The following is a 57,671-nucleotide window of genomic DNA, read 5'->3' on the forward strand; positions in this document are numbered from 1 at the left end:
CCCGCGCGTGCCGCTTTCCCAGCCTTCCCGGTTACCGCCCGAAAAGACGACCTGCAGCACAGGGCAACCGGCGGCATCGAGCGGCCCCGGCGTGAAGTCCCTGCCCGGTGCGGAAACCGCGAACCCGGTCGCGTTCAGCACGACAGCCGGCGGGACGGCTTCATAAATACCGGCGATGGTGTCGGCCGAAATCGGATCCTTGAGGCTTTGCGCGAACACCGGCAGCGGATTGAGACCGGCGTCTTGCATAGCCGCGATCATCCCGTCGACGGCGGCAAGGTTTCCCGACTGCACCAGGGCACGGTAAAAAACCAGCGACGCGACCGGCCGCCCGTCGGTCCAGTGGCTGCGGACATCGTCCAGCGACGGCGTTGCTGCACCCGGCCAGTAAAGCCCGGCCCGTAACAGTGCCGCCGGTTCGCGCCAGTCGGTCCCGGCGCCCGCAAGATGCGCCATATATAACAGAAGATTGCGGCTGTTGGCCGGGCCGCCGTGCACCCCATATTGCCACAGACGGTGACAGGCTTCGGCGTTGAGCGTCGAGAACGCCGACAGTTCCGGATCGGGCTGATCGTCGCCCGGCAGCACGGCAAGGTGAATGTTCCGGCTGCGGCAGGTCTCGGCGATCTGCTCGATGCCGTAGGGCCAGTAGCCGTACCCGCCGAGGATCCGGACCACGACAATGCGCGTGTGAGCGACAATTTCGTCGACGTACAGATCGACCGACATGTTGTGGCCGAGCTGCATCAGATTGGCGAGCCGCAGGGACGGCACATCGACAGCGTCATCGCTTAACTGCCGCCTGGCGTCGGCCAGCAGCGCCAGTTCGGTGTCCGCCGCCGACAGAAAAAGCATGTCGCCCGGGGTCTGACCCAAATCGACGGCTTCCTCGCCATCCGTAATGGCGCCCGGCTGTGCGGCTAGAAGATGCATTAACGACCGATTCCTCCTGTCCCCTCTCCCTCCCGTCCGCTTCGCGTCCGGGTCCCTCCCTCTCCCAAGGGAGAGGGCGTAGATGCGTGCCCCCTCTCCCTTGGGAGAGGGACAGGGAGAGGGGGCTAAATTACCCCTTGAGCATTCCCGAGATCGCGTCGCGGTCGAGACCGGCGAGACCGATCACCACCAGTTCGCTGCGGCGCGGCTCGGTTTCCAGCCATGGCCGGTCGAAATAACGCTCGATCCTGGGGCCGACCGCCTGAATGACATGGCGCATCGGCTTGCCCGGCACATTGACGAAGCCTTTGATACGCAGAATATCGTGCGCCACCGTGGCCGCCATGATGCGGTCTTCGAGAGCCCCCGGATCGTCGATATCGCCGAGCGGCACCTGAAAGCTCTCGAAATCGTCGTGATCGTGATCGTCATCACCGTCATGGTGCGACGGGCGCTGGTCGAGATCGTCCTCGACCGCTGCCGACATCGCCAGAAGCACACCGAGATCGATGTCGCCCTTGACGGTTTCGACAACCTTGACCCCGGCGCGGATTTCCCGGCCCAGCAGCGCCAGCACGCCCGGCTTGTCGGCATCGGCCATCATGTCGGCCTTGTTGAGCAGCACCAGATCGGCGCACAGCAGCTGATCTTCGAAGACTTCCTCGAGCGGCGAATGGTGATCGAGGTTTTCGTCGGCCTCGCGGGCCTGCTGGATTTTCGCCGGGTCGTCGGCGAAGCGGCCGTCGCGTACCGCAGGGGCATCGACCACGGCAACGACACCGTCGACGGTCACGCGCGAGCGCACTTCCGGCCAGTTGAAGGCCTTGACCAGCGGTTTCGGCAGCGCCAGGCCCGACGTCTCGATGACGATGTGGTCCGGCGGCTCGGCGCGGTTCAGAAGCTTTTCCATGGTCGGCAGGAAATCGTCGGCGACCGTGCAGCAGATGCAGCCGTTGGCCAGTTCCATCACGTCGTCTTCGTCGCAGCCTTCGAAGCCGCAGCCGTTGATGACCTCGCGGTCGACGCCGATGTCGCCGAACTCGTTGATGATCAGCGCGATCCGCTTGCCGTTCGCGTTGGCGAGGATATGGCGGATCAGCGTCGTCTTGCCGGCGCCGAGAAATCCGGTGATTACGGTAGCGGGTATCTTCATGTCGTCATGTCTTTCATCGTCATCGGCAGACCGGCGGTAACGAATACCACCCGGTCGGCTATTTTTGCGATCTGCTGGTGCGCATTGCCCGCATGATCACGGAATTCTCGCGCCATTGCGTTGTCGGGGACAATCCCGAGACCGACCTCGTTGGAAACGAAAACGACCCGGGCGTCAAGGCCCGGCAGCACCGCCGTCAGCATCGCCAGTTCGCGTTCGATATCGTGGTGGCCCATCATCAGGTTGGAAACCCAGAGCGTCAGGCAATCGACCAGAACCGCCTTGCCGCGGCATGCCTTCGACGTCAGCGCGCCGACCAGGTCGCGCGGCGCTTCGAGGGTTTCCCACAGCTCGCCGCGACGCGCGCGGTGCTTTTCGATTCGCACCGTCATTTCGCTGTCCCAGGCCTGCGCGGTGGCGATGTAGACGCCCCCGCCCTCGGCCTCGACAAGTCCCTCGGCATAGCGGCTCTTGCCCGAGCGCGCACCGCCCAGTACCAGCGTCACGGGTGGCAAGCCGGACATGTCAGTGATCTTCCCGCGCCGGACGGTTGACGTGCACCACGCGCCACGCACCACCCCGGCCCTTGAGCAGGCCGTCGGGAACGTGTTCGAGCACCGTCAGCGACAGCGTATGCACGGTCAGCGCCATACCCGCCGCCGGATCGAGACCGAGGGCATGCGATACCGCTGCGCGCACCGTGCCGCCGTGCGACACACATACAATGTCGGAGCCTTCGTGGCGTTCGGTGTAGTGATCGATGGCCGCGCCGACACGCGCGATCTGATCGGCGAAGCTTTCCCCGTTGGGGGTGCGGTTGCGGACCGGATCCTGCCAGAACGCATCGTAGGTATCGGGATCGGCGGCACGCATTTCATCCCACGTGGCCCCCTGCCAGTCGCCGAAGCTCTGCTCGCCGAAGCGCGGATCGATGACCGGGTCACGCGCTTCAAGGCCGGCGTCGCGGATCGATTGCGCCGTCAGGATGGCGCGGCTGAGGTGCGAGGTGTACCACGGCACATCGCCCGGCAGCCTGCGCGCCAGCGACTGAAAGGACACCAGGTCCGAACGGTCGCATTCGACATCGTCGGCACCGTAAATCTTGCCCTGCACGCCCACCACCGGGGCATGGCGGACCAGCCACCATCTCGTCGTACCGTCATGCATAAAAAACCGAACTCCCAGCTGCGGCGGCGGAAAGTACCGCGATTTCAATCATCTGCTGCACCGCGCCGATCACATCGCCGGTCTGCCCGCCGAGCTTCCGCTGCGCCCACAACAGAACCGCCGCGCCGAGCACGATCCCCAGCGCAACGGCGGCCAAGGCTACGGATAGCGGCAATAATGTAAAGAGCGCAAGCGCGCCGATGGCGGCGGCGGCAGCGGCGATCTTCAGCGAGGGCTGCCCGGCACCGTGCGACAACCCGTCCCGCCGCGCCGGCGGCAGCGCGTGCATGACGGCCGGCAGCAAACCGCGCGACAGCATGGCCGCCGCGATCATGGAGAGACAGGCAAAACCCGGCCCCGGAATACCGGCGATCATCGCGGCGCGGATGGCGACGGAGAAAATCAGCGCCAGCACCCCGTAGGCGCCGATCCGGGAATCACGCATGATTTCGAGGGTATGTTCGCGGTCCCGGCCGCCCATCCCGTCGGCGACATCGGCGAGGCCGTCTTCATGCAGCGCGCCGGTGACGATGGCCTGCAGCGCCAGCGCCGCCAGCGCACAGGCTATCGGCGATGCCCCGGTGCCGGCGATGCCATAAAGCGCGCCCCCCGATATGGCCCCGACGATCAGGCCGACCAGCGGGAACGCCCAGGCAGCGCGCGCCAGATCGGTGCTTTCCAGCCCTGAAATCCGGCCCACGGGTATGCGGCTCAGGAACAGGACGCAGACGCGCAGATCGCGAACCGGGCTGAAGCTGTTATCGGCTGTCGACATACCTGTGGTTCTATCGCGCGGCGCCTTGCGTGTCACCGAATTAAGCTTTCGAAGCCGGGGGCCGTGGTTTATGAGTCCGGGCATGACAAACGCACCGAAAACCATGGCCGGCATCAGCGATCTGCTGGCCGCCGCCCCCGCAGCCTCGGCATCGGCGGCGGATGCTGCGCGTGCGCGCGAAGCGACGCTGACCAAGCCGCCGGGCGCGCTGGGACGTCTCGAGGTCATTTCCGAATGGCTGGCGGCGTGGCAGAACAGAAATCCGCCCCGCATCGACAATGCCCGCGTTATCGTGTTCGCCGGCAATCATGGCGTCGCGGCACGCGGCGTCTCGGCCTTTCCCGCCGAAGTGACGGCGCAGATGGTCGCCAACTTCGACGCCGGGGGCGCAGCGGTCAACCAACTCAGCCGGACTTGCGGCGCGGCGTTCCGGGTTATCGCCATCGATCTCGACAACCCGACCGAAGATTTCACCAAGGCCCCGGCGATGGACGAAGCTGCGTTCATGGCGGCGTTCACGCTCGGCTGGGACGCCGTCGATGACACCAGCGATCTGCTGGCCATCGGCGAGATGGGCATCGCCAACACCACATCCGCCGCAGCCGTCTGTCACGCGCTGTTCGGCGGACGGGCCGAAGACTGGACCGGCCCCGGCACCGGGGTGACGGGCAGTGCGCTCTCGGCCAAGGCCGGCGTCGTCGCCGAGGCAGTTGCCCTGCACGGCGAAGCCGCAAGCGGTCCGATTGATATTCTGCGCCGTCTCGGCGGGTATGAGCTGGCAGCGATGGCCGGCGCCATCGTTGCCGCCAGGTACAAACGCTGTCCGGTGCTGATCGACGGTTATGTCTCGGGTGCGGCGGCTGCGGCCCTGGCGGCGGCGCATCCGGCAAGCCTGGATCACACGCTGGCAGCGCACGTTTCGGCGGAACCGGGGCACCGCAGACTTTTGCAAGCGCTCGGCATGGACCCGCTGCTCGATCTCGAAATGCGGCTCGGCGAGGCATCGGGGGCGGCGCTGGCCATCAACATTGTCCGTAGCGCCGCGGCCTGCCACGCGGGCATGGCCAGCTTCGCCGACGCCGGTATCAGCGATAAATCCGAATAGGCTGGATCAAGGTCAGGCCCTAGACGTCTTCGTCCTGCGGTTCCGATGAACGCTCGATGCGCCGCTTCAGTTTCAACAGGTCGCGGCGGCGGCCGTCTTCGGCGATCAGGTTCTCGACAAACCGGCCCTGGAACTGGTCGATGCCGACGGAGCGGCCGAAATCGATGGCCTCACGGTTATCGCAGCGGCAAAGGATCCACTTTTCCGGGCCGTCACGATCCATCAGGCTCTTGAGCACCGCCTGCACTTCGTCCCCGGCGTCGGCGAGGTTCGGATGCCAGACGATTTTCGCCATATCCGCGCCCAGGCGTTCGCGATCGATGACCTGCAGGGTTTCCATCGACAGACCGTCGAGGCACAGCCGGTAACCCTTGGTTTGCACGAATTCGCGCGCGAACAGGTACGCCGACAGGTCGGAGAAGATATCCTCTTTCTGCAGTTCGATGACGATTGCGCCGCGTCTGGCCGCAGACAGGTTATCGTCGAAAACCTGAAACTGGTCGGAAAGCAGCGTACGCACGTTGATGTTGAAGCTGATGTCGCCGGAAATCGACACTGCATCGGTCTTCATCAGCATCGACAGCACGCGCCGGTCGAGGGTTTCGGTCAGGTGCTGGAACAGCCAGCGGTTGGATACCAAATTGACGCCCGGCAGGATCGTCTCGCGCAGGTCCTGAATCGAAATGAACAGTTCGCTGAACAGCTGCTCGGGGACCATCTTGCCATCGACGCGGCAGATGAACTGGCGGCGCACCAGGTTCGAGAGATCGGCACGTGACAGCGCTTCCTCGACCTTGGCCAGGACGCTCGGCGTAAGCGGCTCGCCTTTTTTCTGTTTTTCCTTGAGGCGCTGGCGCGCATCCATGCGGTTGCGGACTTCCGATTGGCGCTTCTCCTCGGCCTCGGCAAGACCCTGGACGAGTTGCACGACCTCCTGATACTGCCCCGATGCATCGTACCAGGTGACGAATTCCCGGCCGTCCTTGCCGTCATCCTCGACCAGCGGGTCGTCGCCGAACAGAAAGCGGATTTTCTGAATCACCGTTTCGACCTGCGGCTTGACCGCGGTCTTGAAGAAAAAGAACAGATCGGCGTTCTTGAGGATGAACAGCTGGCCGCTCATGTCCTTGACGAGGCCGTCGAAATTGCCGGCGGCGGTGCGGATATGCTGATCGCGGCGATTGAAGGGACGTAGCTGCGACAGATGCACATGCGCAAGCCCGCGCCCGTCTTTCAGCTTTTCCAGCCGGCGGACATAGTCGATCAGGAGCTTTTCCTGTGACGGTAATTTGTCGGGTTGCGTTGCCATCTGTATACCCGTCTATCCTGCCTTGGCCTTGGCTTTCGGCTGAACTCTGGGGCGCGTCATCGCCTGCACCAGCTTGTCGATGAAGTATCCCTGAAAGCGGCTGATGCCGAGCGCCAGCCCCCACTTCACTGCCTTTTCGGAATCCACGCGATACAGGATGATGCTGTCCTTGCCGGCGTGCTCGACGGTTTCGCGGAACATCTTGAGGCGCGAGCCGTCACTGGTGTCGTCCTCGAATTCCTTGCCCCAAGCAACCTTGATATAATCCGGGCGCAGGTTGGCCGGATCGAAGAACTGCAGCGCCAGCGGACTGACCCCGTCGACCAGCACCTTGTAGCCGCGGTCCTGCAGCATGTCGCGTGCATAGCCATACGTGTTCATGTCGGCGAAGATGTCGATGATCTGCAGTTCGATCACGACCTTGTGGGCATTGTCGCCGACGACACGGTTGAAATTGTTGAAGTCCCGGGACAGCACCGTGCCGATATTCAGATTGAGGCTGATCGGGTCTTTCATCTCGTCGAAATTCTTCCGCCCGATCACCGACAGAACGCGCTTGTCGAGCGTTTCCGTCAGGTACTGGAACAGCCACGCGCTGCTGAACAGGTTGATCCCCGGCGACACCCGTTCGCGCAGTTCGGTCATGGCGATGAAGTGCTCGCGGAAAACGAAGGCGCCGGCCTTACCCGGCGCGATGCGGATACAGGTCTGCTGACGGATCAGATCGGCGATCCGGGTCGACTGGAGCTTCTGATTGATGGCCGCCAGGTTCCGCGCCGACAGCGGATCGCCGGAATTGGCGGTGTCCTCCTTTTCGCGGTTGCGCTGCATTTCCTCGATCATGACCTGCGCCTTCACCGAAAGCTCGGTGGCGGCGGACAGGAAAGCCGCAAAATCCTCTTTCGAGGCAAGGTCGTACCAGGTCGACAGCCGGTCTTCGAATTCGTCCTCGCTCGAGGTCAGCGGGTCTTCGCTGAACATCGCGCGGACTTTATTGATATACGGGTCGATGTCCTCGACCAGCACCTCGCGGCAGATCAGCACCAGATCCTGATTCATCATCAGATACAGGATCGCATCGGCATTGTTGACCAGGTTGTCGAATACCCGGACCGCGATATTGATAAAGTGGCGCTGACGGTTGCTTGGGCGCAGCATGGACAGATGCAGATGCACAGCAAAATAGCCTGACGGGTTCTCTTCGATCCGCGACAGTTTTTCCAGAAGAACCGCCTCCTGGGTCAATGATGCATCCAATGGCTTGGCCATGCTTTTCTTGTAATCCGCGAGGTTTCACAAACCGTTAACGATAACCGCATTCAAATAGTACAGATATCGATCAAATTATTATAGTGGGACGGGGAAAATATCCATGCCGGGGAGCCGGAAAGTGGTCGAATCAAGCACTTACAGAACCTTATTGGGTCCTTTCGTCTTGGCCCTCCGTGCCACCGGTGCTAGTTTCCGTCACCACTGAATGAGCTAAGGATCGGGAAAGCCGTGAGTTCACTTCTGGCAAAGAAAGTTCTTGTTACGGGCGGAGCCGGGTTTATCGGCTCGCATCTGTGCGAAAGACTGGTTGCGCGCGGCAATGATGTGCTGTGCCTGGACAACTTTTTCACCGGGACAAAGGCCAACGTCGCGCATTTGCTAAAGGAAGACAACTTCGAACTTCTGCGCCACGATGTGACGTTCCCGCTGTATGTCGAGGTCGATGAGATCTTCAACCTCGCGTGCCCGGCATCGCCCGTGCATTACCAGTACGATCCGGTGCAGACGACCAAGACCAGCGTCCACGGTGCGATTAACGTGCTCGGCCTGGCCAAGCGGACCGATGCCAAGATTCTGCAGGCGTCGACCAGCGAGGTCTACGGCGACCCGGAAATCCACCCGCAACCGGAAAGTTACAAGGGCAACGTCAACCCGATCGGCCCGCGCGCCTGCTATGACGAAGGCAAGCGTTGCGCGGAAACGCTGTTCTTCGATTATCACCGCCAGCATCAGCTGAATATCCGCGTTTGCCGTATTTTCAACACCTACGGCCCGCGCATGCACCCCGAAGACGGCCGTGTCGTTTCCAATTTCATCATGCAGGCGTTGCGCGGCGAGCCGCTGACGCTATACGGCGACGGCGCGCAGACACGTTCGTTCTGTTATGTCGACGATCTGGTCGAGGGCATGATGCGCCTGATGGATGCCGACGATACCCATATCGGGCCGGTCAATCTCGGCAATCCCGGCGAGTTCACGATCCGCCAGCTGGCCGAAACCGTTATCGAGATGACCGGTACGAAATCCGAGATCATCCTCAAGCCGTTGCCCGAGGATGATCCGATGCAGCGCTGTCCGGACATCACACTGGCGAAATCGGTGCTCGACTGGGAACCGACGATCCAGCTCCGCGAAGGACTGCAGAAGACCATCGATTATTTTAAAAATCTGACGTGATCGTTTTTTGACGGAGATAGCGTAGCGTTGAAGCAGGTCATACAATCGCGCAAGACAGGCAAGCTGGCGCTCAAGGACGTGCCGGCACCGAAAGTGCGCGCCGGGTGCCTTTTGGTGCGTACGCGCGCGTCGCTAATTTCCGCCGGGACCGAGCGGATGGTGATCGACTTCGCGCGCAAAAGCCTGGCCGGCAAGGCACAGGCACGCCCCGACCTGGTCAAAAAGGTCCTCGAAAAAGTTAAAAAGGAAGGCCTCGCCAATACCTGGAAGACGGTAATGGCCAGACTCGATGAGCCGCTGCCGCTCGGCTACTCGGCGGCCGGCGAGGTGGTTGCCGTCGGCGCCGGTCTTGAAGGCGAGTTCCGCGTCGGCGAACACGTCGCCATGGCCGGGGCCGGGATCGCCAATCATGCCGAGTTGAATACCGTGCCCCGCAATCTAGTCGCCCGCATTCCCGCCGGCGTCAGCGGCGATGAAGCCTGCTATGCGACGCTTGGCGCGATTGCGCTGCACGCCGTGCGCAATGCCGAAACCGGGCTGGGCGACGTCGTCGGCGTCATCGGCTGCGGGCTGGTCGGGCAACTGGCGATCCGTTTTCTGAGCTTGTCGGGGGCGCGCGTCATTGCCTTCGATTATGCCGACGACCGCCTTCAACTGGCCCTTGCCATGGGCGCGGAGGCGGCTCTGAAACCCGAAGCCGGCAACATCGATACGGCGCGGCGGATCAGCAACGATCTGGGCTGCGACGCCGTGGTCATTGCCGCCGCCACCGACAGTTCGGCGCCGTTCGAGTTCGCCGCCGATATTGCCCGTGACCGGGCGCGCGTCGTCATGGTCGGCATGACCGGCACCACATTCCCTTATGCGGCGTTCATGCAGAAGGAACTCAACATCGTCGTGTCGCGGTCTTATGGACCGGGCCGTTACGATGGCGATTTCGAACAACGCGGCGTTAAATACCCCGAAGGCTGGGTGCGCTGGACGGAAACCGAAAACCTCGGCGAAACGCTGCGCCTGATGCAGCCGGACCTGGCGCATCGGCTCGATGTGTCGTTGCTAACCACACATCGCTTCAGCCTCGATGATGCCGAGGACGCTTATGCCCTCGTCACCAGCGGCGCGGTGCGGCATCTCGGGGTCGTGCTGAATTATCCCGAAGCGGACACCCCCGCGAAAACGCTGCTGGCGACGCGCAGCGAAAGCGGGCGCAGCGGTGATTGCGTGCTCGGCGTCATCGGCGCCGGCAACTTCGCCCGTGCCGTTCTGCTGCCGGGCCTCAAGGCCATTCCCGGGGTGCGTTTCAAGACCCTGGTGACGACCCGGGGCGCGACGGCGGAACATGGTGCCCAACAGCAGGACTTCGAAAACGCCGCCACGGATGACGCCGCGGTTTTCGACGATCCTGACATCAACACCGTGATCATCGCGACACGCCACGACAGCCATGCCGGTCTTGCCGCGAACGCGCTTTTGGCAGGCAAATCGGTCTTCGTCGAAAAACCGCTGGCGCTCGATCTCGATCAGCTCAACACGGTCATCGACGCTCTTAACCGCAGCGACGGCGTCCTGCATGTCGGCTTCAACCGCCGTTTCGCTCCGCAGATTTCCGAGATACGGACGCACTTCGAAAACACCCAGGGGCCGCGCGTCATCACGATCCGCGTCAACGGTGGCGCCATCGAAGGGGGGCACTGGACGCAAACCGCCGACGAGGGTGGCGGGCGCGTGCTCGGCGAAATGTGCCACTTCATCGATCTGGCGCGGCATCTGGCCGGCTCCGCCATCGCCAGCGTCCGTGCCGAGGCCGCAACCGCGCCCGGCGGCACGGGCGACAATGTCATTGCCGATTTGCGCTTTGCCGACGGCTCGGTGGCGTCCGTGGTCTACACCGCGCTCGGCGACACGGCGTTGTCGAAAGAACAGATCGAAGTGTTTGCCGGCGGACGGGCCGCCACGCTGGACGATTTCCGCCGCCTCTCGCTGGCCGCCGACGGCAGCTTCAAAACCACCACCGCCACCCAGGACAAGGGCCACAAGCAGCAACTCGCGGCCTTCGTCAAAAGTGTCACGGCCGGCACTAGCGCGCCGATCGACCCGGCGGAGCTGATCGAAACATCGCAAGCCACCATCGCCGTCCTGGAAAGTCTCCGGACTGGCAACCGCATGGATTTATAAGTTAGAACGACGCATGGATATAAACGCCTTCTTCAACGCCGAATTCGATGAGCACGCGGATGTCGCGCAAAAGACCCGCGATGCCTGTGCGGCGGATTTCGCCGTCCTGCTGGAACGCTGTGCCGAAAGCGTCAGACACGGCGGCAAGATCATCTTCTTCGGCAACGGCGGCAGTGCCGCCGACTGCCAGCATCTGGCGACGGAACTGACGATCCGCTACAAGACCGACCGTGCACCGATCGCCGCCATTGCACTCACCACCGACACCTCGGCGCTGACGGCGGGCGGCAACGATCTCGGCTTCGAAAACATCTTCGCCCGCCAGATCGAGGCCCTCGGCAAACCCGGCGACGTCGCCATCGGCATCACCACGTCGGGAAATTCCGAGAACGTGATCCGCGCACTGAAGGCGGCGCAGGCCATGGACATCGTCCCGGCCGCACTGAGCGGCAAGGACGGCGGACGGCTCAAAGGCATCGCCGATCCACTGATCATCGTCCCCAGCGCCACCACGGCGCGGATTCAGGAAATGCACATCACGCTCGGGCAAATGCTCTGCGGCGCGCTCGAAATCGAACTGGGGCTGGTTTGAGCATGGACCGTTCGCGCCTGATCCCGCTGGTCGAAAATATCGAGCGTGCGCGCGTTCTCGTCGTCGGCGACGCCATGCTGGACCGCTTCGTCAACGGCTCGGTGGAGCGGATTTCGCCGGAAGCGCCGATCCCGGTGCTCCGCGTCACGTCCGAAACGAGCATGCCCGGCGGCGCTGGCAACGTCGTCCGCAACCTCGCCGCGCTCGGCGCACATGTTACCTTCATTGCCGTCTGCGGCGACGATGCGGCGGGCCTGGAACTCGCCGACGCCTTTTCCGCCGACCCGCTGATCGATACCTGCCTGCATGTCGACCCGGCACGCGCGACCACGATCAAGGTCCGCTATCTGGCCGGCAACCAGCAGATGCTGCGGGCCGACTGGGAAGGCGATCAGACCATCAGCCCTGCAACCGCCGCCGAAATGCTGGCCGCCGCGACCGGCGACATCGCCGGGTATGGCGCCGTGGTGCTGTCGGATTACGACAAGGGCGTGCTCGCCGACGGCCGCGCGCACGCCATCATCGACGCCGCCCATGCCGCCGGTGTCCCGGTGATCGTCGATCCCAAGGGCGACGGCTACGAGCGCTATCACGGTGCCGATCTGATCACGCCGAACCGCAAGGAACTTGAACAGGCGGCCAAGAAAGTCGCGCCGGATTCGGACGCGATCTGCACCGCCGCCATGGAGCTGATTGAACGGCACGGGCTGGGCGGCATGCTGGTGACACGCAGCGCCGACGGCATGTCGCTGATATCGAATGACGGCACGGCGCATCATCTGGCGGCTGAAAGCCGTGAAGTGTTCGACGTATCGGGCGCCGGCGATACCGTGGTTGCCGCCGTCGCCGCGATGATCGCGTCGGGGGCGGACACGAAAACCGCCGCCTGCGTCGCCAATACCGCCGCCGGCATCGTCGTCGCCAAGGTCGGCACCGCCGTCTGTCATGCCGCCGAGCTCATTGCGGCGCTGCATCACCAGGATCTGTCGGACGCCGAGGCCAAGGTTCTGACCGACACCCAGGCAGGAGAGCGCATACAGCGCTGGCAGCGTCAGGGCCTAAAGATCGGCTTCACCAACGGCTGCTTCGATCTTTTGCATCCAGGGCACGTATCGTTGCTGGCACAGGCGCGCGCCGCGTGCGACCGGCTGATTGTCGGGCTGAACTCGGACGCCTCCGTGAAGCGATTGAAAGGCGAAGACCGTCCGGTACAGAACGAAGCCGCCCGCAGCACCGTGCTGGCCTCGCTGGCGTCGGTCGATCTCGTCGTCATCTTTGCCGAGGATACGCCGTTCGAACTGATCGAGCGCCTGCACCCCGACGTTCTAATCAAGGGCGCGGATTACACCGTCGAGCAGGTGGTCGGCGCCGAGCTGGTCACAGGCTGGGGCGGCACCGTCGTCCTCGCCGACTTGAAGGACGGCTTCTCGACCACCGCGACCATCGAGCGTCTCAACAAGAACGGCAAATAGACCGGCTCAGTTTCTGTCGGAAACCCCCATCGGCAGCTCGTTTTTCGGGTTAGATTTCGGCTTTGCGTTGTCGAGGATCTTGCCTGCTTCGTGCTTGGCATCCTCGATCGTCCCGAACAGCCGCGCAAAGAAGCCCCGGTCATCGGACGGCCTGGGCAGGTCGCGCGCCGGCAATCCCTGGTGCGCGGCGGTCATCACGTCGCGCCAGATCCGGGCCGGGAAACTGCCGCCCGTGACGCGCTTCATCGCCGCACCGTCATCATTGCCGAGCCACACGCCGGCGATGTAATCGGCGCTGTAGCCGATGAACCAGGCATCGCGGTAATTCTGTGAGGTCCCGGTCTTGCCGGCCGCATCGCGCCCGAAACCGGCGGCCTTGCCGGTACCTTCCGTGATCACTCGGTGCAGCATACGGTTCATCGGGGCGACCAGATTGGCGGGCACGACCTCGCCGGGACCGGAGCCGCTGCGTCTGTACAGCACTTCGCCGCCGCCATCGCGGATTTCCTCGATCCCGTAGGGCAGCACCCCGTTGCCACCGTTGGCGAACGGCGCATAGGCGCTGACCAGTTCCAAAAGCGTCGTCTCGACGGTGCCGAGCGCGATCGAGGCATCGGGTTTCTCGCCCGGGTCGATCCCGACCGCGCGCGCGGTATCCGCGACCCGGCCGACCCCTGCCTGCATGGCGACACGCACAGCCACCGTATTGATCGAATTCGCCAGCGCATCGGAAACCGTGACCGGTCCGGCGAACTTGCCGTTGAAGTTGCTGGGTTGCCAGTTGCCGATACGGACCGGCGCATCCTCGATGATGTCGCCTTCACGCAGGCCCGACTTGAGCCCGGCCAGATAGACGAACGGCTTGAAGGCGGAGCCGGGCTGGCGGCGCGCCTGCGTTGCCCGGTTGAACTGGGTCGCGGCATAATTGCTGCCGCCGACCATGGCTTTGACGGCGCCAAGCGGCGTCATCACAAGGACCGCCCCATCGCCGATGTTACGGGACTTGCCGGATTTCGCCAGCACACTTCTGAGCGCGCTTTCCGCCGACGTCTGATGACGCCGGTCCAGAGTCGTCTTGACGATCAGGTCGCGGTCGCGTCCGCCGATATAATCCTGCACCTGATCGAGGACCCAGTCGACGAAATAAGGTGCGGCGCGGCCGGGTCTGGACGTGGTGCCGCGGCTCGAAGTGGCGCGCGCCTTGCTTGCCTGATCCTCGCTCAGATAGCCTGCCGCCACCATGTTGGCGAGGACCACCTTGGTACGGCTGACAGCGCGCGCATCGTCGCTGTGCGGATTATAACGGCTCGGCGCCTTCAAAAGTCCCGCCAGCATCGCCGATTGCCAGATATTGAGCGCCGAGGCCGGCCGGCCGAAATATTTCCGGGCCGCCGCATCGACCCCATAAGTCCCCGAGCCCAGATAGACCCGGTTCAAATACAGTTCGAGAATCTGGTCCTTGGAAAAGCGGTTCTCCAGCCACAGCGCCAGCATCACTTCCTGCAGCTTGCGCTTGTAGGTGCGTTCCGGGCTGAGAAACAGGTTCTTCGCCACCTGCTGGGTGATGGTGCTGCCGCCCTGGACGATCCGCCCGGCACGGACATTGGCGAACATGGCGCGCGCCAGTCCGATCACATCAACCCCGAAGTGCGCGTAAAAGCGGCGGTCCTCGGTCGCCAGAACGGCCTGCGGCAAAGCCGGCGGCAAGTCCTTCAGGCGCACCGGGATGCCATACAGATCGCCGACGGCGGCCAGTTCCGAACCGTCCGCAGCCAGCACCCAGACCGTCGGACGCCGTGACGGCGCGAGGCTGTCTTCGACATCGGGCAGGTCGGTGTAGATCCACCCGGCGACGAACAGCGTGCCGATCAGCCCCCACACGGCAAGCGTCGCAAGCCACTTGCCGAGGCGCCGCCATAGCGGCACGGCGGGTGTCTTGCGCTTGCCGTTTCGGGTCTTTTTACGGGCCATGCCGCTTTATGACAGAGGGGCGTTATGAACGGGTTAACAGGCGGGCAGTAACGTCTGACTCAGCCGAAGAACAACTGCCGGATCTGCGTATCGTACATGACGACGAGGCCCAGCACCGCCGTCGCCGCACCGATGCCCCCTTGCAGGGTACGGTTGGCCCAGGTCAGGGAGCGCGCCGTGAAACCGAGCGGCACGGCAATAACCATCGACAATGCCGCCATACCGCAGATCGAACCGATGCCGAACAGAACCACGTAGCCGATCCCGGCCAGCGGATCGCTGACAGCGCTCGCAGTCAGGACGACCAGCGCCGCCGAACCGGCCATGCCGTGCATCAATCCGACCAGAAGCGTACGCCACGGCATGCCTTCCGGATGTTCGTGCGCGTGCGCGTTTTGTTTATGCGGCACGGCCTCACCGGCGTGCGAGTGCGCATGCAGGTGTACCGTCCCGTCCTGATGGCGGTGCAGATGAAAGTGCACGCGTTCTCGGATCAGACGCCAGACGACCTGCCCGCCGAGCCCGAGAAGCATGATGCCGACCGCAAATTCCAGCCACCCGGCAACGGCATCGTTGATGGCCGCGCCGAGATAGATTGCCGTCCCGGCGACAATGCCCAGCGTGAGGGTATGCCCGAGGCCCCAGAGCGCCCCATGCATGACGATCCGGCGCATCGATGTCTCGCCCGTGGCAATCGACGACACGGCGGCCACATGGTCGGCCTCCAGCGCGTGCTGAAGCCCGATCACCAGCCCGAGAAGCAAAATACCGCCGAATGTCAGATCCATGAAGTTGCCGCCTTGAAAAATCCATCGTGATTGGTGCGCTGCACAAAGACGCATCCTATCGCAGCGTGCGCCCGGCGCAAGAGCGCACTATCAACTGTTTCGGAATTTATGCACGGGACGGGAAAGGCGCTGTCGCTCGGCGCCGTCATTCCCTGGACGGAAACACCGGGGTATTGCACTTCTCGCACATGGTGTGCGGGCCTTTCATGATATGGCCGCAATGTTCGCACTTGGTCTCGGCACGCTTCGACGCGTCATCGAGAACCTTGAATATCTTCTTCAGCACCGACAGCATGTGTGTCCCCGTCCGCCGCTCAGGCCGCCGTTTTAGCGTCGTCCGGCGAGACTTCCTCGTCGTCCAGCAGGATTCGCTCGGCCGCGCCGTCGAGGTCTTCGAACTGCCCCGATTTCAGGCACCACAGAAAAGCGCCCAGCCCTACAAGGCCGAGGAACAACGCTATCGGGATCAGGTATACGAGAATTTCCATCGTCCGCTCTTATCCAATCCACCTAAGCCGGAGTGCGTTCAGCGTCACCACGATCGAACTTGACGACATCGCCACCGCCGCCACCAGCGGCGTCGCCAGACCGGCCACCGCCAGCGGCACGGCAATGGTATTGTAGGCAAAGGCCAAGGCAAAGTTCTGTTTGACCAGCCGTGTCGACGATCGCGCGACGCGGATTGCCGTCACCACCGGGCCCAACCGTGCGCCCTGGAACAGCAGATCGGCCGCCGTCTGGCTGACATCGGCGGCGCTGGCGGGCGACATCGACACATGTGCCGAGACCAGCGACGGCGCATCGTTCAGACCGTCGCCAACCATCAGCACGCGGCGACCGTCACGGGCCAGTTCTTCGAGCCGGGCCGTCTTGTCGGCGGGCAGGCATCCGGCTTTCCAGGCATCGATGCCGAGCGCCGACGCGGCATGCGCCACGGCGTGCGGGGTGTCGCCGGAAAGCAGCTCGATGCCGAGTCCCATCTTTGCAAGCTCGGCGATGACCTCCCGGGCGTCCGGGCGAAGCGTATCTTCGAAGCGGAAGACCGCGACGCGTTTGCCGTCGATGGCAAAACAGATTTCCGTGCCGTCCTGATCACCTGCGGGGCCGTCCACACCGCACCAGGCGCCGCTACCGAGGCGCAGCCTGCGGCCGTCGTGCATGCCTTCGAGGCCGTATCCCGGCTCTTCGCGGACGTCACTGATCGCGCCGTCCGAGGCCGGCGCGGCGGCGCAAAGCGCTTTTGAAAGCGGGTGACGGCTGTGCTGCGCCAATGCCGCCGCCAGGGATAGCTGCGCCGTGTCGTACGTCCCGCCGATCAGTTCCGGGTGCCCCAGCGTCAGGGTCCCGGTCTTGTCGAAGACCACGGTATCGATATCGCTCAGTCTTTCCAGCGCATCGGCGGCTTTGACGAGTACGCCGGCACGCAGCAACCGCGACGACGCCACCACCTGGACCGCCGGCACCGCCAGCCCGAGCGCGCACGGACAGGTGATGATCAGCACCGCAATCGCTGCCATCAGCGACGCCTGCCAACCGGCATCGGTAAAGACCAGCCAGCCGGCAAACGTGGCGGCGGAAAGGATATGCACAGTCGGCGCATAGTACCGCGCCACCCGGTCGGCAAGCCGCACGTAGCGGGCGCGGCCCTGTTCGGCCAGCTCCATCAGCTTGACGATTTCCGACAGCAGCGTGGCGTCGGCCAGCGCCGAGGTGCTAATACGGAGCGGCGCCGTCAGATTGAGAGTGCCGGCGAAAACCCGCTCCCCCGGCACCGCAAGCTTGGGCAGAGTTTCGCCGCTGAGCAACTGCGTGTCGACGTCCGAGCGGCCGTCGATCACCGTGCCGTCGACGGGAATACGCTCGCCGGCGGCGACGAGCACGGTCATGCCCTTTTCAATATCGGCGATCCGCACCGCGTGCTGGCAGCCGTCATTGTCGACGACGGTAGCCGCACGCGCCTGCAGGCCGAGCAGGTGCGTCGCCGCAGAGCGCGCCTTGGCCCTGGCCCGGTGGTCCAGATAGCGGCCGATCAGCAGGAAAAACAGCAACGACACCGAGGCGTCGAAATAGGCGTGTTCCGCGCCTTCGATGGTCTGATACAGGCTCATCCCGGCAGCCAGCACGACGGCCAGGCTGATCGGCACATCCATGTTGAGACCGCCAGAACGCAGCGCCGCCAGCGCGCTTTTGAAGAACGGCTGCCCGGCATAGACCACGGCCGGAAGGGCGATCAGCGCGGAAATCCAGTGAAACAGGGTCCGCGTCCCCTCGCCCATGCCGCCGGCATGGCCGGACCATACGGAAACCGACAGCAGCATCACATTGGCGGCGGCGAAACCGGCGACCGCCATCGCCGACAACAAACGTTTGCCTTCGCGGTTTTCAACTCCGGCGAGTTCGGACGGATCAAACGGCGTGACCGGATAGCCCAGTGCCTGCACCGCGCGCATCAGCTCGGCCGGATCGGCTTCGCCATCCCGCCAGGTCACGTTCAGCCGCCGCGTGCTCATGTTGACGCGGGACTGGACGACGCCGGGGGTGGCATTCAGGCGGCCTTCGATCTTGCCGATGCAGGCCGCGCAGTGAAGGTTTTCGACCAACAGGTTCAGCGACGATTGTCCATCGCCCGCGGCCATCACAAAGGTTGACGGGTCACGCAGCGCAAGTGTGCTTTCGTCGACCGGGTTGGGCCCCGTCGCGGCGGTCGTGAAGCTGGCCAGCGCACCGGCATCGCAGCAATCGGCACCACCGGCATCGACCGGCGGCGAGATGTTGATCGCTGGTTTGACGACGTTCATTACTTCACCATCACCTCGTGGCGCATCTGGTATGTGTTGTCGTCACGGCGTACCGAGATATCGGCTTTCCAGCGGCCCGGCTGCGGCGCCGCGAACGATGCGGCGTATTGCCCGGGCGCAGTTTCCGACAGTGTCATCTTAGCGATCGTTTCATCGCCGAGCGGCCGCGACAGGGATGCCTCCACGGCGGCACCGGTGAGCGGCGCGCCGTCCCGGCCGGTCATCGAGACGACCAATTTACCGGTGACGTCGAGCGTCACCGCGCTGTGCCAGCCGAGTGCAAGCTGTGCCTTGGCCGCGTCCAGCGTCTGGTTGTAAGCAACCCCTTTTTTATAGGCGTCCTCGGTCGTCAAGCCTGGCCACGTGGAAAGCGCCAGATACATGAAGACGCCGTTGACGGCGGCGATCACGCCGAAGAACGCAATGAAACCGAACAACACCATGCGTCCGGTGATCTGGCGTGGCGGCTTAGCATTCATGGTCAATGTGCTCATCTCTCCGGGGCCCTGAAGACACTATCATACGTTGCCGTTTCGCCGTTGGACATATCGCGCAGCCGGAACGTGATGTCCGTCGCTTCGCCCTCGATCAGGTTCGGCGGCATCTGCACGAACAGGCGGAAGCTCTGCAACGTGTCGGGGTTCAGCTCGAACAGTTCGGTCAATGCCGGTTCGTTGTCGGCACCGCCGACAACACGCATCAACGCACCCTCAGGCTCGGTGATTTCGAGGAACACCGAACGTTCGATGCGCGCCTTGTTGAGGATCTTAAATGTATAGGCGTTTTGAATCGAGCCGTCCTTGAGCTTGGTGTAAATCGGATTGCGGTCACGTAACACATTGATATCCAGCTCCGTCCGGCCGACGAAGACCAGCAGCATGAACAGGCCGATCGCCGCCCATAGACAGAAGTAGGCGACCGAGCGGAAACGGATCGGCTTCAGCTTGACCTTCTCGCCGCTGATACGACCGTTCATGGCGGCGACCGAATCGTAATCGATGAGGCCCCGCGGGCGGCCGATTCTCGACATGACGTCATCACAAGCATCGATACACAGTGCACAGGTGATGCATTCGAGCTGCTGGCCGTCGCGAATATCGATACCCATCGGGCACGCTGCGACACAGGCATTGCAATCAACGCAATCGCCGCGGCTATCGAAGCTCTCGCCTTTCTTGTAGGCCATGCGGGGCTCACCCCGGTCCGCCTTGTAGGTCACGGTCAGAGAATGCTCATCCATCATAGCCGCCTGAATACGCGGCCATGGGCACATGTATGTGCATACCTGTTCGCGCATCAGCCCGCCCAGCGAGTACGTGGTGAACGCGAGTACCGCGACCGTGATGTAGGCGACCGGTTGCGCATCGAGGAGGATGAAATCTTCCGCCAGGGTCGGCGCATCGGCGAAATAGAATATCCACGCGCCCCCCGTGGCCACGGATATCAACAGCCAGATCGTATGCTTGGCGACCCGCTTTACGGCTTTCGAGACGGACATCGGCGCTTTGTCGAGGCGGATACGCGCGGCACGGTCGCCTTCGACGAGACGTTCAACCCAGATGAACAGGTCGGTCCAGACCGTCTGCGGGCAGGCATAGCCGCACCATGCCCGGCCGACGACACTGGTAATCAGAAACAGCCCGACTGCGGCCATAATCAGCAAACCGGCGAAGTAATAGACTTCCTGGGGCCAAATCTCGATGAAGAAGAAATAAAAACGGCGGCCGGGAAAATCGATCAGTACCGCCTGGTCCGGCGAACCGGGACCCCGGTCCCAGCGCAGCCAGGGCGTGATGTAATAAACGCCGAGCGTGAGCGCCATGATCCACCACTTGAGCTTTCGAAACATGCCCGAGACGCGCTTCGGGTGTATCTTGACGCGCTTTTGATAGAGCGAGCGATGCTCGCTCTTGTTGACCGCCTCGACGTCGTGTCGTGTGATATCATCAACAGTGGCATTATCATTCTTTGCGGCGTCGCTCACGCTATTCATTCTTTCCTGCCTTCAACAGTGTGCCATAAACCGTCATCCCCGCAAAAGCGGGGATGACTTATCGACGGGATGGCAGGCTTTCGTGCTATTGCCCGCCACCCAGTGAGTGAACATAGACCGTGAGCTGTTTCACAGTCACGTCATCGAGGATTTTACCCCATGCCGGCATCACGCCGCTGCGGCTGTTCGAGATCGTTTCCACAATCGTCTGCTTGTCGCCGCCATAGAGCCAAATGTTGTTATTGAGGGGCGGCGCACCAAGCTCCGCCATGCCGACCCCGCCTTCACCATGGCAGGCAACACAGTTGTCCTCGAACAACGGCTGGCCCGCAGCGACGGCGGCGGCATCGGTCGAATTGCCCGACAGGGACAACACATACTCCGCCACCTGACCGGCCTGTTCGGCTGTCAGGATTTCATCTTTGACGAACGCCGGCATTTGCGACTGGCGGGCATCGTCGCTTTGCGTGTTGCGCGCACCGTTGGTGATGGTCGTGTGGATTGCATCCAGCGAACCGCCCCACAACCATTCGTCATCGTTCAGGTTCGGGTAACCGGCGGCTCCCTGCGCCCCTGAACCATGGCACTGCGAACAATTGACGTTAAACGCCGATTTGCCGCCGGCCAGGGCGAATTCCAGAAGCGCCGGCTGGGTGCGGATTTCTTCCAGCGATGCCGAAGCAATTGCCTGACGCTGCGATGCCTGGGCATCGTGCGCAGCGGCGACGTCCTTCATCACCTCGGCACGCGAGCTGTAGCCCAGCATGCCCTTGGTGTAGCTGGAAACCAGAGGGATCGCCGGATAGGCAATATAATACCCGGCCGACCAGATGACGCAGGCATAGAAGATCCACAACCACCATCGCGGCAACGGATTGTCCAACTCGCGGATGCCGTCCCACTCGTGTCCGGTCGTTTCGATGCCGGAGATTTCATCAACGTGTTTATCGGCCATCTCTCAATCCTCCTTGAGCGGAATTTGCGCCGCACGATCAAAGGTCTTCTTGGCGCCGGGCCGGAGCGCATAGATCAGTACACCGGCAAACAGCACCACCATGTAGACCAGGCCCCACGTCTGGGCGAACTCGGCAAGTGTCTTGTATTCCATGATGGTTCTCCTCAGCGCAGGTTTTCGTCGGCGTTATAGGACGAGAAATCGACCATCGTGCCGAGTACTTGCAGGTAGGCGATCAGGGCGTCGAGCTCGCTTGGTTCGCCTGGACGGCCGTCGAAATCACGGACGATCGCCCCCGGATAGCGTTCCGTCACCCCGTCGGCGCCGTCACTGTCGGGATCGACCTGGGCGAACATGTCCGCCTTGGCAACTTCGATCATTTCCGTGCTGTACGGCACGCCGATGGCGGCGTTGGCTTTCAGGTGGTCCGCAATGTCGATGCTGCGGACCTTGTTCTCGATCAGGAACGGATAACCGGGCATCACGCTTTCCGGCACCAGGGCACGCGGATCTTCAAGGTGCGTGCGATGCCATTCGTCGGAATACTTGCCGCCAACCCGGGCAAGGTCGGGACCGGTCCGCTTCGAGCCCCACTGGAACGGATGGTCGTACATGCTCTCGGCGGCCAGCGAGTAGTGGCCGTAACGTTCAAGCTCGTCCCTGAACGGACGCACCATCTGGCTGTGACAGTTATAGCAACCCTCACGGATATAGATGTTGCGCCCGGCAAGCTCGAGCGGGGTGTAAGGCCTGACGCCCTTCACCTTTTCGATCGTGCTTTCCAGATAGAACAGGGGCGCGATTTCGATAATGCCGCCGATGGAGACGACGACAAGGATACCGATCACAAGAAGGATCGAATTGCGTTCAATTTTACCGTGGTCGAACATTTTCGATCTCCTTTACGCGCTGGCCGTATGCGCAAGCGCATCGACATAGGGTTTTTCCGTCCGCACGTTACCTCTGGCCGTCATGAAGACGTTCCAGGCCATGATCAGCGCACCCGCAACATAGAGGGCACCACCGAGGACACGGATAACATAGAACGGATGCATCGCCTCGACGGTTTCCGCGAAGGAATATTCGAGGAAGCCGAGCGAGTCGTACGACCGCCACATCAGACCCTGCAGGATACCGCTGACCCACATCGCCGCCGCATACAATGCGATCCCCAGCGTCGCCAGCCAGAAGTGGGCCGAGACAAGGCGCAGCGAGTAGAGCTTTTCGCGGTTGAACATGACCGGTGCGAGGAAGTAGATCGCGCCGAAGCTGACCATGCCGACCCAGCCGAGTGCACCGGAGTGCACGTGGCCGATGGTCCAGTCGGTGTAGTGGCTCAGCGAATTCACCGCCTTGATGCTCATCAGCGGCCCTTCGAAGGTAGACATCCCGTAGAAGGCGACGGAAATCGCCATCATGCGCAAGATCGGGTCAGTGCGCAGCTTGTCCCAGGCGCCCGAAAGCGTCATCAGGCCGTTGATCATGCCACCCCAGCTTGGCATCCACAGCATGATCGAGAAGGTCATGCCCAAGGTCTGCGCCCAGTCGGGCAGCGCCGTATAATGCAGGTGATGCGGACCGGCCCAGATATAGAGGAAGATCAGCGACCAGAAGTGCACGATCGACAGGCGGTAGGAATAGACCGGGCGGTTGGCCTGTTTCGGCACGAAATAGTACATGATGCCGAGGAAGCCGGCCGTCAGGAAGAAGCCGACGGCGTTATGCCCGTACCACCATTGCGTCAGGGCGTCCTGAACGCCGGCGAAGACAGGATAGGATTTGGAGCCGAACCAGCTGACAGGCAGCGCCAAGTTGTTGACGATGTGCAGCATCGCGATGGTCACGATGAAGGCCAGATAGAACCAGTTGGCGACATAGATGTGAGGTTCCTTGCGCTTCCACAGCGTGCCGAGGAAGACCAGCAGGTAAACCACCCAGACAATGGTCAGCCACAGATCGACGTACCATTCGGGTTCCGCGTATTCCTTGCCTTGCGTGACACCGAAGACATACCCGGTGGCAGCCAGCACGATCACCAGCTGGTAGCCCCAGAACACGAACCACGGCGCATAACCGCCGGCGAGTCGCGCCTGACAGGTGCGCTGCACGACATAGAACGACGTCATAATCAGGGCATTGCCGCCGAACGCGAAAATCACCGCCGACGTGTGCAGTGGCCGAAGCCGGCCGAAATTCGTCCATGGCAGATCGAGATTGAGCACCGGGAAGGCCAACTGCGATGCAATCACAAGCCCGACCAGAAAACCGACCACCCCCCAGAACGTAGTTGCGATCAACCCCGCCCTGATGACACCATCGTTATAATTGATCGCCGAATTCGGATTTGCAGGCCCCCCGGTATTGCCGTTGGATTTGATAACCAGAAAAACCCCGACGATACAGAACACCGTCAGCAGCATACCATGCAGATATATCGTCGTATCGACGGCGCCGGCGGACAGATAAAGCCCGAGCAACGCGCCGATCGCGAGCGGTAGAATGGTCAAAAGATTCATTGTCTCAACCCCGTCTTGCACACAAGAGACAACGCCCGACGGACGCCGCCTAGCAGAACACTATTTATAACCGAAATTACCGACATTGATTCAAATCAATTGAGCTGACCGCCTTTATTTTATTATTACATTATATATTTTATGAATATGTATGCTGCATTGCAAACCGTTTGCCGCTGCGGGCATGATTGGCTGATATAAGACACATTATCAAGGAACCTGCCCCTATGAGCCCCGGCATCTTTTCTTCCGGCATCGACAGCGAAACCATCAATGTACTGTTACAGCGGCGCAGCATCCGAAAATATTCGGACACCGCTGTCACGGACGCCCATGTCGACGCCATTCTGGGGGCCGCGCTCAGGGCGCCGACATCATCGAATATCCAGGCCTACAGCGTCGTCGTGGTGCGCGACCCGGCGATCAAGGAGCGCATCGCGGTGCCGTGCGGCAATCAGAAGCATATTGTCGCGTGCCCGGTTTTTCTGGCGTTTCTGGCCGACCTGACACGGATCGAGGCGGCGTTTCAGCGGCACGGACATAGCGCCGACGACAACAATCTTGAACTCGGACTGGTCGCGACCATCGATGCGGCACTGGTCGGCATGGCGGCGTATGTTTCCGCCGAATCGCTGGGCATTCAGGGCGTCATGATCGGCGCCATGCGCAACAAGCCCGAGGAAATCGCAGAAATCCTCAATCTCCCGAAGCGGGTCTATGCGGTGTTCGGCATGTGTCTCGGCTTCCCCGACGAAGCGCCGAAGCAGAAGCCCCGCATGCCGCAGAGCGGCATCGTGCATCGCGAGCGCTATGATGCCGAGGCCTCGCTTGCCGCGCTCGACCCCTATGACGCCCAGTTGAAGGCGCACTATGACGACATCGGCAAGGCAACGACCGCGGCGTCATGGACCGACGAGGTCGACGCCAAGTTCTCGGCCCGGCCCCGCGACGGCCTCAGGGCCGCGCTCAAGGCGCGTGGCTTCGGTTTTACTTAAAGGAAATGCCGGCTTCCAGCGCCATGTGATCGGAATTGAAACTGCCGAGGCGTTCGACTGAAACGCCGAGCGGCCCGCGCGTGAAGAAATGATCGATGGAAATGCCGAACGGGCCGATTTCCATAGGCCACGTCGCGCGCAGCCCGGTTTGCCTGTTGTGCAGCCCCGTCGCCGCGACAAGCCGCCGGAAAGCGGCTGACGACGGCGCGGCGTTCATATCGCCGGCCATGATTACCGCGCCGTCAAGGCTACGGATCATCTTGCCCAGTGCCGCCACCTGTTTGTTCTGGCGCATGGCGCCGTCGGCCGACACTGCTTTTCTGATATGCACGGCGACGATGTGAAACGGCGGGCCGCCGTCGATCCCGTCGAACGCGGCCCAGATCACCGGCGGCGTGTGATCGAAGAACTTCTGCGTTTTCACACTGCGCCACGGGCGTTTCGACAGCAAAGACACCTGGCAGCCGACATCGTCGCAGGTATCGTCGTGCATTTGATAGGGATACAGCTCGTCGAGCGCCTTCATGTGACGCCGCCAGCCGGGGGCCGTCTCGGACAGTATGAGAACGTCGGCATTGCGCGCCTTGAGCATGGCGACACCGGCCCCGGGGTCGGATGAGCGGTAAAACACATTCCAACTCAGGATGCGGAGATCCGGATCGCCGGCCGGGGCCGTCTCGAACGGGATGTCGCGCAGCAACGGCGCCCCCGCGAGGACAATGATGCCGGCGCAAAGCACCGCGAAACGGCGCTGTCCCAGCAGCACAAAAAGGACACCTAAGCCCGTGCCCGCGATCACAATGTGCGGTCGGAAGTGCGCCGGCAGATCGAGCCACCAGGCAAAGCCGCCGAAATACGCCAGCACCGACACGACGAGTAGCGCCACGGCCATCGATACGAGGAGCTTACAGAATTTCATCGGACCCCCATGCGGGAATGTTTGCGCCGCAGGCCGGCAGGGAAGGCGAAGATAGGGCGTCAGATGCCGGTTTTAAAAGGGAGAATGCTTATTATCGGAAATGCCGGAGCAGATGAACGCCGGCGGCGGCCGCATCACTTGTTGAGCAGCTTGGCAACGGCGCCGAGAATTTGTTCGGCATTGATCGGTTTCGCGATATAGCGGTCGCACCCGGCATTGTGAATGTCTTCGGTGGTTTCCGGCGATCTTGATCCGGTCAGGGCGATGATCGGTATGTTTTTGGTGCCGGGGTGCGAGCGCAGAACCGGGGCGATCTCCAGGCCGGTCATTTTCGGCATCACCATATCCAGCACAATCAGATCGGGGCGGACATCGCGGGCCGTTTTAATGGCCGTGTCGCCGTCTCCGGCCTCGATGACCTCATGCCCGTCCTGCTGCAGAATCTGGCGCAGGATATCGCGGATCAGTTCTTCATCGTCGACGACTAGAATTTTTCCCATACCTGCTCCTGGCCGCTCCAATATGGTTCACAACGCCGGAAATCGGTTCGCAATACAAGCTTAAGCGTCACATTTACGCTTTTTATGTTCCGGCGCAACCATGCGCGAGCGTCTGTCGGGACCGAAAAAGTCCTGGGTTTTAACAAATTTCTTTTTCGTCTCGATTATCTTGCACAAGTGCTGATAAATCGTCCTCGGTGAATACGGCTTGGCCAGAAAATCCGTCGTCCCGGAATCCCGGGCAACGACGACGTTGGTGTATTCCGTCATCGACGTCGTGATGATGACCGGGACGAAGACGTTCCGGCTTTCCGCGTCATGACGCAGCCGCCACAGAAGCTGCAACCCGTCATAACCTGGCCCCCAGTCTATGATGACCACGTCCGGGCTTGAGTTCTGAAAAGCGTTCCAGGCCTCGTTGATCGGGCCTGCATCTATGATCTGCCCGACCTTCAGGGTGCGCAGAATACTTTTGATCGTCAGCCGCAGAAATGAATTCTGTTCGGCAACCAGAACGACGAGAGAGGAGAGGTCGTAATGTTTCATGACCGGGACCCGATTAAAAAAAATCGCAGGGTAAATCTCTCATATCCAATTGAATGAATGTATCCGTACTTATACGCAGTCCCGGCCCTGCGGCGGACCAGGAGGGGGATCGCTGGGGCACGCCCCATGCCGTGACGGCGCCCGGAGAATCTGATATCGGAGTTCATGCTTGTATTGATGGTTGGGGCGAGCGGATATGAAGATGGTGGCAGGTGCAGCAGGTTCCGCCGATTTACGGGTCGCGTTCGACCGCCGCCGCGCCTGGCGACCGTGATCGTCTGAAGCACATAGGATGGCCTTCCATCAACCCGAATTCCTGGTATTCCTGGTTGCCGTCGTCCTGAGCTTCCGCTGGGCGCCGGCGCGAGCGCGCGCCTGGATCCTGCTCGGCGCCAGTATCGTCGTCTACGCATGGGCCGGATGGCGCGATATGGCAATCGTGACAACGGTCCTTGCCGTCAATATCGGACTGTGGCTGTCACCGTTCGCGCGCAAGGTGCGCATTACCCTGGCCACGGTTTTTTCCCTGGGCGCCCTCTTCAGCTTCAAGTACGCGACATTGGTGCTGGGGCACCCTCTGTTCGCGGACAATAGCCTGCCGCTGGGCATCTCGTTCTATGTCTTTCAACTGATTGCCTGGCAGGTGGACACGCCGCAAGCCCGGCCCGGCGCGGTCCGGTTCGTACCGCAAATCGCTCTTTTCGTGAAGTTCTTTCCGCAGCTCGTCGCAGGCCCGATCGTCCGTTATCACGAGCTGATGCCGCAGTTGAAACGGCTCTTTCAAGGGGCCCTTCCACGTCAGCGGCTTGTGCTGGTGGCACTGGGGCTTGTGCTGGTGGGCCTGTTCAAGAAGCGCTTCCTGGCAGATCCGTTGGCCGGGTTCGTCGATCAGGTGTTCCAGATCGGACCGCAATCTCTGGTCGATGCCTGGATCGGTGCCGGCGCTTTCGCCTTTCAGATTTATTTCGATTTTTCCGGCTACAGCGACATGGCGGTCGGCATGGGGCTGCTGTTCGGGCTCAAGCTGCCGCGGAATTTCATCGCGCCATATCTCACCACCAATCCAACCGATTTCTGGCGCCGCTGGCACATCACGCTTTCCACCTGGATTCGCGATTACCTCTATATCCCGCTCGGGGGCGCCAAAAGAGGCGTGTGGCTGCTGGTCGTGGTTATGGCGATCGCCGGCCTGTGGCACGGCGCAAACGTCACGTTCATTATGTGGGGGGTGATGTGGGGGGTGTATTGTGCCGTCCACCGCTTGACGCGTGAGCACCTGCGATTTCCGAAAGCCTTGGCCTGGAGCGGTCATATGGCCATCGTGCTTGCACTTTGGGTGATCTTTCGTGCCGACAGCCTGGAGGCCGCCGGCAGCTATCTGGCGGTGATGGCCGGCCTGAACGCGCCGCTCCTGTCGGTCGAGCCGTGGTTCAACGCCGGCGGGGCGGCGGCCGGCCTGGCAGCCCTGATGGCCCTGCACTGGCTGGAACGGCGGACTCTCGTCGCGGCGGATGCACGGCCGATACTGCTGCGGCTGAGAACCTACGAGCGCCCCTGGGTTCAGGCCGCGCTCTGGGGGCTCATCGTCTTTGTCTATCTTATGCCGCAATTCACGGGGTTGAACCCCTTCATCTATTTCCGGTTCTGAACATGCGCTGTATCAAACTTATTGCTCAATGGTTATTCGGCCTGATCGTCGCGGCGACAATCGGCGAAGGCTATCTGCGTCTGGTCGCAGAAACACCCCTGTGGCATTTCATGCCATTGGTTTCGCCACAGGCGCTGCGGCCAAGTCCGCACGCTGACGTGGACTACCTGCCCGGCGCCAAGCTCCTGAATTTCCGCGAGAACCGGGCCTGGACCTACATCGACAGCGATGGCCTGCCGGGAGCCAGCCTGCCGCCGCGTCCCGCCGACCGGCCGCTCATCGCACTTCTCGGCAACAGCATGGCCGCCGGAGAACAGGTCCCGGAGGGCCGCCGCTTTCCTTTCCTTCTGCCCGCCGCGCTGGCACGTCACGGCATCGAAGTATCCGTTGCGTCGCTGGCCATGCCTGGGGCCACACCGCCCCGCATGCTGGCGCGTCTGCAGGAAAAGGCACCGGTGCTTCATCCCGCATACGTCCTCGGCGTATTTTCACTGGAAAATCTTTTCGGCGGCCGCACGGTCTGGGCCGGCGAGGCCATCCGCATGGCGAAGCGGGAAGATGGCCGGTACCAGCTCATCAACGACTCGCAGAAGCGCTACGAGGCGCTCATGTCGAGTCCGCTCTTCCGTATCAAATCGTGGCTCAAGGATCATTTCCGCCTGTACAAGATGCTGGCGGACTTCGCTGACATCCATGACATGCATGCCACGGCGGCTGTGGCACCGCCGCTGAGCGTGGAAGAAGGATGCACCGGCATGTGGCGGACCCTGGCCCGCCTGGCGGGCGAAGATGAAGCATCCGATGCCTGGGGGGTCGCCCGCGCCATCGGCGTGGCTTTCGACGATGCGTTGCGGCGCCTGAACATCTCCGGGCGTATCGCCATCTATCTGCATACCCGTGCAACTCCGTCCTGCATCCGCGACCTCGGCGGGGAGCCGGGCCTGGCCCGGGTGCGCACGCGAATAGTTGACGCGATCGCTGGACCGAGACTGGACGTCGCGTTCCTCGAGGACGCGATCCCCGGCAACACACTCCGGCCCCATTACGGGTTCGGCGCCGAGCGGGGCGCCGGTCATCTGAACGAAAACGGCCACGCTGCCTGGAGCCGCGCACTGGCAAATGGACTGCTTTCTTCTTCACTCCTGCGAGACGCCCTTGCCGACGGGCCGAAGTGAAGTTCCTTTGTAATACACGATCCTGCAAGGCGATGGTTAAGTCATCCACCGCCGGATCGTTCGAAAGTCATTTACCTTCCGTATTCGGGCGGGCGTGTTGCGGGGTATCGTTGGGGGGGCGCGTCCACGGGGGCAAATTAAAACGTTGAGCTTTGATAAGAACGGCGGGCTTTACCACGCCATATGACCAGGCCGGCTAAGCAATTCGAACGCTCCCCGGTTTTGCTTTCTTTGTAACAACTAGTCTGTACGATTATACTCAGCACAGCTTTGAGGGTTTGGCGGAGTTTTCCGATGGTTTCAAAAAAGGACGATATCGTCGAAGCCGCAAAAAACCTTTTGTGGCAGGTCGGATACGAATCCATGAGCCCCCGCATGGTGCTTAAGGCCAGCGGTGCCGGTCAGGGGAGCATGTATCACCACTTCGAGACGAAGGCCGACCTGAGCGCGTACGCATTGGAGGAAATCGAACGCGAGCTTACCGAAGAGTTCGATGCCGTCCTTGCCTCGCAGGCGGATCCCATCGACAAAATTACGGCATACCTCAAGGTGAAACGCGACGGCGTCAACGGCTGCCGCCTCGGCCGTTTGGCCAATGAACAATCTGTTCTGGAGGGATCCCTGCGGGTCCCGATCGCGCGTTACTTTAAACATGTCGAGCACGAGATCGAGCGCGTTCTGATAGATGCGCAGCAAGCGGGACGGCTGGACGACACGATGAAGGCCAAGGATATCGCCACGGCCATCGTCGCCGTCGTACAGGGCGGCTTCGCTCTCAGCCGGATCAACGGCAACTCCGCCAAGATTCGCCAAGCAAGCCGTGGCGCGCTTGTCCTGCTTGAACATGCCGTCAAGCCGGACACGGGCGCATAAACAACCAGGCATCTGCGCGACAGCACATACCATCATCACCGACACCGAAGAACCGTTACGGTCTGCATTTGTAATTGATTGTACCTACTGGTATGTATCTCTCTTCAATGGAGGCGGCAACATGAAACTCATATACGGATTACCTTCCCCTTACTCCCGCAAGGCGTGAATGGCGGTAATTTAAAAAGGCCTTGAGGGCATGATCGAAACGATCGCCTGCAACCCCTTCGAGGATCCCGGTACAATTCGCGCCGCCAACACCGTTCACTTCGTGGCACACGACACAGCCTTAGCTGAGGAATAATTCACAGCCCCGATGGCTATCAATCGGCGGAATCACAAGGCAGATCTCTTCCATTTCGTGCATCAATCGCCCTATCTCCTCGGGCGACATTTTCTCCATCACCTCGAAGTCGTGGCTGTGGCCCTTGTGCGGTTCGATCATTTGCTCGACACGGCATCCTTCTTTCTCGTCATCATACCCATGCCCGGTATCGGCACGTGCCACCCCGGATGCAATCCGCGATGCTCATAATCCCGCCGACAAGCAAGCCAAACACGAAACTGTGCTTTTGAGCGTGTGTGCGTACGGCGATAGTCCGAACATCCCGCAGTCCGTAACCGGCGTGTTCAAGGCCGGTATATTCCTTAATTCGCAACATGGGATCCCTCCTGTTCGTCGATTGGCGTCCGACCGAAAGCCCACTTCGGGCGCGTGGCATCGCACCTTCTTCGAGAATTGAGGATCGGCAAACCTTACACGGCGTCGCTCGAATTGCATTGATCCACGTCAACGAACCTCCGGTTTCAGCAACGGGAGGCTGAGCCTACCGCCTGCGTTTCAAGAACAATCTCTCGCCGAAAAAGACGACCACGATTCCAGCGGTCGCCACATAGACGAGCGTCATGTCACTTCCCGCTTTGATCATCAACAGCGCCGCCAGCACGGCAACATCGAGAACGATGGCCGTCACCAGCACCCAGGCAGATGCGCCGATCTCAATCCGCAGGTGACGCAGGATGCCCCAGTGCACCGCGATATCCATGATTATGTAGAAGATCGCACCGAGCGCGGCGATACGGCCCAGATCAAAGAACACCGTCAGGACCATGGCGATGACGATGGTGTAGACAAGCGTGTGCTTCTGAATGTCGCCCGGCATGCCGAAGTGGCTGTGTGGTACCAGTTTCATTTCCGTCAACATGGCCAGCATGCGTGAGACTGCGAACACGCTGGCGATTACGCCGGACACTGTGGCAACGATGGCGAACGCCACAGTGAACCAAAGACCCAGATCGCCGAACGCGGGTTCCGCCGCCTCCGCCAGCGCGTAATCTCGCGCAGAAACGATTTCGGCGAGTGACAAGTTGGCGCCGACCGCCAGCGATACCAGGACGTAGATCACGACGCAGATGGCGATGGCAATGATAATGGCACGACCGACGCTGCGGTGCGGATCGATGATCTCGCCGCCGCTGTTAGTGATGGTCGTGAAGCCTTTGTAAGCGAGAATGCCGAGAGCGACGGCCCCCAGAAACCCGCCAACGGTAGTATCCGCCGGATCGACAGAAACACTCTCGAAGGTCATGCCTGACGCTGCCAGTCCGGCAATGGCGAACACAGCGATCCCGCCGATTTTCAGGAACGCCATGATGAACGACAACGTCTGTATCATCTTGTTGCCGAGGATATTGACGAAGAAGGCAAACAGCAGTAGCCCGACGCCGAGCGTCGGCACCGCCCAGGACGGCGGCGTGCCGTCGTATAGCCTCATGACGTATGTACCGAAGGTGCGTGCGACGAGGCTTTCGTTGATAACCATCGACAGATACATAAGCAGCGCACAGGCTGCCGTCATGGTGCCGGGGCCGTAGGCCTTTTCCAGAAACATCGCGATCCCGCCTGCAGACGGAAAGGCATTGGACAGCTTAACGTAGGAATACGCGCTGAAGGCAACGACAACGGCGGCAGCGATAAACGCCAAGGGAAACCATTCGCCTGCCATCTGTGCTACCTGCCCGGTCAGTGCAAAAATTCCGGCGCCAATCATTACGCCGGTACCAAGCGCTACGGCACCGGTCATCGTCAGGCTGTTCTTCGCATAACGCGCGGATCGGTCCACGTGGTTGTGTGCCATATCATTACCTCTTATCAATCTGGCTTGCCGTATCGCACCCCGAAACGAGCATCACACGCCTCCCCGATGACCTTGCCGGCAACCTCGCCGGACGATCGGATAACTGAACCAAACGGTCCAGCCGATCAGGATCAACCCGGTCAGAGCTTCGATAGACGTGACCAAGCGAAGCGGGCCGTGCGGCCAGACATCGCCAAGCCCTAAAGACGTATAGGTGACAGCCGAAAAGTAGACGTAATCGAAGAATATCCCCGTGAACTCACCATCAATGTGTCCGATATCCCAAGTCTCTTGCAAAAGGTAAAAGGTCATAGCGAACAACACTATCTCAGCAAAATGCGCTACAACGACGATAGCCATGATAAGAAGGAAGATAGGCCGCACTACGCGTCCCTCACCGGGGATAAAACGGCTCATGCCCGTGAGCACCTCGTAATGAAAAAAAGCGCACAGCAAGAACGTTGTCAGCATAGATACAAATGCGACAATCATGTGTCATCTCTCGCCGGAGCACGCCCAGCTGCAGTGCAAATCAATTCCATCTTACGCCGCCAGAACTATGTTTCTCTTAGGTGCCGTGAGATCGATCGCCCTGTATAGCACCTGGCTGTCGTCTCAGCGGCGGCCAAACGTCCTTCGGGCCTGATCTATTCCCAACTGTTTAGGCGTTTGAAGTAGGCTTCGAAGTTTATCTCGGCCTTCTCGAAGCAACGCCATCGTTTTGGTTCGTGCATCGCCGTCTTGTTATAGTGCGCCTCATTCATCACGGCAGAAGCAAGTAAGCATCCATTTATCTCCCGGAAGTCGAGAGCGGATCCGGTTCATGTGTTGACGTCAATCGAGGAATGAATCTCGGCACCGATGCTGCGTACTCGTCCCACTCGTCCGGGAAACGGCGCCGCGTCACTTCTTCCTCTCGAATTGCAAGGCGTGTGTACATAAAGACCAGAATCGGGAACATGATAACGGTCAGCAAGGTCGGCCACTGGAAGAGGAAGCCGACCATCACCAGCATAAATCCTGCATACTGAGGATGGCGAACCCGAGCGTAGAGGCCAGTTCGGGCCATTGTACCTTCCTGATGTGCCGCGTGCAGTACGCGCCAGCCCGCCGAAATAATGATAAAGCCGGCGAGGATCAGGATATTGCTGATGATGTGTAGAACATCGAAATGCGGATTGCCATCTATACCAAGCACCGTTGAAAGCAAATGCCCTGCATCGTGTGAAAAGATGTCGACCCCTGGTGCAACGTCTGAAAGCCAACCGGAAAACAGATAGATAGTCAGCGGGTAACCGTACATCTCAGTAAACAGGGCGATGATGAAGGCCGAAAAGGCGCCCAATGACCGCCAGTCTCGTTTGCTCTGCGGCTTGAAAAAGCTGAACGCGAACAGAATGAAGATCGCCGAATTAATGACGACTAAAGACCAGAGTCCGTAAGCAGAATGTTCTTCCCCAGTCATTTCTCGTCTCCCCGCTCGTCTTCGTGGCTACTTCCATGGCTACCATGTCCATGATGCATAAAGAGATGCATTAGCGGACACAACAGAAGCAACAACCACGGCAACCACGCGGAAAATGCCAAAATGTGCGCTTTGTGCTCGGCCCACAGAAAGTATCCCGCGATCAAAACAAATCCAGCGAGGACGAGTCCGTGTCTGGACAGCCAGGCTCGAAGGCCGGCGGGCGCCGCTCGGTCGCCATTTCCATGGTTGTGATTCATCGTCATTGTGTTCCTCCTTTGGGAACGGCTCTATGCTTGCGGTAGACGTAAACGACCGCCGGCGACACGAGCATGACCGCCGCAAAAATAGAGAACCCGATCATCAGCGCCGCCCAGTCATCGGCACGCATCTCGGCGCCGAAATGGGCAAGCAGAAACGTGGCCGGGATCATGCCTGCCAATGTTGCAGCGGCAAACCGTGCCGCCGTCAGCCGCGTCAGCCCGGCGGCATAACTCACAGCGTCGAACGACAGAAACGGTAAGAGACGGGTGACGAAAACGACCACCGTCAATCCGTTCTGGGTGTTGACCTTAGTTTGTGGCACTTTGTCACCGACAAGCCGGCGGACAAATTCCCGACCGCACACCCGCGCGATAACGAAGGCGGCAACTGCGCCAATCTCCGCACCGATCAGAACGTAGACCGTGCCCCAGGTGTGTCCATACGCCGCGCCAGCAGCGAGCGCTATCGGCGCACTCGGCAACGGACTGAACACGATAGCCGCCGCCATGATCCCCATGACGAACAGCGGGCCATAAAAGCCGGCGTCGTCGATGAAAATCCTAATGCGTTGCGGTTGGTACAAATCCGCCACGGCACCGCTCGATGAGGCGATCCACCAGCCGGCGCCGAGCAGACCGACAAACGACCCTACAAACAGGATGCGACGTGACGCCATCGTGCCTCACAAACATACTTACTCGAAAGCCACCGGGAATCCGGAACGGCGATCGACAACAACGCGCATCACGAGCGAGTCTTCCTTGGTAACGATGTCCGCCTTGAAGACCTTGTCATCCGACGTATCTATGCTGCCGACTTTCAGGCGCGTAAGACCGTGCATTTCCAACTGACGGCCAAGGAACCCGCGCACGTCGTCTTCCGTCACTTCTCGGTTTCCGGCCGCGCCCATCATGCCTGGGCCCATACCGTAGCCCTGGCCCATCATCCCGGGGCCTATGCCGTAGCCCCAACCCGTCATACCCCGGCCCATCATCATGCCGTGCATCATATTCATCATTCCGGGGCCCATCATACCGGGCCCCATCATACCGGGCCCCATGCCGTAGCCTTGCTGCCCCATCATGCCGGGCCCCATGCCGTAGCCTTGCTGCCCCATCATGCCGGGCCCCATGCCGTAGCCTTGCTGCCCCATCATGCCGGGTCCCATGCCGTAGCCTTGCTGCCCCATCATGCCGGGTCCCATGCCGTAGCCTTGCCCCTGCATCATACCCGAGCCCGATCCGTGCGCGTATGCCGCGACGGGAACCGCGGAAACGACAGCGACAAGCATGGCTATTTTAATAATCTTTGGCATTCGCATTTGTATATCTCCTGGTTAGTAGGTTGGCGTTAGATACGCACCGTCCTGAGACGCAGCGCGTTGGTGATGACCGACACCGACGACAGGCTCATGGCTGCCGCTGCGAACATCGGCGAAATAAGCAGTCCAAGGAACGGATAAAGCACGCCCGCCGCCACCGGCACGCCCGCCGCGTTGTAAACGAGCGCGAAGAACAGATTCTGCTTGATGTTGCGCATGGTCGCCGTGGCCAACCTGCGCGCCCGGACGATCCCGTTCAAATCTCCCTTCACCAGCGTGAAGCCGGCGCTTTCGATCGCTACATCGGCGCCAGTGCCCATGGCGATGCCGACGTCGGCCTGGGCCAGTGCCGGGGCGTCGTTGACGCCGTCACCGGCCATCGCCACTTTGCGGCCCTCGTCCTGCAGCTCCTTGATGATCCGCGCCTTGTCGGCAGGCAGTACGTCGGCCCGGATATCGTCGATCCCAAGCCGCGACGCGACGGCCTTGGCCGTGCGCTCGTTGTCGCCGGTCGCCATAACAATCCTGAACCCGAGGTCGTGCAGTTTCCTGAGTGCATCCGGCGTCGTTTCCTTCACCGGATCGGCGACGGCGACCAAGCCCGCAATTTTGTCCTCGACGACGATGAACATCACCGTCTCACCCTGGTCGCGCCGGTCGTTCGCGGTGTCAGTCAGGGCGCCCGCGTCCAGTCCCAGGTCGTCGATCAGTTTGGCATTGCCCAGCGCGACGCGCTTGCCGTCGACCGTGCCCATGACGCCCTTGCCGGTGACCGCGTCGAAATCGGACGCACCGGAAAGTTCGACACCGCGCTCACGTGCGCCGGAGACGATCGCCTCGGCCAGAGGGTGCTCCGAACCGCGTTCGAGGCTCGCCGCCAGACGAAGCACCTCGTTTTCGTCGTGGTCACCTTCGGCCTCTACCGCGACCAGCTTCGGTTTGCCTTCGGTCAGGGTGCCGGTCTTGTCGACGATCAGTGTGTCGACCTTGGCGAACCGTTCCAGCGCTTCGGCGTTCTTGATCAGCACGCCCGCCTGTGCCCCGCGCCCGGTCGCGGTCATGATCGAGACCGGCGTCGCCAGACCGAGTGCGCACGGACACGCGATAATCAGCACCGCGATCGCCGCAACCAGCGCGTACGAGAATGCCGGAGACGGCCCCCATATCGACCATCCGGCAAAGGCCAGCAGAGCAACGGCGATCACCGCCGGCACGAACATGCCCGCGACACTGTCGGCCAGTTTCTGGATCGGCGCACGCGAGCGTTGCGCATTCGCGACCATCTCGACGATCTGCGAGAGCATCGTGTCCTTGCCGACCCGTGTGGCTTCAATAACAAGACTGCCTGTGCCGTTGATGGTAGCTCCCGTGACCGTATCTCCGACAATTTTCTCGATAGGAACCGGCTCGCCGGAAATCATCGACTCGTCGACCGACGAGCGGCCCTCGAGAACCTCGCCATCGACAGCGATCTTCTCGCCAGGACGGACGCGAAGTCTGTCGCCCACCTGAACATCGTCGATTTCCACCTCTTCTTCCGTACCGTCGGGACGAATAACGCGGGCCGTCTTTGCCGCCATGTCCATCAACGCACGGATAGCGGCGCCGGTGCGTTCACGTGCACCGAGTTCCAGGATCTGCCCTAAAAGCACCAGCACCACGATCACGGCGCCAGCCTCAAAATAGACGCCTACGTGACCGTCAGCATCGCGGAATCCGTCCGGGAAGATGTCAGGCACGAGGACAGCGGCGACGCTGAACAGGAACGCCGCCGCAACTCCCATGCCGATCAGCGAAAACATGTTGAGGTTCATGGTACGGAACGACTGGAAACCACGCACCATGAACGGCCAGCCGGACCAGAGGATAACCGGCGTGCCGAGGACAAGCTCCGTCCAGAGCGCGGTGCTCTCACCGATCCACTCCCTAGCGGGCAAGCCGACGTACGGCCCCATTGTCAACACCAACAATGGCAGGGTAAGGACCGCACCGACCACAAAGCGCCGCTTGAAGTCAACGAGTTCTGGGTTTGGGCCATCGTCCGAGGCTGGCACGCCCTTAGGCTCCAGCGCCATGCCGCATTTAGGGCAGGTGCCAGGTCCGACCTGCTCGATCTCCGGATGCATTGGGCAGGTGTAGATCGTGCCTTCGGGCATTAATGCCGGCTCGGGCCGGTCCCCGAGGTAGTCCGCGGGGGCGGCGACAAAGCTGTCCTTGCACCTAGCAGAACAAAAATAGTGCAGTTCGCCCTGATGGCGGTGCAAGTGCTTTGCTGACCCGCGATCGACGGACATACCGCAAACCGGATCTTCCGCACTTACATAATCTGTCGGCGCGGCGAGAAATTTATTCCAGCACCCTTCGGAACAAAAGTGGTAGTCGTGACCTTGGTATTCCGCAGATGGCTTATCGGCTGTCGCAGTGACTTCCATGCCGCAAACCGGATCACGCCAAGTATCTGTTCTCGCATGTCCGCTGCTTTTGTCCATGAAACCCTCCGGCATTGAACAATTTCGACAAACCTAATCTTAGCAGTTACTGGAAGGTCAATGGGCACTCTCATTAATTATTGTTCACAATTAGATGAAGCCAAGAAAATATGATCTGGATCAATGTATTTACTTTTACGCACCCCCATGTTGCGTTTCCCAGACAAGGCCGCACGAAAAAGGCCGTTGCCCAAACCAACCGAAGGAGCTGGAACAATGAGAACATCTTTTTTGAGTGCATTAATGGCGGGTGGCACGACAATGGCCGCTTCCGGCCTAGCCCATGCGCAGGGTTACGGTTACGGATACAGCGACCACCCGATGATGTGGAACGGTATGTTGATGGGTCCGATGATGATGATCCTGATGACCGTCGTCATCGCCGTAGCCATCGTTTTGGTTCTGAAATTCCTGGGCGTGGGCGGCGGTGGCAACCATGGCAAGGACGTGCGGGACAATTCGCTCGCCATCCTGAACGAACGCTTTGCCAAAGGTGAAATCGACAGCGCCGAATACGAGGAACGGAAGAAGACGCTCGGCGCGTAACGCCTCAGAACAGCCCGTTCGCCTTTTGCACAGCACGCACGTACTTGACGATATATTCGAGTTGCGAATCATTGACTTCAGGAACCGGTTTCATATCGCCAAATGTCCAGTGATGCGCGCGCGCGCCGTTCTTCGGTGCGAGGTAAAACGCGCCGTCGCTATGATGCCCCGGGTGGTAGATCCGACTGATGAATGTAGGCCCTTTGTCGGTGCCCCCGGCCGTCTTGCCGTGACACGACGCGCAATACGCGTCGTAGTTTAATTTGCCTAGATTTAGTTCAGGCGTCTTCTTCGGCTCGATCGGATTTTCGTAGATCGCCTTTTGCGCGGCCGGCACACCGTATGCAAACAATGGCACCAACAGCATAGCAATGGCGAGCACATAAAGTTGCGGGAGTATCTTTTTCATTTCCATATCTCCAGTTCAACGTTTTCGGTGCGGTGCGCGATACCAATCCCGCAGAAACGGTTCATCTATCGGCGGACCGTCCTCCGCATCACCCGCCTTTAGCTCTTTGCTTCTTGCGCACATCGGCGATGGCATCAACAAACGTCGACATGTCCACCGCACCCCGTATAACCGTATCTCCGATGACGAATGCGGGGGTCCCGGTAATTTTCAGCGCATCGGCCAGGTCGAAGTTCATGGCGATGATTTCATTCGCTCGGTCTTTTCCGCTCTTTATATCGGCTTCAACAGTTTCCGGGTCGAGACCGACGTCCTCGGCGATAAACAGTACCCGTTCCTCCGTCAACGCGCCGCGGGCCTCCATAAGGGCATTGTGGAACGGCAAATATTTCTCGCCCGGCAGTGATGCGATCGCTGCGCGCGCAGCATAAACGGAAGGTGGACCAAGGATCGGGAACTCTTTGTAGACCAACCTGATATTTCCGTCGTCCTGGAGCAGCTTCTTAACGACCGGATGTACACGTTTGCAGTAACCGCACCGATAATCAAAGAATTCGACCATCGTCACATCGCCTTCGGGGTTGCCGGCGACATATGAGTTCGGGTCGTTCAACAACTCCTCGCTGCGGTCGCGAATGATCTCTACGACCCGCTGCTCCTTTTCGGACTCTTGCCGTGCCTGATGTTCCTGAACGGAGCGCAGGATCGTCTCTGGCGACTTCATGATGTAGTCGCGGATGATCTGTTTGATCGCTTGCGTCTCTTCGTTACTGAAAACAGTGTCATGGGAAGTCGCCAACACCGGCGACGCTACGAGAAGAAGTAGCGCACATGCGAATACTGTAGTGAACGCAAACCGGGTTATAAGGCCATGCATGTTGCCGTTTCCACTCCGATCATGGGCTTTTCAGACTTTCGCCCTTTTAAGGCTGCCAGTGACAGGAAGGTCAAATGATCTCTGTGATTATGTGAATCGGCCCCCGGAGCGTATCATGAAAACCTGCGTGCATCCCGGGAAAGGGGTGACGATATGGATGGAGCATTCAGGTATTCGGCAATTTTCGTTCCCGCCTCGTCGATCACGATGGCGGGCACCAGTTTGCGCACGCACTATCCCATGGCTAATCTGAACATATCCCCGAAATATCTCAGGCAAACGGTGGCCTCTCAGTCAATACGGACACCATGTACCACCTGGCGATTCCGAATAAGTGCCGGACTATCGAGGACAGCCGAGTTGAGCCGGCTGTTTGCCGTGTCATCGTTGTATGCGGTCGTTGCCACATGTCGGACCGGGGCCGCGAACTCCCCTGAAAACATTGAACGTTGCTTTCCCATGCAGACAGGGAATTTTCTTCGGACGTCCCAGGACGTCCGGCACGGTCGGTCAGGTCAGTGCGGCCCGGCACAGGCAATCCAAGATGGACCTGTGCCGGGCCGGGCGACTAAAACTGGAGCCGCACGCCCGTGACAAACCAAAGGGCATCACCCTCTTTGCCTTCGGCAATCTTGATGTCCTTTGTTTCACCATAGTACCGCTCGTAATGCACGCCCACGTAAGGTGCGAACGAGCGATCGACGAGGTCATAGCTCAACCGCATGCCGATTTCGGTCTTCGGGCCCCAGGCTCCAATCTCGATTTCCCGATCGTCGTTAAACGGCAAATCGATCTCAATACTCGGAGTCAGAATCAATCGGTTGGTAATCAACGCCTCGTACTCTGCGTTGAACCGAAATGACGGATGGTCCGACATATAGAGGTCGGCATCGAGCTCAAACCATTGTGGTGCGAGTCCCTTGATGCCAACCACGCCATGCACACGGTTCGGCCCTTCTGGTGTATCGAAGCGGATGCCCGCCGCGACGTCGAAGAAATCCGAGATCGGCATCTGCAACCGCGCTTGCGTTTCCATGGTTTCTAGGGCGTCCCCGTCCGTCTCGAACTCACCTTCGTTCCGCACCACGAACTTCAATTCGTCCGTGCCGACGACGGCGTCGCCATCCCACGCAAGAACGTCAGTCCCGTTGTCACCGGTCCGAACTTCCAGTTGCTCGACCTTCACGCCCCAGACAAGCTCTTCCGCCTGACCGGCAGACGACGCCAGGGCCCCGAGCGCAAAGACGACGGCGATGAATTTTCTTTTCATCATCCCTCAGCCCCCCGTTGCCGGAGAGGCGGCTGCGGCGTTCGGTCCGCCTTCGACCACGACCTTGCGGAACATGCCACTGTCAGCGTGATACGACAGGTGACAATGGAACGCCCACTGGCCGGGGGCATCGACTTCTGTCTCGGTATAAACAGTCGTTCCCGGCGCAACACTTATCGTGTGCTTGACCGGATTCCATTTGCCGTTCCCGTTGTCCAGTATTGACCACATGCCGTGCAGATGCATGGGATGGGTCATCATGGTCTCGTTAACGAACTTGAAGCGAACGCGTTCTCCGTATTGAAGCCGCAGCGGTTCTGCGTCTTTGTACTTCACGCCGTTGATGGACCAGATATAGCGTTCCATATTGCCGGTCAGGCGCAGCTCTATTTCGCGCGTGGCTTCTCGTTCAACGTACAGTGGTTTCTGTGCTTTCAGGTCGCCGTATGACAAAAACTTTTTGCCATTGGCGGCACTCGGCAGCAGCCCGCTTCCCGCAGCGTAAAAAGAATCAGCTTTCTTCGCAGCACCGGCCATTCTGCTGTGGTCCATGCCTGGCATGTTGCCTTGGGCCATACCGGACATCTTGCTGTGGTCCATGCCTGGCATGTTGCCTTGGGCCATACCGGACATCTTGCTGTGGTCCATACCGGACACCTTGCCTTGGGCCATACCGGACATGTTGCTGTGGTCCATACCGGACATGTTGCCATGATCCATGCCCATATCGGCCATGGTCAGTCGGGGGTCTTTACGAAGCTCGGGAATTTCAGCGGCCATGCCGTCGCGCGGCGCCAAAGTTCCCCGTACGCCCGCGGTCCGTCCCATCGATTCGGCAAACACCGCATACGCCCTGTCTTCGGTGGGCTGGACGATAACGTCATATGTTTCGGCAACTGCAATTCGGAACTCGCCCACGGCAACCGGCTGCACGTTGTTTCCGTCAGCCTGCACCACGGTCATTTCGAGACCCGGGATGCGAATATCGAAATAGGTCATCGCAGACGAGTTGATGAACCGCAGCCGGATACGTTCTCCCGGTTTGAATTGACCAGTCCAGTTCTGTATTGACGACCAGCCGTTGATAAGAGGTGTGAAGCCCTGCATGTCCTCGATGTCATTCGGCATCATACGCATGTCGCCCCACATCATTCGGTTGTCGAATGCCGCGCTGAGCCCCTTTTCCCGGGCTTCGGAGAAAAAATCGAAAATCGTCTGCCGTTTGCGATTGTAGTAATCGGCAGACATCTTGAGGTTTCGCATGATGCGGCTGCCTGCGTGCGGATGCGCATCCGTCAACTGAACCACGTATTCTCTGTCATAACGAAACGGCTCGCGTTTTTTCGGTTCTATAACGATCGCTCCGAATGCGCCGTCGGGCTCCTGAAACCGTGAATGGCTGTGAAACCAGTAGGTGCCGTTTTGTACGATCGGAAAACGGTAGGTAAAGATTTCGCCGGGCGCGATGCCCGCATAACTGATCCCCGGCACCCCGTCTTGATCATACGGGAGGATCAAACCATGCCAGTGAATGGATGTCTGTTCGGAGAGATTGTTCTTTACGCGGATGACGACATCCTCTCCTTCCTTGAACTTGAGCACCGGCCCCGGCGAAGCACCGTTGTAGCCGATACCCTGTCGGGTGAATTTACCGGTATCGATTTGCACCGGATCGACGGTCAGCGAGTATTCGCCAGCCATAGCGGATACGCCGCCCACCAAGAGGGCGAGCGCACCGCCAGTCACACCTGCACGCAGCAGAAAGCGAAAAGACATTATTGATTTTCCTTGTTGAAGCCTTGATGAACCTTGCCGCGAGCACGGCCCGCGGCAGATCGTGTCTCAATAACAACGTGTCAGCGGGAGAGTTTTACCTGCCCAACCATCCCGGACTCGTAATGTCCTGGAACATTGCAGGCGAACTCCAGATCGGCACGTTCCGGAAATCTCCAAATCATCTCGCCGCTTTTCCCGGGCTCCAACAGTACGCTGTTAGGGTCGTCATGCATGCCGTGCCCCATTGAGGCCTGCATTTTTTTGGCCGCATCACGGTCGATCTTGTCCGCCAGAAGCACGCCTTGCTCCACCATCATCATCATTTCCGGCCCGTGAGCCTTGTGCATATCAGCGGTCGCAATGTTGAACTCGTGGACGAACTCGCCTGCGTTCTTGATGATGAAACGAACCGTCTCGCCTTCCTTTACCGATATATTCTCCGGTTCGTAGTAGTTGTCGTGCATGGTAATTTCGATTGTCCGCGCGGCTTCGCTGACCTTGCCCGGCGCGCCGATCCTTGTAGCTTTGCCGTGACCGGGATCGGCCAGGGCTGCGGATGAAGTGGCGCCAATAATGGCGCTGAGGGTAATGGAATAGATCGCCTTGGCGATGAACTTGGAGGTCATATGTGTAATCCTTCGAATCTGTGCATAAGAATAGCCGCGTGCAAGGCGCGTAAGCCGTTGCACGTCGGGAAGACATTTATTCTTGCTGTTCAGGTTCGAGGGGGTGGCGTTTCCTGCTCCGGCATCAGCCTGGATCTGACATCGTCCTGATGAACGAATACAAGTCGCTCGGATGAAAGCAGGACCAACTCATCCGCGGCAGCACGATGGTCCGCAGGCGCTACGCAATGAGCGAGCGCAACAGAACAAGCATCATCGGAATGTTCATTGATATGTTTGGAAACACTATCGCTCGCGTCATTCGCGTGTTCGTCCATGCCAAGCCCTTGGGCGGCTTGACCGGCATGGCCGACCTTCCCCATCGCGTGGTGAGCCATTAACGGGTTCACGACAAGGAACAGCGACAATAAAATGACGGTAAAATTTTTCATTCACTGACTACTTCGCTTAAACCGTTCTGCCAGTCAAGCACCAACCGAGTGATTGACCTTGCCCACAACTTTGGACCTGCCCGAGGCCGAATTTCCCGTTGTCCCTATCAAAAACTATGTCCGGACGTAGGCGTGGTGAAGGCCGCCAAGCTGTGGCAGCGCTGATATCGAGCCGACGGCCTGGACGGCGCGACCCAGGGGAGTGTCCTTGTCCAAACCGAGATGCGTGCGATAGCCGTTGTAGTAATCGGCGTACCGATGCAGCAGTGATCGCAAGTGACGCTCGTTTAGCGTGATGACATGATCCAGCAAGTCCCGGCGAATTGAACCAATAACACGCTCGACATAAGCGTTTTGCCATGGTGAACGCGGTGCCGTCGGTCGATCCCTGATCCCCATCGCGGACAGACGATTGACGTAGACTTGGCCGTAGGACGCGTCCCGATCTCGGATTAAGTATCGAGGCGCTTCATCCCAAGGGAAGGCTTCAACGACCTGCCGCGCGATCCATTCGGCCGTCGGATGATATGTCACGTTCACATGAATCATCTTCCGACGGTCGTGATCCAAAATGACGAGCCCAAATAGCAACTTGAATCCGACCGTCGGCACGACGAATAAATCAATCGCAGCGATACCGTCGGTATGGTTCCGAGGGAAAGTCCGCCAGCCTTGAGATGGCGGGCAGCGGCGCTTCATCATGTACTTGGCGACCGTCGATTGCGACACGTCGATGCCGAGTTTGAGCAATTCCCCATGAATGCGCGGCGCGCCCCAGAGCAGGTTATCGATGCTCATTTCTTGGATCAGATTCCTTATCTCCGCTGGCACTTTCGGCCGCCCGACCACGCGACTGCTCTTCATCTTCCAGAACAAACGAAATCCGGCCCGGTGCCAGCGAATCACGGTATCTGGCTTCACGATCAGCATGTTCACGAGCGCGCGCGGATTGACCTTGTAGATAGCCGAAAAGAACAGGCGGTCCCACGACGTGAGCTTCGGCCGGGCGGGAAGTTGCCGCTGCAATGCCGCGACTTGGTGGCGAAGAGCGACAACATCAACCTCCGTTGCCGGTCCATGAATGAGCCGACGGAGAAAACATCAAACGATCGGATGAACAACGTCGAGCATCACAAGGCAATCGTCACCGGATCGACCACTCGGTCAAGTCTGGTTCAATGGATAGGATTTTTGGCAGGGGCAGAACCGTTGATTGCTAGAGTTAATAGCCTCAATTGAGGAAACCCATAACCCCTTGAAAAGAATGGTGGGCGCGACAGGGATTGAACCTGTGACCCCTGCCGTGTGAATGCCCAGTAAATGTCACGCTCCAACACCCTCTAACACCTAGAGGCACCGAAAACCCGTTTATCTACAATTATTTAAGTTGCCGCCCTTGGTGTTGGGGAATATTCCCAAGGTGATATTCGGTGTGTTTTCCTGCACTTCACGCGCACTTCAGCGCACGAACAGGAGCGGTAACATGACTATTAAGATAGATAATAATTTGGTGCGGAGACTGGCGCACGAGACACCGGACAAGGTCCGCGAGTTTCGGGACTCGTCTCTTAAAGGCTTCCTTATCCGGCAACAGAAGTCGGGCACCATTGCCTACTTCGTTTCGATCCATCGAGGCTCGTCCGTAAGGCGACAACGCCGAATCAAGGTAGGTGAGCACCCAATGACCAGTCCAGGCGAGGCAAGGCGCAATGCAGAGAGAAAAATTGCCGAGGCGCGTCTTGGTCAACTTGCGAATAATGATCGAGTTATGACGTTAGGAGAGTTTTTGGATGAGAAGTACCTTCCGTGGGTGCGTACAAATCTCAAGGACCCCGTATCGCAAGAGGCTCAACTACGGCGCAACTTCAACCAGTGGCGGCGGCTCAAACTCGATGAAATTAATCGCGAGCTCATCGACAACTGGCGGGGAAAACGCCTGAAGTCTGATGTCTCGCCTAACACGGTCAATCGAAACGTCAACGTGATCCGGGCCGTGCTGAGCAAGGCGGTGGAATGGGAAGCCCTAAAGTTTCATCCGTTAGGCGGGCTGAAGCCACTGAAGATTGACAAGTATAAGCCAGTTCGAGTTCTGAGCGATGAGGAGCGCGTGCGTCTGTTCGATATCATGCGTGAGCGCGACGCAGAACTTCGGGCCCGACGGGAGAGCTACAACGAGTGGCGGCGAGTCCGGCATCTAAACCCATACCCTGAACTCACATACTACGGCGACCACCTTTCACCGATGGTTCTCACCGCCTATCACACCGGAATGCGGCGGGGCGAAATCCTCTCGCTTAAATGGGCGGACATCGACTTCAGGAAAGGTGAACTCATTGTCCGAGGCGAAGTATCCAAGACCGCGCAGAGCCGGGTCATTCCGATGAACGATCAACTTCGGGAAGTAATGAATAAATGGCGATCCCAATCAGAGCTAGTATCCGAATACGTCTTCCCCGGGCCCGATGGCGGACGCATGGACAAGCTCCGCAACAGTTGGAACTCGCTCCGCAAAAGAGCTGGCCTCAAAAATTTTCGATTTCATGACTTGCGGGCCGACTTTGCCAGCCGTCTGGTGAATGGGGGCGTCTCGTTACCGATTGCACAACGCCTTCTTGGACACTCGAGCCCGGTGATTACGATGAAGTTTTATACAGCGGTCAGCGATGACAGTTTAAGAAATGCTGTAGCAACTGCGGGAAGCACCTAAAGTCATTTTTTACTCAGGGCCGCAAATACAAGGGCAGTCAGTGCTGCTAATCCAATAAGTGCGATAGCATCATTCCCATTCTTCATGGATTTTGCCGTTTGCACCTGCACGTCTCTCGCAGCTAATGCATCCGCCGCCTCGTCTGCTTCTGCAATCAATTTGTTTGCGGAAACACCAAACACTTCAGCGACAGACCTCAGTTGCTCCACATTTATAACTGAATCTCCACGCTCTATTCTCGACCATGCGGATTGTCCCAAATTCAACTTCGACGCTAACTCTTTTTGTTCCATACCTGATTCTTCACGATGATGCGCCAGCACCCGCCCAAGAACAGCAGCATAGGTTGTACCTGGTTTTAAGTTTTCCATTTACATTATTCCGCATATATGATTATAATGCATATAGTATTTTTAAGTCGAAACCATAACAAAGGATATAACGGCATGGCTATAAATGAAATAGAAATAGGCTCTCGTGTCTGGGTCAATCTTTTCCCAATCCGCCACCACGGACGATATCTTGGCAACGGAATGGTGGCTCACAATTCCAAGAAAAACCGCTGTGTGAGCATCGAGCCCCTCGACGCATTTTCAGATGGGCGTAAGGTTTACCATTCGCCGCCGAGTACACCTATCGACGTCGCGAACATGTGGGCGTTTGCAGAAAGCCTCGTGGGAAAGCCATATTCGCTGACTGGTTTCAATTGCGAGCACTTCGCCAACTACTTGGTCGATGGTGTAGCGAAGAGCAAACAAGCAAAATATGGCGCCACAGGAGCTTGTCTGGGCGCCGTAATAGCCATGTCAAAGAATGGCGGCACACGAGAAGTACTGCTGTTAGCAGGAGTACTTGGCATTGGTGGGCTGTTGTTGGCGCACGCGACCGACTAGTTGTTAGCTAGCGCCTCCTCCCACTCTCAAGCCCATGATCTTCACCTGTCAGAATTTACAGGTTCTCGTCGGGAAGGTTGTCTATAATATTAACGAAACGGTCCGCGTAGTTTTCTGTGTTGAGCCGACAGAAACGAAAATATTTGACCTAAAAAGCTCCCGCGTTCTTACAGCCTTCAAGGAAAGTTTTTTTTAGAAAATTACTGTCTGCCAAAGGCGATCTCGCTGCATGTCTCGCAAGCGTGTCCAAATAGTCTTGCGGCAAGCGTCCATCGATTGTCCACTCATCCAAAATTTGAACTATCCAATACTTACCGTCATTAGTTCCACAGCACTTTGCTTTGTAACGCTCATCAATCGAGTAAAGATCCCGCCAAGTATCAATCTCTTCACTTTTGGCCACTGGGCCGTATTCGAGTGCTATTTCATCGACTGAGATTTTCTGAAAGTCGTTGGAGTTAATTGTGATAGTAATCTCAAGGCCCGACGGAATCGCCGAGTAGGGATAAAAAGATTTTCGCCTAACTCCATTTCTGATCGCAGGATCCTTTGCGAGTTTATAAGTTGTATTACACTCGTGACACGTGGGGGCCAGGTTTCGAAAATTGACGGTGTTGAATGGATAGAGAGCTTGTGGCAGAAAATGGTCGTATGCTTCCCGCTTCTCGTGGTTTTCGCTTTTCATGTCTGACAGCCCACAAAAAGGGCATTTTCCCTCGTTATTTACCGCAACGAATGATTTGTAATGATCCTTGATATCTCCAATTTTTTCTTTCAGCGCGGCCAATCCAAGCACCCGTTCGGAATAAAGGGCTTTAAAAAATTCTCCAAGTAGTTCTGCGAGACCCTCATTCATCGCCTTGATATCTGCGTACCTTGCGATTTGGTTAGTGGGATCGTTGGCGCAAACTGCTTCTAGATCGTTGTTCCCTGAGTACCATGACGAAATTTGGGCGATTTCGCCCGCCGTCAGCGTCGCAAATATCTCGTATATTTGCTGGACGTGTCCATTAAAGAGATCGGCACCATAAGCATCAGAAACATCAAAAGCATCCATTACTTCTCGAAGTTCGGCATTCCCGTTAAATAGGTCGAGGCTGTATGGTGCGCCCCCCGGTGCAGCACACCAGACTCCGAAGATGCAATCGATAAACTCATGCATCCTGTCCATCTGGTGTGGCACGAATTGATAAGGACACAGCATCAGGCCTCGCTCTCCATCCTGTCGAGGACCGTCTTGATAAGAATCATTTTCTCAACGGATTCGCCTAATCCGTCATTCAACTCTGCAAGGAGTTGATCTTTGTCTTCTCCATCTTCAAGCCGCTGCCTCAACGCCTCTATCTTGGATTCCGCCACCCCTCCGATAGTTTCGCTTTTCCCGAAGGTTTTGATGGTGATCTTGTTTACTGACGCACCCAATGTTTGATAATTGGGTCGACTTACTGAGACTTGCCCATCGACGTTCTTAAATACCAAAACTCGCTCGGCGCGACTGTCGGAAATCAAGAATGGGCTGTGTGTTGTAATGAGCATTTCCCGCTCGTGCCCATCGCTGTCTGCAGCGAAGCACTGGCGAAGCCGCGTGACATAGCTGGATCTCCAATCCGGGTTAAAATGCGTTTCCGGCTCGTCCAACAAGAAAATAGCGTTGGCATCTTTAAACAAAAGGCTTAGCCCAATGCTGTGCAACAACTGGTGCTCGCCATCAGAAAAACTCTTTAAGAGAATGGGCTTATCTAAATCTGCCTTTGTCATCCAAAAGTGCTTAATGCGCATGATGCGCTCATCTGAAGCGAGGACAGGAACGGTCTCATTCACATAATGACTGTTGGACCGATAAAGGTCTGTTTTGAGATCTTCGCTTACTGAGTAATAGTTGAGAGCCAGGAGAACTTGAAGCGCCTGGAACAATTCGACCGCGCCTCCTTGAAAATTCGCTTTGAACGCATCCTTGGTTGCCTCATTCACGAGATAGTCAAGATAGAGGCTACCCGTCTCCTCTTCCTCAAAGCTACAAGTCGCACAACGCCTTAAGCGCGAGAGGATTCGGTTTAGTCTACTCTCTTCTTCTGCCGGGGCATCTAAAAGTTCCAACAAATTTAATGTTGCCGTTCTCTCTTCCTGATCAAATGAAACAGCCGGATGTTCGAGACCAAACTCATCAACGACTTCGAGGGGAATGTCGATTGTTCGCCTGATAACAATTTGAAACTGCCTCAAACCCTGCAACTTCAATTCCTCGCAAAGCGGCTGCAGTTCTTCGCCCGTCCGAAACAGCAAATTACAAAGCAAAATTGCCTGACTGAAAGAGTTATCCATATAGGCCAGACGGGTTTCTGGCTTGCCGGGATAGTCGAGTTGTTCTTTTAGGCTGTTCCAATATTCATCAAATTGGATAAATCGCATTTTAAAAAATGGGAGACTGAGAATTTCGTTTTCACCAGAGGAGTAACCAAGGACAAATTGGGGTAGCAAGAAGTTACGTTCGCGCGAACTTATCCCACCGATATCACTTAGCCTCTCGACTTCCGCTAACGATTCGACTTCAGCAAGTGATACCGCATTGTCCGATACAAAATCGGACATATTGACCCAATTCATTTCAAGCGAACGACTAGGATCTTTGATCACTCGAACATGCGCGTGCGTAACATCCGACTTCTGGATTTCGCTTGGCACTTTAACTAAATATTCGAGCTCGAAGCCGTTTGGCTCGAATGCTTCAGTGACGGGGTCGTCGTCGTGTTCCGAAGGCATAAGCGCCATTGGGAGATAACTTCGCTGAACCCGCAGCAATTCGAGCTGATAGAAGATTGCGGCCAATGCCTCTAAGATGTTCGACTTTCCGCTGCCATTGGGCCCGGCGCAAATGAACGGCTCAAATTCATAGGATTTACCAGTCTCATCCTGCAAATCCCATTCACGCCGGAAAGTACACTCAAACCCAGCTCGTAAACTTCTAAATCCCTCGGGACCCGTAATCTTGAGACGAATCAGTCGCATGATTTCAATCAACCACTTGCAGTCTTACAAGATTCTCATCTTCGATAAATGCTTGACTGATTTTTCCGTTCGCAATTTCTTCGAACACCCAATCACGAAAAGTTTCATATTCGCGTGAGGAAAAGGGGCGATTTTCCTCCCCCATGTACTCGAGTGCCCGAAATTGCACATTCTGCCAGAAGGCATCAAACGACAAATCAGTGCCGCTATCCGGGCCTTGCATTAGTTCGTCGAACCATTGGCGCAGCAGCCGCTCACGGCCATCTCGCGAGTCCATCGGGGCGCCTTCTATAGAAAGAGATGTCTCGTACTCTTCATGCTCTTCAATATGATCTGCGAAATTAGTTTCTTGATGTAACGGGACACGAGACAGGCCCAGCACTCCCTTGAATGCCCTCTGGCTCAAAGCGCCGTAAAGGTCTTCTAAATCATTCCTGCTTTGCTGATAACGGGATTTGAGAGCTTCGATTTTCTCAACTATCTCGGCGAATTGGTTCTGAAGATCGATGGGGGGTAATGGAAACGGAATTTTATTTAATGCACCGACATTAAAATGTTTCTGAATTCCACCAACCTCGCGTGATGCGACCATCGCCATACCTCGCTCAGAGTTGAGTAGGCAAGTTAAATACAGTGGATGAAGTCTCTCGCGTCTAGGTCGGACAATGATGAGATCAATGCAATTTGCGCCATCAAGTTCCTTGGGTACGACGGCTGCTGTTCCAGTTTTCCCGGTTCGCACAATCACTATGTCATCGGCTTGGAGACGCGATTTAGACAGAACACTGTCGTGAGCTTCCTGTGAGAAAAAAACTAAATCATTCAAATCTATATAATTTGCTTTTATGTTCAGGGACCTTAGCGCGATTACGCCATTTTCGGCATAATGCGAAGCAGGTTTCACCACAACACCGACAGTCACCTTCTCGGCATACTCTCTCGATGTCCCCAGTTCCCAATTTTTTTTATTCAATACAGGATCACCGAACATTTCTATAAAGACGCTCTTTAGCAGATCGTCGAGATCATTCAGGTGACGCACTCTCTGGGCAATTAGATCTTCTAGCTTATTCAGCAGATATGCGATGCGCTTTTGGTCATCGAGAGGTGGAAAAGGGATCTGTATTGCCAAGAAGTCTGCAGTGGTCAGGCTGCGCCTTCTGGCAACAGCTCCCCGCATTTTTGATGCGTATATTCGACGTGCCTGATTTGAGCGCAAATAGCGCTCGAGGTATGGTATGTGCGCCTCGGCATTATCGATAAGCTTCCAGATTTTGTAAGCTGGGCTCACGATCCCAGCTGGATATTTCGTTTGAAATCCAAGCACTCCCTCATCAATAGGGAACCCGACCACAAGTTCATTTTTGTAGGCAACCAAGTACTTCGCTGTGTCACGACTCGCTACGCGTTTTTTGAACTTCTCAGCCTGATCAACCAGGCCATCCTTCATTGTGATCGATAAAACTGGATATTCACCACTTCCTGCTCTCTCAGTTCCAGATTTCTTGAATAATGATCCTAGTGATCGTCGGGCCCATGTCATCCCAGTATCCTTTGCAACTCAATGAGCTCGCGCACAATCCCGCTCTGGATATTTCTCAGGTCCACATGATCCATTGCACCTACTTCATTCGCTAGCAACCGTTGTAAAATTACTTCTGGCGCCTCATATTCCACTTCTTCAAACACATCCTCTTTGTATCGAGATAGCGACAGGTCATACCCTTCCTCCTCGATGTCTGCGCGAGGCACCATGAAATATTTCTGCGTGCGGTCGGTGTCAGTTTCGGGATTGCGGGCATTGTATCGAGCGACAATTTCTTGCAGGTCGCCATAGCCAACTTGTTTGCTGCGCTTATCATCAAGCGAATATCCATCTGACTGCATGCCATAAAACCAAATATTTTCAGTGGCCGGCTTAGCTACCTTGTCTTCCGCTCCCCAGACTTTCGTGAAAAGCAGGATCGCGGTACTGACTCCGGCGTAAGGCTTAAACACTCCGCTCGGCATGGTAATAACGGCTTTGAGGTCGCATCGCTCGACCAGCATCTGGCGCAGGCTCTTGAACGCCCCGCCCGAACTGAACAGCACGCCTTGCGGCACGATAACGCAACCGGTGCCGCCCTTTTTCAAAAGACGGTAGATGTTTTCGACAAACAGCAATTCAGTCTTGGTGGTGGGGAGGGTTAGATTTTCATTGATGTCCCCTTTGTCGATACTGCCGGTAAAAGGCGGGTTAGCCATCACAATGTCGTATTCAGCCTCCTCAACATAGCTTTTGCTCAAGGTGTCTCTGTAATCGATGTTGGGCTCATCGACACCATGCATCATCAAGTTCATCAGCCCCAATCGCACCATGGTACTATCGATGTCGTAGCCGAATAGAGAGGCTTGCAGAATGGATTGCGTTTTTTCGGTAAGCCCCGCCGCCACGGATGTGCGAATAAAGCCGTCTTCGTCCGGATGCAATTCCTTAGCTCCAGCTTTTTTGGCGAGCTCAGTCACGATATATTGGTACGCGCCAAGCAAAAAACCGCCTGTACCGCAGGCTGGATCAGCAATTCGATGACCAAGTTGCGGCTGCACCAGATCAGCCATTAGCTTGATGATATGGCGCGGGGTACGGAACTGTCCGTTCTTACCTGCTGCAGCAATCTCGCTGAGGAGCATTTCATAGACATCGCCTTGGATGTCCTGGAAAGCCTGGCCGTTTTCTTGCGAGTCCGTCTCCATGATCTCGAAGATTTCGTCGATCGTCTTTACCGCTTCCACCAACAGAGACGCTTTAGGGATAATGAACGCTGCATTGCGCATATGATGAGTAAATTTCGATTCAGCTCCGTTCATGTCCTTAAGGAATGGGAACACTTTGCTTTGGACGTGCTGTAGCATTGCCTCGGCCTGCATATGCTTGAACTCACTCCAACGCAGTGAGCTCTTATCAACGGCATGAACCATCTCCGTTCGAGCGTCCAACTCATCGATGGAGTCTTTTGATCGATATTCCGGTGGAATCCATACGCCTTCGAATTTTGAGGTGTATGGCTCACCGGTCCACTCAGCATCGGCCTGTCTTTTCTTATCCAACTCGTCGATTCGCTTCATGAACAACAGGTAGGTGATTTGCTCGATCGCTGTGAGCGGGTTGGAAATACCGCCGGACCAAAACTTGTCCCACAGTTGATCGATCTTGGTTTTTAGCTCGGGGTTGTTTTGGAGCATAGGTCAAATTCCTTGTGGCTGGCCGCGCGCCATCACGCTGCTAAGCGTTCCGTGAGGTGCAAAATTTCGCTGATTTCTGCCGGGCTAAAAACACCCCGGATTCCTTGCGGATGGATTATTGTGAACGGCGCGTTAATAAGATCCTTCTTCTCGATCTTTTCGCGCTCAATGATATAGCCCTTGAGTAAGTTCAAAAATTCCAACTGTCGACTAGAAAGGTTGCTGTGCTGCTTAATAAATAGTTCAAAAGCATCACTTACTGTCTCTGGGAAGCTTTTTAGAATTTCGATACCGAGAATGTGTCGAATAAATTGCAAAAAGTGTGCTTTACGGTTCTTATAAACTTGGCGAAGCAAGTCTTCCGTGATGTGCGGATGTTCCGCATGGAGAGCCTCGGCTAACTCGTCCGCTTCACTTGCTGAAATATCCTGACCGTCTTTCAATTTTTGCAGAATGGGCGACGTCTCTATTAGCTCAAAAATCAACGTCTCGACCATTTCTCGATATCGTGAGACGCTTACTGCCTCATTCTCCGGCCCAAATTCAACATACTCTTTCCTATGTATTTCATCTTTCAAATTCAGATGGACGGGGGCGTTATCCGGTCCGGTCTGCTCTCTGAATTTCATAAGCGGAGCGAGCCTGGTAACTAGGTCGTCAAAAGCATCTTCGTCTGCCTGAGACCAATAGCGGTTGGTTTGTGCTGATCGGATTAAGACCTCCTCGACACTAACGAAACTGATGCTCAGAGGCAGCGTTGCGATCTGCTCAACGATAGCTGCCTTTAATGTTTCAGATTGAGCCGTTTCGTCGTTCATCCTCGCCAGAGAATACTCAAGAACGTCTTTGCTGAATTTCATTGCCTTGAAATCACCGTCCGACGCTGTTCGGAATAACGGCTTAATCTCTTGTCGCAGGAACTCGATCCTTTGGTGGTCAAAAGCTATCCAGAAATTTTCCTCTTCTAAACGAGCCAATGCGGCGGCGGCTTCCTTGATTACAACGGATCCTTTGGGAAGACTCGCGATTTGAATTCTGAGTTTGCCAATTTCGCGATCAGCAATCTGATGCAATCCCGTATCAATGGCTTTTTCGATTTTATCGATACGCAATGATACGAATCGGACCGGCAACGGAACTTGTGGCGGCTGGTCCTTTCCTTTCGGTTCGACTTTGAAATATTCGAAATTGTCCCAACAATCTAGGATCAGGAATACATCCTTTTCGACGCACCACGGTTTGATTTTTTTCTCTTCTAGTAGCCGCGTGCCGCGACCTATCATCTGCCAAAATCGCGTGTAAGAATAGATCGGCTTTGCAAATACCAAATTGACGATTTCACGCACATCAACGCCGGTATCCAACATTCCAACACTAATAGCGATGCGCGGCATGTCATTGTTCTTAAATTGGTCCAGGAGACCGCCCTTGCCGTATACGCGGGAGTCGTCAGAAACTAACACCTTTGCGAGCTCGCCCTTATACTGTGGAAAAAGACTATCGAATATTTCCTCCATTCGCCGCGCATGCGGGATGGATGAGCAAAAGAAGATCGTCTTTCCCGGAAGAACACCATTCGGGTCTTTAATGCTCTCTTCCATAAACTCACGAACGATCAGCGCGTTGGTACCGCGATTTATAACTTTCTTCTCTAGTGCTGTGCCTTCGAAATTGATTTCCTCAATTTCCTTACCTTCCAGTATCAGCCTTTTCTGGTCTTCTAATGATATGGTTCGCTTGCTGATCCCTTCTATTTGGAATCGGGTTTGAATTTTCATGACCTGGAAACCACACAAATAGGGTGGCTTGTTGGAGAGTGCTTCCTCATAGGTATAGGCAAACGAGGGGACACCATCCTCGCAGTGAAATAGCTGGAACGTATTATGATCGATAACGTCTGTTGGCGTTGCAGTAAGGCCGAGGGTGATTGTCTTAAAATAGTTAAGAATCTCCCCATAAGCGTTGTAGATCGAACGGTGGCTCTCATCGACAACAATTAGGTCGAAAAAGTGCGGAGATATTTCTTGGGTCTCACCACGAATTATATTCAGCATCGAAGGATAGGTAGATACGTATATCCTCCGATTTTTTACGATCAATTTTTCGCCCACATTGGGCCATCGTGGCTCATTGGGAAGATGCTCTTTGAAAGCATCCAAGGCTTGTTCGCGCAGAGCAATCCGGTCTACGAGAAACAGTACGCGCTCTGCGTGGCTCGCCCGCATTAGGGCGTCTATCAACGCGATACATGTCCGCGTCTTGCCAGTACCCGTCGCCATAACGAGCAAAAAATTCCGTCGTTTTTGCTCTATACCTTCCAAGATAGAGCGAATAGCTCTGATTTGATAATCACGACCCGCAATATTGGTATTGATTAAAGCCTCCGTCAGAGGCTTGCGGTTCCTCCGGATGTAGGCAAAGCGCTCGAAATCATCTCTGGTCGGGAATCCGACCACCTGCTTGGGCGGGGAATTGCCTAAGTCCCAAAAATATGTCTCGTACCCATTGGTATAGAAACAAAAGGGAAGCTCTCCCCCCTTTTCGGCCTGAATGTTGTGACAATACTGCTTCGCTTGCTCCCGACCCAACCCCGCGTCTCTAGATGTCTTTTTGGCCTCCACCACGGCGAGCGGCTGCCCATCTTTACCCAGAAGCACGTAGTCACTGAATTGATGACCTTCAAAAGGAGTTCGTGGCGCGTCTACACCGTCGGGAAGGCCAGTCAAAATATCGAACTCTTGGACAACTTGGGTTGGGTCATCCACATTCCAACCTGCTTGTGCCAAAAGCCTATCAATTAGTTCGACACGGGTTTGTGCCTCTGTCTTTGACAAGCGCTTACCTCCCCATGCGCAATTTGATCGCAGCCATCCAAGTCTTGAATAGATTATTCAAAGAAATCTTCATCGACCTTTTTAAGGTGCAGAACTTCTTCGTCTCTACACCCGATACTGTAACGGATCATCAAACGCGTAAGCTCCCCGCCATCAATCAAGACAATGCGCATTCCAAGGTCCTTGGCTGTTTGTTTTGCATCAAGACTAAACGAGGACGTTGTCACGAATATGCCCTTCTGCGCTCGTTTTAAATTCAGCGCCCCATAGAAGTCTCTAATTGCACCTGCACCAATGTTATTTCCCTCCGCGTATTTTTTCGCTTGGATGTATATTTGGTCGACGCCAAGTGGGTCTTGATCAATCACTCCATCCACGCCGTTATCCCCACTTTGGCCAAGAGCTCGCCCAGCGTCCTCGGAAGTGCCGCCATACCCCATGGCCAACAGCAGTTCGACGATTAAATTCTCAAAAAATGCTGGCGTCTCATCTCGAACTCGGTCCAGCAACTCAGACGCTAATGCGGCGTTGATTTTCCTATGAGCCGATCTCAAGACTTCGTCCGGCGTCGCGTCGATTTCTGGCGCTTCG

The 57,671-nt window shown here is 57.9% G+C and carries 55 protein-coding genes (2 of these 55 cut by a window edge); 12 read left to right on the forward strand and 43 right to left on the reverse strand.

What is annotated here, in order from left to right; genetic code table 11:
• The 5 genes from cobN to cobS all read right to left on the reverse strand — a co-directional run.
• On the reverse strand, positions 1-933 hold the beginning of the coding sequence (gene cobN, locus L2D14_00270; GenBank protein ID WNJ99877.1) for a cobaltochelatase subunit CobN. 2,832 nt of this gene lie to the left of the window's left edge; only the first 933 of its 3,765 coding nucleotides appear in the window; it begins with the start codon at positions 931-933; its stop codon lies off the left edge, out of view.
• 130 nt (positions 934-1,063) lie between these two features.
• Positions 1,064-2,086: a cobalamin biosynthesis protein CobW gene (cobW, locus tag L2D14_00275; protein WNJ99878.1), complete on the reverse strand. Its 1,023-nt coding sequence runs from the start codon at positions 2,084-2,086 to the stop codon at positions 1,064-1,066.
• On the reverse strand, positions 2,083-2,610 hold the full coding sequence (gene cobU, locus L2D14_00280) for a bifunctional adenosylcobinamide kinase/adenosylcobinamide-phosphate guanylyltransferase (GenBank protein WNJ99879.1): 528 nt from the start codon (positions 2,608-2,610) through the stop codon (positions 2,083-2,085). Before cobU ends, cobW begins: the two co-directional genes overlap by 4 nt.
• Position 2,611: 1 nt before the next feature.
• Entirely contained in the window at positions 2,612-3,253 is a 642-nt protein-coding gene (locus L2D14_00285; GenBank protein WNJ99880.1) for a histidine phosphatase family protein, read from the reverse strand.
• Positions 3,246-4,028, reverse strand: a complete 783-nt coding sequence (gene cobS, locus L2D14_00290; protein ID WNJ99881.1) for an adenosylcobinamide-GDP ribazoletransferase — start codon at positions 4,026-4,028, stop codon at positions 3,246-3,248. The genes L2D14_00285 and cobS overlap by 8 nt, the downstream gene beginning before the upstream one ends.
• Positions 4,029-4,110: 82 nt before the next feature.
• On the opposite strand from cobS, the gene cobT reads away from it, so the two are divergent.
• The gene (gene cobT, locus L2D14_00295) at positions 4,111-5,133 is read left to right on the forward strand and encodes a nicotinate-nucleotide--dimethylbenzimidazole phosphoribosyltransferase (GenBank protein WNJ99882.1); all 1,023 of its coding nucleotides are present in this window, start codon (positions 4,111-4,113) and stop codon (positions 5,131-5,133) included.
• Positions 5,134-5,152: 19 nt separating this feature from the next.
• On the opposite strand, the gene L2D14_00300 is transcribed toward cobT, so the two are convergent.
• Positions 5,153-6,442 (reverse strand): hypothetical protein, encoded by a 1,290-nt coding sequence (locus L2D14_00300; GenBank protein WNJ99883.1) that lies wholly within the window; start codon positions 6,440-6,442, stop codon positions 5,153-5,155.
• Positions 6,443-6,454: 12 nt separating this feature from the next.
• Complete coding sequence (locus tag L2D14_00305; GenBank protein WNJ99884.1) at positions 6,455-7,711, reverse strand: hypothetical protein; 1,257 nt, start codon at positions 7,709-7,711, stop codon at positions 6,455-6,457.
• Positions 7,712-7,942: 231 nt separating this feature from the next.
• Between L2D14_00305 and L2D14_00310 the strand changes: the two genes are divergently transcribed.
• Genes L2D14_00310 through rfaE1 form a run of 4 tightly spaced genes read left to right on the forward strand, consistent with a single transcriptional unit; the run spans position 7,943 to position 13,129 of the window.
• Positions 7,943-8,890 carry an SDR family oxidoreductase gene (locus L2D14_00310; protein WNJ99885.1) on the forward strand — a complete coding sequence of 316 codons (948 nt, stop codon included), beginning with the start codon at positions 7,943-7,945 and terminating at the stop codon, positions 8,888-8,890.
• 27 nt (positions 8,891-8,917) lie between these two features.
• Positions 8,918-11,065 carry a bi-domain-containing oxidoreductase gene (locus L2D14_00315; protein WNJ99886.1) on the forward strand — a complete coding sequence of 716 codons (2,148 nt, stop codon included), beginning with the start codon at positions 8,918-8,920 and terminating at the stop codon, positions 11,063-11,065.
• Between the two features lie 13 nt (positions 11,066-11,078).
• Entirely contained in the window at positions 11,079-11,657 is a 579-nt protein-coding gene (locus tag L2D14_00320; protein WNJ99887.1) for a D-sedoheptulose 7-phosphate isomerase, read from the forward strand.
• 2 nt (positions 11,658-11,659) lie between these two features.
• The gene (rfaE1, locus tag L2D14_00325; GenBank protein WNJ99888.1) at positions 11,660-13,129 is read left to right on the forward strand and encodes a D-glycero-beta-D-manno-heptose-7-phosphate kinase; all 1,470 of its coding nucleotides are present in this window, start codon (positions 11,660-11,662) and stop codon (positions 13,127-13,129) included.
• Between the two features lie 6 nt (positions 13,130-13,135).
• Here rfaE1 and L2D14_00330 read toward each other — a convergent pair whose 3' ends face one another.
• From L2D14_00330 to ccoN, 11 genes are all read right to left on the reverse strand, one after another.
• Positions 13,136-15,100: a PBP1A family penicillin-binding protein gene (locus tag L2D14_00330; protein WNJ99889.1), complete on the reverse strand. Its 1,965-nt coding sequence runs from the start codon at positions 15,098-15,100 to the stop codon at positions 13,136-13,138.
• Between the two features lie 59 nt (positions 15,101-15,159).
• Positions 15,160-15,888 (reverse strand): hypothetical protein, encoded by a 729-nt coding sequence (locus tag L2D14_00335; GenBank protein ID WNJ99890.1) that lies wholly within the window; start codon positions 15,886-15,888, stop codon positions 15,160-15,162.
• 145 nt (positions 15,889-16,033) lie between these two features.
• Positions 16,034-16,183 carry a hypothetical protein gene (locus L2D14_00340; GenBank protein WNJ99891.1) on the reverse strand — a complete coding sequence of 50 codons (150 nt, stop codon included), beginning with the start codon at positions 16,181-16,183 and terminating at the stop codon, positions 16,034-16,036.
• Between the two features lie 19 nt (positions 16,184-16,202).
• Entirely contained in the window at positions 16,203-16,376 is a 174-nt protein-coding gene (ccoS, locus tag L2D14_00345) for a cbb3-type cytochrome oxidase assembly protein CcoS (GenBank protein ID WNJ99892.1), read from the reverse strand.
• A 9-nt stretch (positions 16,377-16,385) separates the two neighbouring features.
• On the reverse strand, positions 16,386-18,686 hold the full coding sequence (locus L2D14_00350; protein ID WNJ99893.1) for a heavy metal translocating P-type ATPase: 2,301 nt from the start codon (positions 18,684-18,686) through the stop codon (positions 16,386-16,388).
• Positions 18,686-19,180, reverse strand: a complete 495-nt coding sequence (locus tag L2D14_00355) for a FixH family protein (GenBank protein WNJ99894.1) — start codon at positions 19,178-19,180, stop codon at positions 18,686-18,688. The genes L2D14_00350 and L2D14_00355 overlap by 1 nt, the downstream gene beginning before the upstream one ends.
• On the reverse strand, positions 19,177-20,670 hold the full coding sequence (ccoG, locus tag L2D14_00360) for a cytochrome c oxidase accessory protein CcoG (protein WNJ99895.1): 1,494 nt from the start codon (positions 20,668-20,670) through the stop codon (positions 19,177-19,179). The genes L2D14_00355 and ccoG overlap by 4 nt, the downstream gene beginning before the upstream one ends.
• 94 nt (positions 20,671-20,764) lie before the next feature.
• Positions 20,765-21,634, reverse strand: a complete 870-nt coding sequence (ccoP, locus tag L2D14_00365) for a cytochrome-c oxidase, cbb3-type subunit III (GenBank protein ID WNJ99896.1) — start codon at positions 21,632-21,634, stop codon at positions 20,765-20,767.
• Between the two features lie 3 nt (positions 21,635-21,637).
• Positions 21,638-21,787: a cbb3-type cytochrome c oxidase subunit 3 gene (locus tag L2D14_00370; GenBank protein WNJ99897.1), complete on the reverse strand. Its 150-nt coding sequence runs from the start codon at positions 21,785-21,787 to the stop codon at positions 21,638-21,640.
• Between the two features lie 11 nt (positions 21,788-21,798).
• A complete protein-coding gene (gene ccoO / locus L2D14_00375) occupies positions 21,799-22,524 on the reverse strand; it encodes a cytochrome-c oxidase, cbb3-type subunit II (protein ID WNJ99898.1) in 726 nt (241 codons plus the stop codon).
• Between the two features lie 12 nt (positions 22,525-22,536).
• Positions 22,537-24,150 carry a cytochrome-c oxidase, cbb3-type subunit I gene (ccoN, locus tag L2D14_00380; protein WNJ99899.1) on the reverse strand — a complete coding sequence of 538 codons (1,614 nt, stop codon included), beginning with the start codon at positions 24,148-24,150 and terminating at the stop codon, positions 22,537-22,539.
• A gap of 227 nt (positions 24,151-24,377) precedes the next feature.
• On the opposite strand from ccoN, the gene L2D14_00385 reads away from it, so the two are divergent.
• The gene (locus L2D14_00385; GenBank protein ID WNJ99900.1) at positions 24,378-25,145 is read left to right on the forward strand and encodes an NADPH-dependent oxidoreductase; all 768 of its coding nucleotides are present in this window, start codon (positions 24,378-24,380) and stop codon (positions 25,143-25,145) included.
• Here the strand turns inward: L2D14_00385 and L2D14_00390 are convergent.
• The 3 genes from L2D14_00390 to L2D14_00400 form a co-directional block, all read right to left on the reverse strand.
• Positions 25,138-26,064: an endonuclease/exonuclease/phosphatase family protein gene (locus tag L2D14_00390; GenBank protein WNJ99901.1), complete on the reverse strand. Its 927-nt coding sequence runs from the start codon at positions 26,062-26,064 to the stop codon at positions 25,138-25,140. The two genes, L2D14_00385 and L2D14_00390, sit on opposite strands and share 8 nt — an antisense overlap.
• A 134-nt stretch (positions 26,065-26,198) precedes the next feature.
• Positions 26,199-26,564, reverse strand: a complete 366-nt coding sequence (locus L2D14_00395; protein WNJ99902.1) for a response regulator — start codon at positions 26,562-26,564, stop codon at positions 26,199-26,201.
• 60 nt (positions 26,565-26,624) lie between these two features.
• Entirely contained in the window at positions 26,625-27,110 is a 486-nt protein-coding gene (locus L2D14_00400) for a response regulator (protein WNJ99903.1), read from the reverse strand.
• 292 nt (positions 27,111-27,402) lie between these two features.
• Between L2D14_00400 and L2D14_00405 the strand changes: the two genes are divergently transcribed.
• From L2D14_00405 to L2D14_00415, 3 genes are all read left to right on the forward strand, one after another.
• Positions 27,403-28,758 (forward strand): MBOAT family O-acyltransferase, encoded by a 1,356-nt coding sequence (locus L2D14_00405; GenBank protein ID WNJ99904.1) that lies wholly within the window; start codon positions 27,403-27,405, stop codon positions 28,756-28,758.
• A 2-nt stretch (positions 28,759-28,760) separates the two neighbouring features.
• Entirely contained in the window at positions 28,761-29,933 is a 1,173-nt protein-coding gene (locus tag L2D14_00410; protein WNJ99905.1) for an SGNH/GDSL hydrolase family protein, read from the forward strand.
• Between the two features lie 294 nt (positions 29,934-30,227).
• Complete coding sequence (locus tag L2D14_00415; protein ID WNJ99906.1) at positions 30,228-30,806, forward strand: TetR/AcrR family transcriptional regulator; 579 nt, start codon at positions 30,228-30,230, stop codon at positions 30,804-30,806.
• 289 nt (positions 30,807-31,095) lie between these two features.
• Here L2D14_00415 and L2D14_00420 read toward each other — a convergent pair whose 3' ends face one another.
• From L2D14_00420 to L2D14_00455, 8 genes are all read right to left on the reverse strand, one after another.
• On the reverse strand, positions 31,096-31,314 hold the full coding sequence (locus L2D14_00420; GenBank protein ID WNJ99907.1) for a hypothetical protein: 219 nt from the start codon (positions 31,312-31,314) through the stop codon (positions 31,096-31,098).
• A gap of 319 nt (positions 31,315-31,633) precedes the next feature.
• Positions 31,634-32,944, reverse strand: coding sequence for an APC family permease (locus L2D14_00425; protein WNJ99908.1), 1,311 nt, complete (start codon positions 32,942-32,944; stop codon positions 31,634-31,636).
• 51 nt (positions 32,945-32,995) lie between these two features.
• Positions 32,996-33,436, reverse strand: a complete 441-nt coding sequence (locus L2D14_00430; GenBank protein WNJ99909.1) for a potassium channel family protein — start codon at positions 33,434-33,436, stop codon at positions 32,996-32,998.
• Between the two features lie 298 nt (positions 33,437-33,734).
• Positions 33,735-34,409, reverse strand: a complete 675-nt coding sequence (locus tag L2D14_00435) for an isoprenylcysteine carboxylmethyltransferase family protein (protein ID WNJ99910.1) — start codon at positions 34,407-34,409, stop codon at positions 33,735-33,737.
• Complete coding sequence (locus L2D14_00440) at positions 34,406-34,669, reverse strand: DUF2933 domain-containing protein (protein WNK01709.1); 264 nt, start codon at positions 34,667-34,669, stop codon at positions 34,406-34,408. The genes L2D14_00435 and L2D14_00440 overlap by 4 nt, the downstream gene beginning before the upstream one ends.
• Before the next feature lie 2 nt (positions 34,670-34,671).
• Positions 34,672-35,349, reverse strand: a complete 678-nt coding sequence (locus L2D14_00445; protein ID WNJ99911.1) for a VTT domain-containing protein — start codon at positions 35,347-35,349, stop codon at positions 34,672-34,674.
• Positions 35,350-35,367: 18 nt separating this feature from the next.
• The gene (locus L2D14_00450; protein ID WNJ99912.1) at positions 35,368-35,988 is read right to left on the reverse strand and encodes a hypothetical protein; all 621 of its coding nucleotides are present in this window, start codon (positions 35,986-35,988) and stop codon (positions 35,368-35,370) included.
• Between the two features lie 35 nt (positions 35,989-36,023).
• The gene (locus tag L2D14_00455; GenBank protein ID WNJ99913.1) at positions 36,024-38,483 is read right to left on the reverse strand and encodes a heavy metal translocating P-type ATPase; all 2,460 of its coding nucleotides are present in this window, start codon (positions 38,481-38,483) and stop codon (positions 36,024-36,026) included.
• Positions 38,484-38,699: 216 nt separating this feature from the next.
• Between L2D14_00455 and L2D14_00460 the strand changes: the two genes are divergently transcribed.
• The gene (locus L2D14_00460; GenBank protein WNJ99914.1) at positions 38,700-39,029 is read left to right on the forward strand and encodes an SHOCT domain-containing protein; all 330 of its coding nucleotides are present in this window, start codon (positions 38,700-38,702) and stop codon (positions 39,027-39,029) included.
• A 4-nt stretch (positions 39,030-39,033) separates the two neighbouring features.
• On the opposite strand, the gene L2D14_00465 is transcribed toward L2D14_00460, so the two are convergent.
• The 7 genes from L2D14_00465 to L2D14_00495 all read right to left on the reverse strand — a co-directional run bounded on the left by L2D14_00465 (position 39,034) and on the right by L2D14_00495 (position 45,444).
• The gene (locus L2D14_00465; protein ID WNJ99915.1) at positions 39,034-39,438 is read right to left on the reverse strand and encodes a cytochrome c; all 405 of its coding nucleotides are present in this window, start codon (positions 39,436-39,438) and stop codon (positions 39,034-39,036) included.
• Between the two features lie 88 nt (positions 39,439-39,526).
• Positions 39,527-40,315 carry a DsbA family protein gene (locus L2D14_00470; protein WNJ99916.1) on the reverse strand — a complete coding sequence of 263 codons (789 nt, stop codon included), beginning with the start codon at positions 40,313-40,315 and terminating at the stop codon, positions 39,527-39,529.
• Between the two features lie 568 nt (positions 40,316-40,883).
• Positions 40,884-41,588: a copper resistance protein B gene (locus L2D14_00475; protein ID WNJ99917.1), complete on the reverse strand. Its 705-nt coding sequence runs from the start codon at positions 41,586-41,588 to the stop codon at positions 40,884-40,886.
• A gap of 3 nt (positions 41,589-41,591) precedes the next feature.
• On the reverse strand, positions 41,592-43,361 hold the full coding sequence (locus tag L2D14_00480; GenBank protein ID WNJ99918.1) for a copper resistance system multicopper oxidase: 1,770 nt from the start codon (positions 43,359-43,361) through the stop codon (positions 41,592-41,594).
• A gap of 80 nt (positions 43,362-43,441) precedes the next feature.
• Entirely contained in the window at positions 43,442-43,987 is a 546-nt protein-coding gene (locus L2D14_00485) for a cupredoxin domain-containing protein (GenBank protein WNJ99919.1), read from the reverse strand.
• An 89-nt stretch (positions 43,988-44,076) separates the two neighbouring features.
• Positions 44,077-44,418, reverse strand: coding sequence for a hypothetical protein (locus L2D14_00490; GenBank protein WNJ99920.1), 342 nt, complete (start codon positions 44,416-44,418; stop codon positions 44,077-44,079).
• 114 nt (positions 44,419-44,532) lie between these two features.
• A complete protein-coding gene (locus L2D14_00495; GenBank protein WNJ99921.1) occupies positions 44,533-45,444 on the reverse strand; it encodes an integrase core domain-containing protein in 912 nt (303 codons plus the stop codon).
• A gap of 457 nt (positions 45,445-45,901) precedes the next feature.
• Here L2D14_00495 and L2D14_00500 point away from each other — a divergent pair, with 457 nt between their 5' ends.
• Positions 45,902-47,125, forward strand: coding sequence for a tyrosine-type recombinase/integrase (locus tag L2D14_00500; GenBank protein ID WNJ99922.1), 1,224 nt, complete (start codon positions 45,902-45,904; stop codon positions 47,123-47,125).
• A 2-nt stretch (positions 47,126-47,127) separates the two neighbouring features.
• Here the strand turns inward: L2D14_00500 and L2D14_00505 are convergent, their stop codons facing one another.
• Complete coding sequence (locus L2D14_00505; protein ID WNJ99923.1) at positions 47,128-47,496, reverse strand: helix-turn-helix transcriptional regulator; 369 nt, start codon at positions 47,494-47,496, stop codon at positions 47,128-47,130.
• 75 nt (positions 47,497-47,571) lie between these two features.
• On the opposite strand from L2D14_00505, the gene L2D14_00510 reads away from it, so the two are divergent.
• A complete protein-coding gene (locus L2D14_00510) occupies positions 47,572-48,018 on the forward strand; it encodes a lecithin retinol acyltransferase family protein (protein WNJ99924.1) in 447 nt (148 codons plus the stop codon).
• Between the two features lie 148 nt (positions 48,019-48,166).
• Here L2D14_00510 and L2D14_00515 read toward each other — a convergent pair whose 3' ends face one another.
• The 6 genes in view from L2D14_00515 to L2D14_00540 are tightly spaced (at most 53 nt apart) and all read right to left on the reverse strand, a layout consistent with a single transcriptional unit that may run on beyond the window.
• Positions 48,167-49,180 (reverse strand): hypothetical protein, encoded by a 1,014-nt coding sequence (locus tag L2D14_00515; GenBank protein ID WNJ99925.1) that lies wholly within the window; start codon positions 49,178-49,180, stop codon positions 48,167-48,169.
• A 41-nt stretch (positions 49,181-49,221) separates the two neighbouring features.
• Positions 49,222-51,024: a restriction system-associated AAA family ATPase gene (locus tag L2D14_00520; protein WNJ99926.1), complete on the reverse strand. Its 1,803-nt coding sequence runs from the start codon at positions 51,022-51,024 to the stop codon at positions 49,222-49,224.
• Between the two features lie 4 nt (positions 51,025-51,028).
• Complete coding sequence (locus L2D14_00525) at positions 51,029-52,567, reverse strand: restriction endonuclease subunit S (protein WNJ99927.1); 1,539 nt, start codon at positions 52,565-52,567, stop codon at positions 51,029-51,031.
• Positions 52,564-54,246 carry a class I SAM-dependent DNA methyltransferase gene (locus tag L2D14_00530; protein WNJ99928.1) on the reverse strand — a complete coding sequence of 561 codons (1,683 nt, stop codon included), beginning with the start codon at positions 54,244-54,246 and terminating at the stop codon, positions 52,564-52,566. The genes L2D14_00525 and L2D14_00530 overlap by 4 nt, the downstream gene beginning before the upstream one ends.
• A gap of 32 nt (positions 54,247-54,278) precedes the next feature.
• Complete coding sequence (locus L2D14_00535; protein ID WNJ99929.1) at positions 54,279-57,080, reverse strand: DEAD/DEAH box helicase family protein; 2,802 nt, start codon at positions 57,078-57,080, stop codon at positions 54,279-54,281.
• Between the two features lie 53 nt (positions 57,081-57,133).
• Positions 57,134-57,671: the 3' portion of a restriction endonuclease gene (locus L2D14_00540; protein ID WNJ99930.1), read on the reverse strand. 371 nt of this gene lie beyond the right edge of the window; only the last 538 of its 909 coding nucleotides appear in the window; its start codon lies beyond the right edge, outside the window; it ends in the stop codon at positions 57,134-57,136.

The organism is Thalassospiraceae bacterium LMO-JJ14 (assembly GCA_021555105.2).
GTDB lineage: Bacteria > Pseudomonadota > Alphaproteobacteria > Rhodospirillales > Casp-alpha2 > UBA4479.

Coding starts and splice junctions, on each gene's coding strand:
- L2D14_00305 (WNJ99884.1), bottom strand. CDS start 7,711: ATGGCCAAGCCATTGGATGCATCATTGACCCAGGAGGCGGTTCTTCTG.
- rfaE1 (WNJ99888.1), top strand. CDS start 11,660: ATGGACCGTTCGCGCCTGATCCCGCTGGTCGAAAATATCGAGCGTGCG.
- cobU (WNJ99879.1), bottom strand. CDS start 2,610: ATGTCCGGCTTGCCACCCGTGACGCTGGTACTGGGCGGTGCGCGCTCG.
- L2D14_00335 (WNJ99890.1), bottom strand. CDS start 15,888: ATGGATCTGACATTCGGCGGTATTTTGCTTCTCGGGCTGGTGATCGGG.
- L2D14_00485 (WNJ99919.1), bottom strand. CDS start 43,987: ATGACCTCCAAGTTCATCGCCAAGGCGATCTATTCCATTACCCTCAGC.
- L2D14_00505 (WNJ99923.1), bottom strand. CDS start 47,496: ATGGAAAACTTAAAACCAGGTACAACCTATGCTGCTGTTCTTGGGCGG.
- L2D14_00470 (WNJ99916.1), bottom strand. CDS start 40,315: ATGCATGGCCTTATAACCCGGTTTGCGTTCACTACAGTATTCGCATGT.
- L2D14_00350 (WNJ99893.1), bottom strand. CDS start 18,686: ATGAACGTCGTCAAACCAGCGATCAACATCTCGCCGCCGGTCGATGCC.
- L2D14_00490 (WNJ99920.1), bottom strand. CDS start 44,418: ATGAAAAATTTTACCGTCATTTTATTGTCGCTGTTCCTTGTCGTGAAC.
- cobW (WNJ99878.1), bottom strand. CDS start 2,086: ATGAAGATACCCGCTACCGTAATCACCGGATTTCTCGGCGCCGGCAAG.
- L2D14_00425 (WNJ99908.1), bottom strand. CDS start 32,944: ATGGCACACAACCACGTGGACCGATCCGCGCGTTATGCGAAGAACAGC.
- L2D14_00415 (WNJ99906.1), top strand. CDS start 30,228: ATGGTTTCAAAAAAGGACGATATCGTCGAAGCCGCAAAAAACCTTTTG.
- L2D14_00405 (WNJ99904.1), top strand. CDS start 27,403: ATGGCCTTCCATCAACCCGAATTCCTGGTATTCCTGGTTGCCGTCGTC.
- L2D14_00390 (WNJ99901.1), bottom strand. CDS start 26,064: ATGAAATTCTGTAAGCTCCTCGTATCGATGGCCGTGGCGCTACTCGTC.
- L2D14_00500 (WNJ99922.1), top strand. CDS start 45,902: ATGACTATTAAGATAGATAATAATTTGGTGCGGAGACTGGCGCACGAG.
- cobT (WNJ99882.1), top strand. CDS start 4,111: ATGACAAACGCACCGAAAACCATGGCCGGCATCAGCGATCTGCTGGCC.
- L2D14_00445 (WNJ99911.1), bottom strand. CDS start 35,349: ATGGCGTCACGTCGCATCCTGTTTGTAGGGTCGTTTGTCGGTCTGCTC.
- L2D14_00300 (WNJ99883.1), bottom strand. CDS start 6,442: ATGGCAACGCAACCCGACAAATTACCGTCACAGGAAAAGCTCCTGATC.
- L2D14_00320 (WNJ99887.1), top strand. CDS start 11,079: ATGGATATAAACGCCTTCTTCAACGCCGAATTCGATGAGCACGCGGAT.
- L2D14_00285 (WNJ99880.1), bottom strand. CDS start 3,253: ATGCATGACGGTACGACGAGATGGTGGCTGGTCCGCCATGCCCCGGTG.
- cobS (WNJ99881.1), bottom strand. CDS start 4,028: ATGTCGACAGCCGATAACAGCTTCAGCCCGGTTCGCGATCTGCGCGTC.
- L2D14_00440 (WNK01709.1), bottom strand. CDS start 34,669: ATGAATCACAACCATGGAAATGGCGACCGAGCGGCGCCCGCCGGCCTT.
- L2D14_00510 (WNJ99924.1), top strand. CDS start 47,572: ATGGCTATAAATGAAATAGAAATAGGCTCTCGTGTCTGGGTCAATCTT.
- L2D14_00370 (WNJ99897.1), bottom strand. CDS start 21,787: ATGGAATACAAGACACTTGCCGAGTTCGCCCAGACGTGGGGCCTGGTC.
- ccoS (WNJ99892.1), bottom strand. CDS start 16,376: ATGGAAATTCTCGTATACCTGATCCCGATAGCGTTGTTCCTCGGCCTT.
- L2D14_00475 (WNJ99917.1), bottom strand. CDS start 41,588: ATGATGAAAAGAAAATTCATCGCCGTCGTCTTTGCGCTCGGGGCCCTG.
- L2D14_00385 (WNJ99900.1), top strand. CDS start 24,378: ATGAGCCCCGGCATCTTTTCTTCCGGCATCGACAGCGAAACCATCAAT.
- L2D14_00455 (WNJ99913.1), bottom strand. CDS start 38,483: ATGGACAAAAGCAGCGGACATGCGAGAACAGATACTTGGCGTGATCCG.
- ccoO (WNJ99898.1), bottom strand. CDS start 22,524: ATGTTCGACCACGGTAAAATTGAACGCAATTCGATCCTTCTTGTGATC.
- L2D14_00400 (WNJ99903.1), bottom strand. CDS start 27,110: ATGAAACATTACGACCTCTCCTCTCTCGTCGTTCTGGTTGCCGAACAG.
- L2D14_00395 (WNJ99902.1), bottom strand. CDS start 26,564: ATGGGAAAAATTCTAGTCGTCGACGATGAAGAACTGATCCGCGATATC.
- L2D14_00460 (WNJ99914.1), top strand. CDS start 38,700: ATGAGAACATCTTTTTTGAGTGCATTAATGGCGGGTGGCACGACAATG.
- L2D14_00530 (WNJ99928.1), bottom strand. CDS start 54,246: ATGCTCCAAAACAACCCCGAGCTAAAAACCAAGATCGATCAACTGTGG.
- L2D14_00480 (WNJ99918.1), bottom strand. CDS start 43,361: ATGTCTTTTCGCTTTCTGCTGCGTGCAGGTGTGACTGGCGGTGCGCTC.
- L2D14_00340 (WNJ99891.1), bottom strand. CDS start 16,183: ATGCTGTCGGTGCTGAAGAAGATATTCAAGGTTCTCGATGACGCGTCG.
- L2D14_00410 (WNJ99905.1), top strand. CDS start 28,761: ATGCGCTGTATCAAACTTATTGCTCAATGGTTATTCGGCCTGATCGTC.
- ccoN (WNJ99899.1), bottom strand. CDS start 24,150: ATGAATCTTTTGACCATTCTACCGCTCGCGATCGGCGCGTTGCTCGGG.
- L2D14_00450 (WNJ99912.1), bottom strand. CDS start 35,988: ATGCCAAAGATTATTAAAATAGCCATGCTTGTCGCTGTCGTTTCCGCG.
- ccoP (WNJ99896.1), bottom strand. CDS start 21,634: ATGGCCGATAAACACGTTGATGAAATCTCCGGCATCGAAACGACCGGA.
- L2D14_00515 (WNJ99925.1), bottom strand. CDS start 49,180: ATGCATGAGTTTATCGATTGCATCTTCGGAGTCTGGTGTGCTGCACCG.
- L2D14_00435 (WNJ99910.1), bottom strand. CDS start 34,409: ATGACTGGGGAAGAACATTCTGCTTACGGACTCTGGTCTTTAGTCGTC.
- L2D14_00355 (WNJ99894.1), bottom strand. CDS start 19,180: ATGAGCACATTGACCATGAATGCTAAGCCGCCACGCCAGATCACCGGA.
- L2D14_00330 (WNJ99889.1), bottom strand. CDS start 15,100: ATGGCCCGTAAAAAGACCCGAAACGGCAAGCGCAAGACACCCGCCGTG.
- L2D14_00520 (WNJ99926.1), bottom strand. CDS start 51,024: ATGCGACTGATTCGTCTCAAGATTACGGGTCCCGAGGGATTTAGAAGT.
- L2D14_00525 (WNJ99927.1), bottom strand. CDS start 52,567: ATGACATGGGCCCGACGATCACTAGGATCATTATTCAAGAAATCTGGA.
- L2D14_00430 (WNJ99909.1), bottom strand. CDS start 33,436: ATGATTGTCGCATTTGTATCTATGCTGACAACGTTCTTGCTGTGCGCT.
- L2D14_00465 (WNJ99915.1), bottom strand. CDS start 39,438: ATGAAAAAGATACTCCCGCAACTTTATGTGCTCGCCATTGCTATGCTG.